The organism is Halogeometricum pallidum JCM 14848 (assembly GCF_000337095.1).
Lineage (GTDB): Archaea > Halobacteriota > Halobacteria > Halobacteriales > Haloferacaceae > Halogeometricum > Halogeometricum pallidum.
The window spans coordinates 1-57,671 of the sequence record NZ_AOIV01000004.1; the positions used below are offsets into that span (position 1 = coordinate 1).

Genomic DNA, 57,671 nt, shown 5'->3' on the forward strand with positions numbered 1-57,671 from the left:
CCTCGCGCCATCAGAGATGTGTATAAGAGACAGTCTCCACCGTCTACGTCGCCGGCGGCGCGCGCGTCTACGAGCAGTTCCTCCCGCGGGCGAGTCGGCTGATTCTGACCGAGATTCGGGAGTCCTACGAGGGCGATGCGACGTTTCCCGCGCGAGAGGAGTCGGCGTGGCGGGAAGTCGAACGCGACGGGGGCGACGCGTTCGACTTCGTGACGTACGAGCGAGTCGATCCGTAGCGGCCGAAGCGGTCGGACCGCGGCGTCAGGCCGTCTCGTTCTCGACGCGTCGGAAGATGACGTGCGAGCCGTCGTTCTCGACAGTGGCGAGCGTCTCGCCGTCGACGACGACCGAGAACCGCTCGTAGTCGCTCGGAACGGACGCGACGCCGTCCATCTGCGTGAACGGCGTGCAGTCCCCGGGGGCGGGTTTCTCGGAGTCGGTATCCGGCGCCGTCGTGACTCGGTAGACGTAGACGCCGGGTTCGGGCGTTTCGACGGTGCCGCGAATCTGTAGCGACGTCGCCTCGTGCGCGAACGTGCGGTTGAACAGGAACGTCGTCCGGTCGTCGTCGGGGACGCGGACGAGGTACGACGACGGTCCGGCGGGCGGGTCCGCGACGCACCCCGTGGCGGCGCCCGTCGAGGACGTCGGACTCGTCGTCACCGACCCGGGCAGGACGAACGCGACCGCGCCGCCGCCGACGAGGAGGCCGACGACGAACACCGCGACGACGGTTCGGGAGGTGTAAGGCACGTCGGTGCGAACGGCGTCCGAGGAGAAAAAGTTCGTCTGTGTGATACGACAGCATCGCCCGTATCACCCGGGCACTTCCGTCTCCCGAGCGAACCGGCCGCTTGAGTTTCCACGGTCGGTCCGCGACCACGCTTTTGTCGCCGCCGCCCCAATCGAAGAGCGTGTCCGCCACGTTCGAACTCTACGAAGACAGGGAGGGGAAGTACCGCTGGCGACTCCTCCACCGCAACGGCAACATCCTCGCCGACAGCGGCGAGGGGTACGCCACGAGACAAAAGGCCAAACAGGGAATTCGGAGCGTGAAGGAGAACGCCCCCGACGCGCCGGTCGAGACGGTCTGAGCCGGCCGGTCGTTCGATTCTCCGACCGCCGCTCGCGCGGTGCACGTAAATACGTTACCGGGATGCGGTACTATCAGCCCTCGGTGGTGCTTTTATACCTCCGGGGGTCGGATATGGGGGCATGAATCGGAACGATCAGCAGGCGTACGACCGAGGCACGTCGCTGTTCTCCCCCGACGGACGTATCTATCAGGTCGAATACGCCCGCGAGGCGGTCAAGCGAGGCGCGCCGAGCCTCGGTATCCGAACCGCCGACGGCGTCGTTCTCGCCGCGCAGCGCCGGACGAGTTCGTCGCTCATGGAGGCCGACAGCATCGAGAAGATACACAAACTGGACGACTACCTCGGCGCCGCCACGGCGGGACACGTCGCCGACGCTCGGCAACTCGTCGACGACGCCCGACAGGAGGCGCAGGTGAACCACCTCCGCTACGGCGAGCCCATCGGCGTGGAGACGCTGACCACGTCGCTCTCCGATATGATTCAGGAGACGACCCAGCGCGGGGGTACCCGCCCCTTCGGCGCCTCACTCCTCATCGGCGGCATGGACGGCGAGGGCGAGGACGCCCAACCGAAACTCCTCCAGACGGACCCCTCCGGCGCGCCGCAGGAGTGGAAGGCCGTCGCCATCGGCGCGAAACGCAACGACATCCAGGAGTTCCTCGAAGAGGAGTGGAACGAGGAACTGTCGCTGTCGGACGGCGTCACCCTCGCCGTCCGCGCCCTCCTCGTCACCGACGACGAACTCGAATCGCCTGACGTGAGCGCCGTCACGCTCTCCGCGGAGGGCTACCGCGACGTCGGCGAGGACGAGATAGACGAAGTACTCTCCGAGCACGTCCCCGGAAAGGACGACTCCGACGAAGCCCAGTAAGGCGCGATGGCCGACGAGCGGACGGAGTCGGCGTCCGACGCCGACTCGGACTCGGACTCGGAGTTGAAGCACGCGCCGACGGCCGTCGTCCGGCGACTCACGACGTTTCCGGTGAAATCCCTCGACGGATGCGACCGCGACTCGGTCCGCGTGGTCCGCAACGGCGGCCTCGACGGCGACCGGGAGTTCGCGCTGTTCGATTCTGCGGGTGAGTACGTCAACGGCAAGCGGGAGCGCTCGATTCACCGCGTCCGCGCCGACTTCGACTTCGAGACGCGGACGCTCCGAGTGAGTCTCCCGGACCGCGAGACGGAGGCGTTCGACGTGGACGACGACGCCGACGGGGCGAGATTGACCGAGCGTCTCTCCGAGTACTTCGGGTACGAGGTGTCGCTCCGGCGGAACCGCGAGGGGGGCTTCCCGGACGACACCGAGGCGTCGGGACCGACGGTCATCAGCACCGCGACGCTCCGCGAAGTCGCCTCGTGGTTCGACGGCATCGGCGTCGACGGGATGCGCCGCCGCCTGCGCGCGAACGTCGAACTCGGCGGACTCGACCGCGAACTGCCGGCGTTCTGGGAGGATCGACTGTTCGACCGGCGGGGCCGCGTCGTCGACTTTCGGATCGGTGACGTCCGGTTCGCGGGCGTCAACCCCTGTCAGCGCTGCGTCGTCCCCTCCCGCGACCCCGACACGGGCGAGGAGTACGACGGCCTCCGCGAGACGTTCGTTCGGCGTCGGCGGGAGACGATGCCCGCGTGGTCCGAAGGCGTCCCGGAGCGGCGCTCCGGGGGCCGTCAGACGGAGTCCGGCGGCGACTGGTTCGACCACAACTTCCGCCTCATGGTGAACACGCGCGTCGCGGCGTCCTCGTGGGGCGAGACGCTCGCCGTCGGCGACGAGGTTCGCGTCGGCGACTCGCGCCCGGCGGACGACTGAGTCGCTCTTCTCTCGCTCGATGCCGGTCGGCGCCGCACGATACCGCTACCCGGACGTTTAGGCCGAAGGACGCGAAACCGACGCGGCATGGACGCAGACAGACTCGTGTTCGCGGGCGGCCGCGTGGCCGACGTGGACGGGACGCGGCGGGCGGACGTGGTCGTCGACGGCGACGGACGAATCGTCGCGGTGGGCGCGGACGCCGCCGATTCGGCCGACGCGGTGGGCGAGAGCGGAGACGCTGCCGTCGAAACCGTCGACGCAGACGGGAAGGTGGTCGCCCCCGGACTCGTCGACTCGCACGTCCACCTGATGATGGACGGCCGACCCGACGTGGCGACGGTCGACGCAGAGAGCGCCGAGATGCTGAGTTACCGCGCCGCCGCGAACCTCCGCGAGAACGTGGAGGCGGGCGTGACGACGGTCCGCGACCTCGGGGCGCCGGGAAGCCTCGCCCTCGACGCCGGCCGAGCGGTCGAGGAGGGCGTCCTCCCCGGCCCGCGCGTCGTCGCCTGCGGTCAGAACGTCGTGATGACCGGCGGGCACGGCCACTGGTTCGGACGCGAGGCCGACGGAACCGACGAGGTTCGAAAGGCCGTCAGAGAGCAACTGAAGCGGGGCGCGGGCGTCGTGAAGTGCATGGCCACCGGCGGCGTCCTCACGGAGGGGGCGGTCACGGGCGCGCCGGAACTCACGGAGGCGGAACTGACGGCCCTCGTCGACGCCGCGTCGCCGAAAGGCGTGCCGACCGCCGCGCACGCCCACGGGAAAGACGGCATCGAGAACGCCGTCCGCGCCGGAATCACGAGTGTCGAGCACGGGACGTTCATGGACGCGGAGACGGCCGACATGATGGCCCGCGAGGGGACCTACTGGGTGCCGACGGCCAGCGCGTTGGAGGGAATCGTCGAGAACGGCGTCGAAGCGGGCATCCCCGAGCAGGCCGTCGAGAAAGCCGAGGACGCCCAAGAGCGGTTCGAGCGCGCGTGGGAGCACGCCCTCGAGGCGGGCGTGACGATAGCGATGGGCACCGACGCCGGGACGCCGTTCAACTTCCACGGCGAGAACGCCCTGCGCGAGATGGAACTGCTGGTCGAGTACGGCCTCACCGCCGCGGAAGCGCTCGAAGCGGCCACCGTCACCGCCGCGGAACTCCTCGGCGTCGGGGACGTCGGCCGCGTCGCGGAGGGTCAGCGAGCGGACCTCCTCGTTCTGGACGCCGACCCGAACGAGGACGTGACGGCGTGGCGCGACGCCGACGCAGTCTACCGCGACGGCGACCGAGTCGCGTAGGTCGGGCCCAAATTCCCCGTCGCGGCGGTGCAGTGATGCGCTACTGCGCGCCACACCCGTCCCGAAACGGAACGGTTTTATTCGTCGGTGAGATACGATAGGATGCGCTCTGGTGGTGTAGTCCGGCCAATCATATCACCCTCTCACGGTGATGACCAGGGTTCGAATCCCTGCCGGAGCACTTTTCGAGAAACTGACCTTCGAGCGACGTCTCTCGTCGCGTCGTGACGATAGGCGTTCCTCTTCTGGCGCGTCGTACAGGTACACACAGCAGCGTCCGAGCGGCGGACCCCCGTTCCTCGGCGCACCGGGTTTCCGGTGAATCGTCCGTGATAGTTCCGAGAGCTACGCCGGGGGGGTCCGCTAGGGGTTTTCGACCGCGTCTCACAGTTCGGCGGCGAGGCGTTTCGACAGCGTCCCGTCGGCGATGAGGCCGGCGACGGCCTCCATGTCGCCGTCCAGGCTCCGGTCCTCCACCACCGGCGGCGACGCCTCGCGGACGACCCGGTAGGCGACGCTCGTTCCGCGGCCGTGCGCCAGCGAGTCGTCGACGAACTCCGACGCCTGCGCGCCGGTGAGCAGTTCGACGGCGACGACGGTTCGGGCGTTCTCGAGCGCCGACTTCGCGGCGAACGCGCTCGTGGCGCTCATGCTCACGTGGTCCTCCTGCCCGCCGCTGACGGGCGTGTTGTCCATCGACGGCCGACCCGTGGCGCGCATCTCGTTTATCAGCGAGGCGGCGGTGTACTGGGGGATCATGAACCCCGAGTTGAGTCCGGGTTCGGGGGTCAAGAACGGCGGCAGATGCTCCTCCTGCAGGTTGGGGTTTACCATTCGGTCGACGCGACGTTCGCTGATGGCGGCGAGTTCCGTGAGCGCGCTGACGAAGTAGTCGAGGCGGAGCGCCAGCGGTTCGCCGTGGAAGTTGCCGCCGGAGATGACCACCGACTCGTCCGTCCCGGTCGCTCGGCCGTCGGCCCCGGCGGCGTCCCCGGAACTCTTGGAGTCCGGGCGCGCTCGAGAATCGCTCAGCGATTCCCGGACGTCGAAGACGAGGGGGTTGTCGGTGGCGCTGTTGAGTTCCACTTCGACCGCCTCGCGGAGGTGGTCGACGGCGTCGCGAACCGCGCCGTGGACCTGCGGGAGACAGCGGATGGAGTAGGCGTCCTGCACCCGGTCGCAGTTCGCGTGCGACTCGACTATCTCGGAGTCGGCGGTGAGCGCTCGAATCCGCTCGGCCACCGCGGCCTGCCCCGCGTGCGGGCGGACGCGCTGGACGGCCGGGTTGCAGTTCGCCGTCGTCCCCATCGTCACCTCCGTCGTGAGGGCGCCGGCGGCGTCGGCGGCTTCGCAGACCCGTTCGGCGTCGACGACGAGCAAGGCGGCGATGCCCGTCGTCAACTGCGTCCCGTTGATGAGCGCCAACCCCTCCTTGGAGGCCAGCGTTAGCGGCGTCAGCCCCGCCGTCGCCAGCGCGTCCGCCCCGGCGAGTCGTTCGCCGTCGACGGTCGCCTCCCCCTCCCCGATGAGCACCAAAGAGAGGTGCGCCAGCGGCGCCAAATCGCCCGACGCGCCGAGGCTCCCGCGCGAGCGCACGACCGGATGCACCCGCTCGTTCAGCATCGTCGCGAGGTGGTCGACAACCACCTCTCGGACGCCGGAGTACCCCTTGACGAGGGCGTTCAGCCGCGTCAGCAGCATCGCTCGAACCTCCTCCTCGTCGAGGGGGCGCCCCGCCCCGGAAGCGTGACTCCGCAGGAGGTTCGTCTGGAGCCGCTCTATCTCCGACTCCTCGATTCGCGTGTCCACCAGTTGTCCGAATCCGGTGTTCAGTCCGTAGGCGGTCTGTCCGCTCTCGACTATCTCCTCGACCCGTTCGCGCGAGGCGACGACGGCCGCTCGCGCGTCCTCGGCTATCTCGACCGTCGCGCCGCGGCGGGCCACCGCCGCCACGTCGTCGGGAGTGAGCGACGCGCCGTCGACGACGACCGTCTCGCAGTCGGTCACGCGACCACCTCCCGGTCCACGACCGTTCCGCCGTCGACGACCGTTTCTCCCCCGACGACGACGGTGTCGACGGCGTTCACGCCGAAGTTGTACGACAGGTAGACGTAGCTCGGAGCGTCCAGCACCGCGAAATCGGCGGGCGACCCGGGTTCGAGTCGGCCGGCGTCGGGGCGGTCCACCGCGCGCGCGGCGTTGACCGTCGACGCGCCGAGGGCCTGCGCGGGCGTCAGACCCATCTCGACGCACCCGAGCGTCATGGCGAAGGGCATGCTCTGGGAGTAACAGTTCGGGTTCAAATCCGTGGCGAGTGCGACCGGCGCGCCGCGGTCGAGGAACGTCTCCGCGTCGGCGTACGCCGACCCGAGGCCGAACGCCGTCCCCGGCAGGAGGACGGGCGTCACGCCGGCGTCGACGAGGGCGTCGATATCCTCCGCCGTCGCGTGCAGGAGGTGGTCGGCGCTGGTCGCACCCACCTCGGCGGCCAGTTCCGTCCCGCCGAGGTGGCTCAGTTCCTCGGCGTGAACCTTCGGCTTCAGGCTGCGTTCCGTCCCCGCCGCCAACACGCGCCGGGACTGTTCCACGTCGAAGACGCCCTCCTCGCAGAACACGTCGCAGAACTCCGCGACCCCCTGCTCGGCGACGGCCGGAATCTGCTCGGTCGCGACTTCCTCGACGTAGTCGTCGGCGTCGCGGCCGCGGGGAACCGCGTGCGCGCCCATGAACGTCGGGACGACGCGAATCGGGTGCGTCTCGGCCGCCCGGTCGATGGCCTCCAGCATCCGGAGTTCGGTCTCCCTGTCGAGTCCGTAGCCCGACTTCACCTCGACGGTGGTCGTCCCGTGCGCGAGCATCGCGTCGAACTGCTCGGTGAGGTTCTCGACTAGTTCCTCGGTCGAGGCCTCCCGCACCGCGTCGACGGTCCGGAGGATGCCGCCGCCGTCTGCGAGTATCTCCTGGTAGGTCTTCCCGCGCAGTTTCTCCTCGAACTCGTCGGAGCGGTCGCCGGCGAACAGAGCGTGCGTGTGCGGGTCGACGAACCCCGGCACGACCGCTCGCTCCGAGCAGTCGACCACCTCATCGGCGTCGCTCTCGGGGTGTTCCGCGGTCACCTCGTCGGTCGGGCCGACGGCGACGACGCGGCCCCCCTCGACGGCGACGGCGGCGTCCTCGACCCGCTCTAATCGCTCGTGGTCGGCGTACGTCACGACCTCGGCGGCGTCCGTCAGGAGGAGGTCGGTCACGCCGCCACCCCCGCGAAGAAGTGGGCGACGGCGCGTGCGGCCGTCGCGGCGGTGCGTCCGGTCGGCGTCGGGTCCAAGGAGGGCGCGCACTCGACCACCTCGAACCCCCGCACTCGCTCGTCGGCGGCGACGCCGCGGACGAGGGCGAACAGCTCTCTCGACGTGAGACCGCCGGGCGTCGGCGCGCTGACGCCGGGGGCCGCCGCGGCGTCGAGCACGTCGACGTCGACGCTCAGATACAGCGAGTCCGCGTCCGCCGTCGCGGTCCGAATCCGGTCCAGCGTCGCGTCGATACCCGCCGAGACGGACTCGGCGGTCACGACGGTCCCGCCGCGTTCGTCGAGGTAGTCGGCGTACGCCCCGGTCGTCTCGAAGTGCCGCGCGCCGACGACGCAGAGCGTCTCCAACCCCACCTCGTGCAGTTGCCGGTAGGGCGTGCCGCTGGTCGGTTCCCCGTCGTGTACCTCGCGGCAGTCGAGGTGAGCGTCGAGGCTGACGACGCCGACGCGTTCCCCGTCGGCGCGGGCGGACTCGACGAGGGGGACGACGTTCGGGTAGGTCAGCGAGTTGTCGCCGCCGAGAAACACCGGCAGGGCGCCGGCGTCGTACAGACCGGCGGTTGTCTCGCGCAGGGACGCCTGCACGTCGCGGACGGCCCCGCGGGCGAGTCGAACGTCGCCCGCGTCGCCGACGTTCCCGACCGACCCGGCCTCGAAGTGGCGCGTCTTCACGCCCGCGAGGGCGTCGCGAATCGCCGCGGGGCCGTCGCGCGCGCCGGGGCGGCCGACGACCGCGCCGTCGTACGGTTCGCCGACGAGGACGGCGTCGTACCCGGATACCGAATCGAGCGCCGTTCGCTCGACGACGTGACCGAACTGCTCGTCGTTCGGGTCCGCGGAGGTACCGGCCCACTCGGGCGCGGGGTCCATCGTAGTCATCGGGATTCACCTCCGCTTCCGTCGCTCCCGGCCGCTCCGCCGGTTTCGTCGTCACTCCCCGTCCCGTCTCCCGCCGGCGTTCCGCCTCGGCTGGCGGGTCCGGTGTCCGTCGGCGGCATCGGAACGCGGACGCCCGACCGCTCCGCCTCGTCCAGCGCCTCCTCGTAGCCGGCGTCGGCGTGGCGGACCACGCCCATGCCGGGGTCGGTGGTGAACACCGCGCGCGCCTTCTCGGCGGCGAGGTCCGTGCCGTCGAGGACGACGTGGTCGTTCGCGTGGAGGGCGTTGCCGATGCCGACGCCGCCGCCGTCGTGGACGCTGACGATGTCGGCGCCGGCGGCGCAGTTGAGCAGGGCGTTCAGAATGGGCCAGTCAGCCACCGCGTCCGTGCCGTCGCGCATCTCCTCCGTCTCGCGGTGCGGGCTGGCGACGCTCCCGGCGTCGAGGTGGTCGCGGGTGACGACTATCGGCGCCGAAATCTCGCCGTCGGCCACGAGTTCGTTGATTCGCAGGGCGAACCGGGCCCGTTCGGTCAGACCCTCTCCGTCGGTTCGGGAGCCGAGCCAACAGACGCGGGCGGGGAGGCCCTGGAACTGCACCTCCTCGCGGGCAAGCGAAATCCACCGCGAGAGGCGGTCGTCGTCGGGAAACAGGTCGAGGACTGTCTCTTATACACATCTCTGATGGCGCGAGGGAGGCGNCGCTCAGAGATGTGTATAAGAGACAGGATGTACGCCGGGACGAACCCCGGGAAGTCGAAGGCATCCCCGCGGTTCTTGTACGACTCCACCTGCCCGCGGATGTTGTTGCCGTACTCGAACGCGACGCTCCCGCGCTCCTGCATCTCCAGGATGGCGTCGACGTGACGCTCCATCGTGTCGACGCTCTCCTCGACGTAGCGCTCGGGGTCGTCCGCTCTGAGGGCGTCCGCCTCGGCGACCGAGAATCCGCTCGGGTAGTAGCCCTCCAGTTCGTCGTGCGCGCTGGTCTGGTCCGTGACGACGTCCGGGACGAAGCCGCGTTCGAGCATCTCCTCCAACACGTCGGCGGCGTTGCCGTGGACGCCGACGCTGTACGGTTCGCCGGCGTCCGCGGCCGCCGCGGCGCGTTCGACCGCCTCCGCGACGGAGTCGGTCTTCTCGTCGCAGTAGCCGGTCTCGATGCGCCGGTCGATTCTGCGCTCGTCCACCTCGGCGGCGATACAGACGCCGCGGTTCATCGTCACCGCGAGGGGTTGCGCGCCGCCCATCCCCCCGAGACCGCCGGTGACGACGGTTCTACCTCGAAGCCCCTCCTCGTCGGGGAAGTGCTGGCGGCCGAGTTCGGCCAGCGTCTCGTACGTCCCCTGCAGGATGCCCTGCGTGCCGATGTACGCCCACGACCCGGCGGTCATCTGCCCGTACATCATCTTCCCCTCGGCCTCCAGTTCGTGGAAGTGCTCCCAGTCGTCCCACTTGCCGACGAGATTCGAGTTGGCGATGAGGACGCGGGGAGCGCGTTCGTGCGTGGTGAACCGCCCGACGGGCTTGCCCGACTGCACCAGAAGCGTCTCCTCGTCGCCCAACTCGCGCAACTCCGCGAGGATGGCGTCGTAGGCGTCCCACGACCGGGCCGCGCGCCCGGTGCCGCCGTAGACGACGAGGTCCTCGGGGCGTTCTGCCACCTCGGGGTCGAGGTTGTTGTTCAGCATCCGCAGGGCCGCCTCCTGTCGCCACCCCCGGCACTCGACGTCGGTCCCGGTGGGCGACCCCTGATACCGCTTCCACTCCTCGGAGGGGTCGCCGACGTCGAATCGGCGCCGACCGGTCTCCCCGTCCCCCGCCTCGGTCTCGCTCCGTTTACCCGCGCCGTCTCTTTCGTCCGTCTCGTCCATGCGGCTAGTCGACGCCCGTTACGGATACTCGCTCGGCCTCCGTTCGGAGGGTGTTTTATATACTCCCGCCGCGGACGTGTCGGCGTGTACGAGGCGACGTTCGAGATATCCGGGGACGGCGGTTACACGCTGGCGACGGCGGAGACGGACGCGTCGCTGGAACTGTGGTGCAACGAGCACTGTGACCTGTTACACATCCGCGGGCCGTCCGCCGAGGCGGTGGTCGAACGGGTCGAACGCGCGGTCGGCGTCCGGGAGCGACTCGACCGCGACGGGGAGGTCCTCCTCATCACCGACGACTGCCTGCGGCGGCGGGAACCGAACGCCATCGAGGCGTACCTCGTCCGGAACGACTGCCTCCTGCTCCCGCCCGTTCGGTACGAGGGCGGCGCGAAACTCTGTCGCGTCCTCGCCCTCGACCCGTCGTCGCTGACGGCCGTCTACCGCGAACTCGTCGCCGACGGCATGACCGTCGACGTCCGGTCGAAACGGCACGCGAACGTCGTCGCCGAGGGTGCACCGCCGTCGCCGGCGGGCCTCCTGCCGGACCTCAGCCCGCGACAGTACGACGCCCTGCGCGCGGCCGTCGATGGCGGCTACTACGAAATCCCGCGCCGGACAACGACCGAGGAACTGGCGGCGAATCTGGGCGTCGGCCGACGGACGGCGGAGGAGCACCTCCGCCGCGCGGAAAACAAGATAGTCGGTGCCGTCTTCGAACACCTCCGCGGCCGCCGCGGCGCGGGGTGAGTCTGGTCACGTCGCGTCGAGGCCGGTCGGTCGTATCGAGTCGAACCGAACCGGGCCGTGTCAGGTAAGGTACCGCTCTCGCCCGTTCAGTCGCTGGCTTCCGCGGGCAGGTCGTTCGCGTCGGGTCCGGCGTCGGGCGTCGGGCGCACGATGCCGACGTACGTCTCGACGGCGGCCGACAGCATCGACCCCCAGTCGTCGAACTGCGAGTGAGCCGCCACGTGCGCGTCCCACCGCCTGTCCGGGATGTTTTCGAACGATTCCTGGTCTTCGACCTCGTAGTCGCACGACCGGACGAACTCGGCGATGGACTCGCTGTCCGTATGCATCGCCATCCAGTCGTCCCCGAAGAGGTCGTCGAGCGTAACGTCTCCTCCGAGACCACCGATTTCCCCAGAAACGGTGGCATCGAGAGTAGGGCTTTTCTCCCGCATCGTAGGTTCATATCGGTTCATCGGTGATAGTTCATGCGACTCGCTTTATGTAGTAATCCGGACCAGTATCGAACTTAACCAGTCGTTACGATCTCTACCACGTCGCGGTGCTCCAGTTCGTGGTCCGAACCGACCTGTCGCTTCGACCGGCAGTCGATGCCGTGCAGCAGACCGTCGCCGATGTCCGAGTGCAGGTGGTACGCGAAGTCCTCGGTGGTCGACCCCTCCGGCAGGACGAAGCAGTCGCGGAACACCCCCTCCGCGTCGGACTTCCCGTTCGCGCTTCCCGGGAAGACGGCGATGGCGCCCATCACGTCGAACAGGGCGGCCTCCAGCGACTGCTGGACGCCCGCCCCGCCGTAGGCGTCGATGAACTCTCTGATCTGTTCGAGTCCCTCCTCTTGCTCGTTGCTCACGTCGCCGACGATGTCGAAGTCGGCCGCGCCCGGTTCGTAGTCGACGACGCCGCCCTCGGCCGCCTTCTTCAGCGCCTTTTCCGCGTGCGCGCTGGCGGGGACGAACGTCAGGTGGTCGTAGTCGGAGTCTGCGGTTATCTCCGCGAAGTTCTCCTGTGCGGCGGGCTTGTCCATCTTGTTCGCCGCGATGAGCATCGGCTTCGTCCGCTTTCGAATCTCGCGGGCGATGGCCTCCTTGTCCTCGCGTTCCCACTCGTCGGGGTCCAAGGAGAGACCGAGTCCGAGGACGACCTGCTTTATTTCGTCTTTGTTCGTCTTGAACGCCGACATCTGTTCTGCGAGGTCCTCCTCGACGTGTTTTTCCTCGCCGTTGTAGCCCGACCGGTAGCGTTCCAGGCCCTTCTCCAAGACGTCGAGATACCACATGTCGAGTTCGTCCTCCAGGAAGTCGATATCCTCGCGCGGGTCGTGGCCCTCGGTGGCCTCGCCCTCGATGTCCGTCTCGCCGGAGAAGTCGACGACGTGGACGAGCACGTCCGCCTCGTTCAGGTCGGTGAGAAACTGGTTGCCCAGGCCCTTCCCCTCGTGCGCGCCGGGGATGAGACCCGCCACGTCGACGAGTTTCGCCGGGACGAACCGCGTGCCGTCGTCGCAGTATCCCACCGACGGCGTGCACGTCTCGTCGAACTCGGGCGCCGCGCAGTCGACGCGGACGTACGCCTCGCCGACGGAGGGGTCGATGGTCGTGAACGGGTACGCGCCCTCGGGCACGTCGTTCATCGTCGCCGCGTTGAAGAAAGAGGACTTGCCGACGGAGGGTTTGCCGACGAGTCCGATTTTGTAGCTCATTGACTTCTCGAAATTACTCGGCGGGCAAAAGGCGTCCTATCCGCTCGCTCTCAGTCCCGTGCTGGCAGTTCGCATAGAGTCGTCGTCGCGACGACGCACCACCGACTATTTGCCTCGCCACGCCCGAAGAACGGACATGAGCGACAGCGACAGGCACGCAGACGACGACGCCGACACGGACGCCAGCCCCAACGGCGATTCCGGCGCCGGGGACACGTTCGGCGTCGGAATCCACGTCACCGAGGCCGACCTACAGTTCGTCGTCCACGTCCCCTCGGACATCGACTCCGGGTGGACCGACCCCGAGGAGTTCCAGCGCCTCGTCGAGGAGGCCGTCTGGGAGCGACTCGACCGGGAGCGTACGCTCCGCGCCATCGCGGCCGAGACGCCGGACGGCGAGACGGTGACGCTCGGCCGCGTTACGCTTCGCCCCGACGGCACCGTCGTCGACGCGGATCTCGCAGCGACGGGCGGGGCGTGACCGACCGACCCGACGCGGACGCGTTGTCGGCCGTCGTCGACAGCGCACTGGAACGGGCGCTGCTCGAAGCGACGGACTCGCGGCGCTACTTCGCGCTGGCGGGCGCAGTCGAACGCGCCCGCGAGGACGCCCTCGACCCGCAATCCGACCCGCTGACCGCGGCGCTGGTGTGCACCGTCGCCGTCGCCGCCTTGGAGTCCGAATCGCCCGTCCCGACGTGGTCGCCGCCGGACGCGCGCAACGAACTCGTGGCCGTCGGCGCGGTGCGGGCGTCCGAGCGGTTCGACGTGGACCCCGACCGAATCGCCGCGCGTGCGGGCGTTCCGCTCTCGGATCTCAGGATGCGACTCGCAAAAGAGGATACCGAACCGTGAGCCCCGAACTCCGAAGTCGGCGTTCGAGGTAACTACTTGTTCCGTCCGTTGCCGTTTCCGTTACCGCGGTCCGAGGACGGCCGCTTCTCGTCGTCCTCGGATTCGTCGTCGCCGTCATCGGCGTCTGCGTCCTCGGAGTCCTCTTCGTCGGCGTCGTTCTCCACTCGGTCGTCCTTCGACGCGTCGGAGTCGTCTCCGTCCTGACCGCTCTTCGCGTGTTCCGGCGGTCCGCGCTTATCGTCGGCCGCGTCCTTCTTCGCCTGTCCGCGTGCGTCGGAACGACCCGGTGCGTCCGACTGATCCGACGCGTCAGACCGGCCCGGCGCATCGTCCGCGTTGCCGGGGTTGTTCGCCGTCGCGAAGTCGGAGATGATGCGCCCCGGCGGGCCGTTGAAGCCCGCGGTGCGCAGTGCGTCGAGGAACGCCCGCACCGCCTGCCCGAAGTTCCTCTGTTCTCCGACGAACTCGGTCGTCAACTCGACGGTCTCGGAGACGGTGTCGCCGTCGGCCGTCGCGCTGACCGTGATGGAGACGTTCTCCGTCGGCGCGGCCAGAGAGACGGTCCCGTCGGCTCCGGTCTCGAAGGTCCCCGTTCCGCTGTAATTTCCGTCGCTCGTCACGTTCACCGTGGCGTTCTCGACTGCTTCGCCGCCGCGGGAAACGTCGATTTCGACGCCGGCCGCCTGCTCGACCGTCAGGTCGAGGGGCGCCGACAGCGCGAGGAGCGTCACCGTCTCGGTGGCCGCGTCGTCGGCCTCCGAGGCGGTGACGGTCGCGGTGACGTTCTCGGCGGGGGCGGCGAGTTCGACCGTGCCGTTCCCGTCGGTCGTGTAGTTGCCGGCCGCCGCGTAACTGCCGTTCTCGACGGTCACTTCGACCGTCGCGTTCTCGACCGCCGCGCCGGCGCGAGAGACGTCGACGGTTACGGCGCCGTCGTCGGCCTGCGTCACGTCGACCGAGAACTCCGCGCCGACGAGACGGACGGTGGTCTCACCCGTCGCGTCCCCGTCCGCCGCGACGACGGTAACGTTCTGCGTCTCCGCGGGTTCGGGCAGCGTTACGGTCCCGTTCGCGTCCGTTCGGTACGTCCCCGCACCCGCGTACGCCAGTTCCCCGGTGACGTTCACCGTCGCGTTCTCGACTGCGGTTCCGTTGTCGGTGACGAGGACGACTGCCTCGCCCGTCGCGTCGTCTTGGTCGACGGCGACGCCCACCGTCGTCGCCGCACTCGCCGCCGCCGGGAAGGTGGCGGTCACGAGCAACAGCGCCAGCACAATCGTCAGTGATTTGGTGCGCATTACGATTTCACTGAGAACCTACATACACATAATACTGATAGTCTGTGATACCAACTACATCCGGTTTTAGCCGAATTTAACTCGGTTTAATCGGCAGACGGAGCCGGGTTCAGTGGGAGGTTGACCGAGAATCGGTACGCCCTATCGAGTCGTCCGAATCGGTGCATTCGCCGGTGCATTCGCCGGTGCGAAGACGGGCCCGGATTCGGATCGGACGTACGTGAAGGGGTGACGGGGTCGAGGTCGGTCTCGGAATGGTGCGGCGACGTGCCCGGGGCGCTCGAGAGGTTCGGAGTGCGGTCGCTCCTCGTCGGGTGTGTGCTGCGTTCGAAATGAAACACGCTCGCGCGGGNCGACGTGCCCGGGGCGCTCGAGAGGTTCGGAGTGCGGTCGCTCCTCGTCGGGTGTGTGCTGCGTTCGAAATGAAACACGCTCGCGCGGGTCGGTCCCGCGCGAGCGTGTGGGGGCACCTCGTTTGGAGGTGCGTATAATATCGTATGAGTGGAGGCGGCGAGAACGTGTTTCCAGAGGTTCGCACACTCCAGTACTTGCGTTCACGCTGGCGAGCTTAACTACCGTGTTCGAGATGGGTACGGGGGTTACCTCGCCGCTGTGGCCGCCTTAACGCCAACCGACGGAATCGAACCGTCGTGGTGATACCAATCGTTGGTGGTTCGGTGATACCGTATGTATGCGTGCAATCCAGTTAACGCCTGAACCCGTTCATCCGTGACCAGTAGACTGGTCCGATGAACAGTATGAATGTGGCATGGACTGTTAGTGCTCGTGGGCTGAACGCCTCGTTGCCTCGGCGCGTACACCCCAAGTCTATCGAACTCGTCTTCTACGAGTGTCCGTAATGGTACTTCTTTTCCAGGTGGGTTTCGAGCTTAGATGCGTTCAGCTCTTACCCCGTGTCGCGTAGCTACTCGGCATCTGCCCTCTCGGACAACCGATACACCAGCGGCGACCAATCGTAGTTCCTCTCGTACTATACGATCGTTCCCGTCAAGTACCTCACCCCCCCAATAGATAGCAGCCGACCTGTCTCACGACGGTCTAAACCCAGCTCACGACCTCCTTTAATAGGCGAACAACCTCACCCTTGCCTGCTTCTGCACAGGCAGGATGGAGGGAACCGACATCGAGGTAGCAAGCCACCGGGTCGATATGTGCTCTTGCCGGTGACGACTCTGTTATCCCTAAGGTAGCTTTTCTGNGGCAGGATGGAGGGAACCGACATCGAGGTAGCAAGCCACCGGGTCGATATGTGCTCTTGCCGGTGACGACTCTGTTATCCCTAAGGTAGCTTTTCTGTCATCTACGGGTCCCATGGAGGGACCTCGTAGGTTCGCTAGACCACGCTTTCGCGTCAGCGTCACTCGTTGGGAATGACACTGTCAGACTTCCGTGTGCTCTTGCGCTCTTCCACGAGTTTCCGACTCGCGTGAGGAAATCTTTGGGCGCGCTCGATATCTTTTCGAGCGCGTACCGCCCCAGTCAAACTGCCCGGCTACCGGTGTCCTCCTCCCGGAGTGAGAGTCGCAGTCACTGACGGGTAGTATTTCAATGCTGCCTCGGTGGCCCGCTAGCGCGGGTACCTGTGTAACGGCTCCTACCTATGCTGCACATCAGCGACCACGTCTCAGCGACAGCCTGCAGTAAAGCTCTATAGGGTCTTCGCTTCCCCTTGGGGGTCTCCAGACTCCGCACTGGAACGTACAGTTCACCGGGCCCAACGTTGGGACAGTGGCGCTCTCATTGATCCATTCATGCAAGCCGCTACTGAAGCGGCAAGGTACTACGCTACCTTAAGAGGGTCATAGTTACCCCCGCCGTTGACGGGTCCTTCGTCCTCTTGTACGAGGTGTTCAGATACCCGCACTGGGCAGGATTCAGTGACCGTACGAGTCCTTGCGGATTTGCGGTCACCTATGTTGTTACTAGACAGTTGGAGCGCCCGAGTCACTGCGACCTGCTCGGTCAAGAGCAGGCATCCCTTATCGCGAACTTACGGGACTAACTTGCCGAATTCCCTAACGTCGGTTGATCCCGACAGACCTTGGCTTTCTCCGCCAGAGTACCTGTGTCGGATCTCGGTACGAGCAGACATCTCGCCTTTTCACGGGCTCTGAGTACCACTGACTTGCGCTATCTCGCGCTTCGCTCGCTTCGTGCCGTTACGGCTTCCACGAGTTTCCACGATTCGACCGGGCGAAGGCCCGGTTCAGTGTTTCCCAAAGCGTCGGCTTTGAGTGATGCTGGTACTGGAATATTAACCAGTTTCCCATTTGTCTCATTCGAGTTACGGTGAGACTTAGGATCGACTAACCCTCGGCTGATTGGCAGTGCCGAGGAACCCTTACTCGTAAGGTCGTCGGGGTTCGCACCCGACTCTCGCTGCTACTGTGACCAGGATTTTCGTTTCTGAACGGTCCACACGAACTCTCGCCCGTGCTTCCACCCGCACAGAATGCCAGCCTACTGGGTCGCCCCGAAGGGCGCCGCCAGGTCTCGGTGGTGGATTTGAGCCCCGATCATTTTCGACGCCTCAAACCTCGGCCGGTAAGCTGTTACGCTTTTCTTAGAGGGTAGCTGCTTCTAAGCTCACCTCCCGGCTGTTTAGGGCTTGAGACAATCTTCGATCGCACTTAATCCACACTTGGGGACCTTAACCCGGCTCTGGGTTGTCTCCCTCACGGACCACAAGCTTACCCCGCAGTCCGGATTCCCATCGTCTACAACGTCTGCAAGTTCGGAGTTCGACAGAGTGGCCGACTCCTCTCGGAGGCGGGTCACTCAATCGGTCGCTCTACCTCGCAGACTATCTCGGATGAGGTCATGCTTCGACATGTTTCGGCTGGAACCAGCTGTTGCCAGATTCGATGGGCCTTTCACCCCTACACGCAGGTCACGGGAGGGTATTGTAAGACACCAACCCTAACAGACCTCCACGTGGCTTTCGCCACGCTTCGTCTTGCCTTCGTGTAGATCATCTGGTTTCGGGTAGCACCCACTTGACTCCCCGCGCTTGAACACGGCGGCCCTCGCAATGCTGCGGCCTTGTCGGTTTCCCTACGCCTTCCAGGATGATCCTGTTAGACTCGCCAAGTAAGTGCACTCCCTGGTTCGTTTTTCAAAACGTACGACGGAACACCGGCTTCCTCGGATTCCTACTGGTGGGTCGCCCCACGGTTGTTTTTCCGAGGACCTTGTATGCCCCGTCGCTCTATCACTGACTGATTTCAGGCCCTATTGCACCGCCCTTTTCGGGGTGCTTTTCAGCGTTCGCTCACGCTACTTGTTCGCTATCGGTCTCGAGGAGTGTTTAGTCTTCGCAGTCGATGCCTGCGACATTCACGAGGGATATCCAACCCCCGCTACTCTGGAGCAACCTCGGGTTCTCGCGGACACGATACGGGGTTGTCACCCTGTATCACGCTCCGTTCCAGGAGACTTCTCGTGTCGTTGAGAGCCGTGATCGGATGTCCGTACACCACATTTCTCGTAAGAGATTCGGTTTGGACTGTGTCGCGTTCACTCGCCGTTAGTAACGACATCTCGGATTGATTTCTGTTCCTGTTCCTACTAAGATGTTTCAATTCGGAACGTTCCCTATTGCGCGAAGCAATTGTTGAAGGGATTCCCATTCGGAGATCCTGAGTTCTTCGCTTCCATGCAGCTTCCTCAGGCTTATCGCAGCTTGGCACGTCCTTCGTCGGCTCTCGAGCCGAGCCATTCACCAGCCAGTACAGTAGCCAGTTACAGTTGTTATCGGACGTCCACGTGTCCCGGTTGAACGGGTTCAGTGGGCGTCTGGATTGCACGCGTACATACGGTCGTCATTGAACGTCCGGAGGGTGTGATATGTTCCGGAGCGTCCGTCGAACCCTTCCTATCCGCGCTTTCGCGGGATAGTGCATCGGTTTCGTCTTCGGGAATCATTCTCTGGTCCGGACCCACTTAAGGGACTCGGATTGGAGTGAATGATTCGCGATTAGATGGACCCGCTGGGATTTGAACCCAGGGCTTCCTCCTTGCAAAGGAGGTGCTCTGCCGCTGAGCTACGGGCCCGTGTTAGCCTTGGTAGTTCTAAGGTGCCCGTTCGGCGACGGGCGGGCGTTGAGTAGTGGAACGGAAGCGGCACGCGAATGTGCCAAAGGTGGGCCAGGTCGTCGACCTGGTCCCGATCGTTGGAGGTGATCCAGCCGCAGATTCCCCTACGGCTACCTTGTTACGACTTAAGCCCCCTTGCGAAGCCCAGATTCGACCATCTTGCGATGGCCTCATCCGGACCTCACTCGGGTGCTTTGACGGGCGGTGTGTGCAAGGAGCAGGGACGTATTCACCGCATTCTTCTGAAATGCGATTACTACCGAATCCAGCTTCATGAGGGCGAGTTTCAGCCCTCAATCCGAACTACGACCAGATTTCGGAGATTAGCGTTCCCTTTCGGGGTTGCAACCCATTGTTCTGGCCATTGTAGCCCGCGTGTAGCCCAGCTCATTCGGGGCATACTGACCTACCGTTGCCCGTTCCTTCCTCCAGTTTGGCACTGGCAGTCCTCCTAATGTACCCAGCCAGTCGGAACTGCTGCTGGCAATTAAGAGTGCGGGTCTCGCTCGTTGCCTGACTTAACAGGACGCCTCACGGTACGAGCTGACGGCGGCCATGCACCTCCTCTCTACAGCTCGTGGCGAGGTCATCAACCTGACCGTCATTACTGTAGTCGGAGCTGGTGAGATGTCCGGCGTTGAGTCCAATTAAACCGCAGGCTCCTCCGGTTGTAGTGCTCCCCCGCCAATTCCTTTAAGTTTCATCCTTGCGGACGTACTTCCCAGGCGGTTCACTTCTCGGCTTCCCTACGGCACAGCACAGGCTCGTAGCCTGTGCCACACCTAGTGAACATTGTTTACGGCTAGGACTACCCGGGTATCTAATCCGGTTCGAGACCCTAGCTTTCGTCCCTCACTGTCGGATCCGTCTTCTCGAGGTGCTTTCGCCATCGGTGGTCCGTCCAGGATTACAGGATTTCACTCCTACCCCAGACGTACCCCTCGAGCCTTCCGGTCCCAAGCCGTGAAGTTTTCGCCGGACGCCCATCCGTTGAGCGGATGGATTTCCCGACGAACTTTCACGGCCAGCTACGGACGCTTTAGGCCCAATAAGATTGGCCATCACTTGAGCTGCCGGTATTACCGCGGCGGCTGGCACCGGTCTTGCCCAGCTCTTATTCGAGAACCGCCTTACGGTTCTCAAAAGCGAGGACTATATGCCCTCGCACTCGGAGTCCCCTTATCGCACTTGCGTGCAGTGTAAAGGTTTCGCGCCTGCTGCGCCCCGTAGGGCCCGGAATCTTGTCTCAGATTCCGTCTCCGGGCTCTTGCTCTCACAACCCGTACCGATTATCGGCACGGTGGGCCGTTACCCCACCGTCTACCTAATCGGCCGCAGCCGCATCCTGCAGCGCCGGAGCGTTTAGTGATCCCGGCTGTTCCAGCCTGGGATCGGTATCGCGGATTAGCCTCAGTTTCCCGAGGTTGTCCGTGTCTGCAGGGTAGCTTGGCCACGTGTTACTGAGCTATCTGCTGCGAGTCTGAACTCGCGCAACTAGCATGGCTAAGTCGGACTCCGATAGCAATGGCCTCCGGCAGGATCAACCGGAATGGTTCCCCTCTATGAGAGGGGGGTTTGGCGGGATGGTCCCCGACGATGTGTCGGGGGCATCACCATTGCGTGGTCCGTTCGTGGTATTCGCTGCCCACCGTGTTACCGAACGGGTGGCACCGAACTACCAAGGCTAACATCAGATTCCATCTTGTACGGCGGACCGCAGGGGTGGAATCCTCATGGCTTCGGACTTGGACGTTGCACGGTCGTTGGCTTAAGGCCGTCGGTTCGTGCGTGGTCTTCGTGTGGTCCCCGAGGGGACCGTGTCCGAGTGTGCGCCGGGGTTGAACCGTCGCACGGTCGCGGTGTGTCGTTCGCATTCTTCCGAAGTGGACTCGAACACTTAAGGGCGTCGTCTCGGTTCGAGCGTGCGAGTGCGAGGCACTCGCGTGCCCGGAGATCCGAGTGGGACGCGATTCGAGCGTGCTTTGGAAGTGTGGCACCCCGGTCGCCCGGGGCGCCCCGCGTATTTCTACGAATGGCCGGGTNATCCGAGTGGGACGCGATTCGAGCGTGCTTTGGAAGTGTGGCACCCCGGTCGCCCGGGGCGCCCCGCGTATTTCTACGAATGGCCGGGTTATACTTAACCTCGTTGATTCGGGACGATTTCCAAAAAATAGTGAGATATTGATGGTATTGTGTAACGATAACTCGATATGGCCCAATTCGAACGACATTCGAACAGATTATATATTAGCACGATACCGACGTACGCGGGCAGGCGCGGGATACAAATAGGGTACGAACGACGAGGGCCGCTTGGGGACGTATAACAACGGGTCGCTTTATAAGCTAGGGGAGAGACGTTTCCAGCGAACAATGAGTGCGCCGGCAGACTCCATCGAGATTCAGAACGTAGTCGCATCGACCGGAATCGGACAGGAACTCGACCTCGAAGCACTCGCGGACGACCTCCCCGGTGCCGATTTCAACCCCGACAACTTCCCCGGACTGGTCTACCGGACGCAGGATCCGAAAGCGGCCGCGCTCATCTTCCGCTCCGGAAAGATCGTCTGCACGGGCGCGAAGAGCATCGACGACGTCCACGAGGCGCTCGGTATCATCTTCGACAAACTTCGCGGACTGAGCATCCCCGTCGACGAGGACCCCGAGATAACCGTCCAGAACATCGTCTCCAGCGCGGACCTCGGTCACAACCTGAACCTGAACGCTCTGGCCATCGGCCTCGGCCTCGAAGACGTCGAGTACGAACCCGAGCAGTTCCCCGGTCTCGTCTACCGGATGGACGAACCGGAGGTCGTCATCCTCCTGTTCGGTTCCGGTAAGATCGTCATCACGGGCGGAAAGCAGACCGACGACGCCGAGACGGCCGTCGTCGAGATCGTCAAGCGTATCGACAACCTGGGACTGCTCGACTGACCGTCCCCGATTCGGGAGCGCCGAGCAGTCCAAAGCGTGATAGCATCGGCCAAGAAAGTAGTCGAGTATGAGCGCACGTGATGAGATAGCGTTTCTCGTCGGATCTGAAAGTCGGATCGCGATTCTACGGGCCCTTCGAGACCATCCCCATCGACCGAGCGAGTTGGCGACGGAGTGTTCGTGCGCGCGGGAGACGGCGCAACGAACGGTGAGTGCCTTCGTCGAACGCGGGTGGGCCGAAAAGGAAACCGACGACGGGCGGTACGCGCTGACGGCCGCGGGGGAGATGGTCGCGAACGGGTACGAGGAGTTCGAGGCGACCGTCGCAGTCGCCGACCGCTTCTCGGTACTGCTCGCCAACGTGGGCAGCGTCGTCTCGGACCTCGACCCCGTCGTCCTCCGTCGACTCCACGGAACGGCAGCGACGTCGGACAACCCGCACGCGCCCATCAACCGGTTTCTGACCGTCGCCGGGAGCGACTACGTCGACGAGTTCCGGGGAATCACGCCCATCGTCAGCCGCATCTTCAACGAGGCGGCAGAGCGCATCATCGGCCCCGAGTCGAGCGTCCAACTCGTCATCGACGAACGCGTCTTCGAGACCTCCGCGTCGGAGTACCCCGAGGACCTCACCCGCGCGTACGAACTCGACCAGTTCCAACTGTTCGTCTCGCCGAAACGGCTGGAGTTCGGACTCATGCTGGTAGACGGACACGCGTATCTCGCCGCGTACGACGACCAGGGTAACCTCATCGCCAGTATCGACGGCACCGACGACGACTTCGTCGACTGGGCGGAGCGGACGTACGCTCGTTACCGGACCGACTCGTACACTCCGTCGGTGGGCGACGAGACGAACGGTGAGACGTCGAAGAACCCCTTCGAGCAGAACGGATCGTGACCTCTCCGGTCACTCGTGACTGTTCCAATCACTTCTGAGCGTGAGAAGATATAAGTTTCCCCTCGCGAAGTAGCAAACGCGGTCGCGTCGATGTCGACCCCGACGCTCGGACCCCGTTGCGCTTCGGCCCGCACCGCCCAGCAGCTAGTGAGTACGTCCGACCGAGTACTTGTGCCTCGTACTCTTCGGACGACTCACGTCCCGACGTTTTCTGTCAGTACGTCTCTGACTACTTGCGGATCTTCGAGCAACTGGTGTTTCGTGTAACTTCCCTCGGCGCTCCCACCGCTGTGTTTCGACTGCTCGATGATGTCGAGGAACGCGTGTTCTTTCAGGAGGTCACGGACTCGTCTGAGCGAGAGGCTGTCGGAGCCCTCCCCTGTACAGATGTTCTCGTACACTTCGTAGACCCGACTCGTTCGGAACCCGTCCTTGCGTTCGTTCGAGAGCGACAGCATGGCGAGGGCTTGGAGGACGTAGCGGGAGTGCGGCGTGGACCCGCGGATGAGTTCCCGGAAGCGGTCGGTCTCCGCCCGTTCGCGCGCCTGCGTCACGAACTCCTCGCGGACCGTCGGAGCGGCCGTCGACTGCGCTATCTCGCCGGCGTACCGGAGGATATCGATGGCCTTCCGCGCGTCGCCGTGTTCCCGCGCGGCAAGCGCCGCGGCCCGCGGAATGGTCGAGGCGTCTAACACGCCGTCGCGAAAGGCGTCGCTGCGCGCCTGCATGATGTTCCTGAGTTGGTTCGCGTCGTACGGGGGGAAGACGAACTCGCGTTCGCAGAGGCTCGATTTGACCCGTTCGTCCATCCGGTCTTTGTACTGGATCTTGTTGCTGATTCCGATGACGCCCAGTTTGCACTGGTCTATCTTGCCCGCCTCGCCCGCGCGCGAGAGTTGCATCAGGATGTCGTCGTCGCTCAGTTTGTCTATCTCGTCGAGGATGATGAGAACGACGTCGTACTGCGCGTCGAGGATGCGCCAGAGACGCTTGTAGTACGTCGACGTGCTGAGACCTTTATCGGGGACCTTGATTCCGGTCACCTCCGACCGGTTGACGCTGTCGGCGATGGTCTGGACCGCCTGCGTCTCCGTCGTGTCCTGCGCGCAGTCCACGTAGGCGAAAGTCGCTTTCACGGCCTCCTCGCTCGCGGTTTCGACGAGACGCTGTGAGACGTACTTCGCGCAGAGCGACTTGCCGGTACCTGTCTTTCCGTAGATGAGGACGTTGCTCGGACTCTGTCCGAAGATGGCGGGGTTGACCGCCGTCGCGAGGTTGGATATCTCGTCGTCGCGGCCGACGATGCGGCCCTCGCCCGGCAGGTGGTTTATCTCGAGGAGTTCCTTGTTGGCGAAGATGGGGTCCTCCCGAGTGAAGAGATCGTCGCTGGCGTTCGGCATACCACAAGACACCACGTTTCCGGTGAAATGGCTTGTCATCTTCCGGTCCGACACACACACCACGTTTCCGGTGAACGGCCCCACACCCGGGGGTAGGTCCAGTCGAAACGGGGGAGGAGGTTCACCGGAAACACGGTGTGCCCGGAGAGTTTTCCCTTGGCTCAGCGAGAAAACGACGGCCGGACATCGTCGATGAAGGACGGATAGCACCCCGTAACCCAACGAAAACCGGGAGAGAAGAGTCGGCCATCCGACGACGAGCGGAAACTCGAGCCGACACCTCGGCGTGAGAAGTTGTCCCGAACGCGTACCGAGCAGAGGACTTCCGAACGACTCCGGAACAACCCCAACTTCGCGTCCAGTTGGCTCGAAACTCGAGCCGTTCACTGTCTACGAATGCATCAATGGACTTTTACACTAAACAACTATTTAATAGTTGTTGTATTGTTCTCCCCGGGGTGGTCGTTTTCTCTCCCGCCTTCTCTGCGGGTTAAGGATACCGGCGTGCGCACGTCGGGCGAAGTCCGGACCGATTCCGACAAAGTAGGCCGCGGCTACCGAAGCTGATTCACCGGAAATGTGGTGTGATCATCACTCGCACGAGGGTTGTGATACCGACGTGTTGACGGCTGCTACCCGATTGAGCGACGATATTCATCGGAAACCGGGTGTGGGAAAAATTCACGGAGGCGGGGCTGTGACGCGAGGAGAGAACTACACCTACCGACGGCGTCGCCGCTCACACCGATTCACCGGAAACCCGGTGTGTCCGCGTCCCACGAAACCCGTCACCAGTTCGTGTCATCTCACCGGAAACCCGGTGTGCCCCGCGGCGTTGACCGCCGTCAATCGGTGGGTCCGCCACCGAGAGACGCCTCGTCCCGCCTTATTCCGTTTCACCGGAAACCCGGTGTCCGCCCGCACGCTCGGCTACCGTCCGTCCGACACAACATCCTTCGTTGAGTCGGCGCCGCCGGGTACCGCTTCACCGGAAACCCGGTGTGTCTCCGCGAAAGGGCCGAGAGCGTTCGGACCAGTCTAACGGGGGCTTTGCCGGTGGCGCGCGTCCGTCAGTTCGATAAGGGGTCCCCCCCTACAGTCGGTGATGACGTCCTCGGTGCTTCGCCGAACGGGACGCGGCGCCCAGCGGGTCGGTTCCCGACTTGCCGCGCCGTTTCGGCGAATCGTGCACGCGGTTCGACCGTCCGACGACGCCTCCGACGACGACGGCTGGCGACGCGACGACCCTCGACAGACGGAGACGCGGTGGCGGCGGGACGACGAGACGGTTCGCTGCTTCCGTTTCGACGACGGCTACGTCTCCACCGTCGAGTACGGGTCGCGCGACGTGACCTGGCAGTTGACGCCCGGACAGGTCCCCCTCGCAAGCGCGCTGGCGATGACGGCGCTGTACCTCCAGCACGGGATAACCCCGCAGTCGGACCCGGACGGACGCCCGTTCGTCGCCGTCGGCGAGTCGGGGCCGCGGCAGGTGTTCGAGGAGATAGCCGACGAACCCGTCGACTACGTCTACCTCGACGCCGTCCGAACGCTCGAAGAGTTCCCCGCGTTCATCGAGGCAGGAGCGGACCTCCGGCACGTGTACGACCAGATGTCGCCGGCGCGGTTCAACACCCTCGGCTGACGCCGAACGACCGAGAGAATCCGATCGCTCCCGATTCGTCTTCCTTTCTCAGACCTCCCTTCCCAGCGCAAGCCGTTTCCCCGCCGCGCCCCTGACGTGAGACGATGACGGAAGACGACGCCGGCGACGCTAACGCCGACGCTGACGCCCGGGCACGGGGGGATTCCGCGACCGACACCGACGGCGCCGACGCCCCTTCGACGCTCTCGGAGATGCGGTCGCGGGACGATACCGTCGACACCCGCGACGAATCCGACGAATCCAACGAATCCGGCGAGTCCGACAAACCCGACGAGGGGACCGATGGGGCCGACGATACCCCCGAGGAAGCCAACGACGACCGCGACCCGGTTGCGAGAGAAGCGGACGGTGCCGTCGAGACGGCAGACGACGCGACGCCCGCGACGTCAGCCGAACTGGTCGACGTCTCCGTCGGCGGATTCTACGACGCCTTGGAGGCCGAAGGCCGCCCGGTCGTGACCGCCCAGCAGGCCAGTCGACGACTCGGCCTCACCCAGTCGGAGGCGTCCGAGGCCCTCGACCGACTCGCCGACGAGGGCGCGGTTCAGCGGATGAACGTCGAGGCGGACCCGGTCGTCTACTACCCGACCGAGTGGGGGAAACTGGCCGAACGCGAGCGGGTCATCCTGTTCCCGGAGCGCCGCGAGATAATCGTCGACCGGCCGACGCAGTACACCCGCGCGCGACTCGCGCAGTTCGCTCACCTCGTCGACTCGACGGGCGACCGAAACACGGGCACGCGCGGCTACCTCTACAAGATACGACAGGAGGACGTCTGGCAGGCGCCGTTCGAGTCGTTGGACGACCTGCTGCGGATGATGCGCTCGGTGCTGCCCCGCCGGTCGCCGCATCTGGAGACGTGGGTCGAGAACCAGTGGAAGCGCGCGAACCAGTTCCGCCTGTACACTCACGAGGACGACTACGTGGTGCTCGAAGCCGCCTCGGAGAGCCTGATGGGCAACGTCGGGCGGCAGAAACTCGACGACGAGCACCTCGTCGCGCCCATCTCCGACACCGAGAGCTGGGTCCGCGACGGCAAGGAGTCGCACATCAAGCGCATCCTCTACGAGGCGGGCTACCCGGTAAAGGACGACCGGGACCTCGAGACGGGAGACCCCCTCGACGTGGACCTCCGGGTCGAACTCCGCGACTACCAACGGGACTGGGTCGACCGGTTCACGACGCAGAAGGCGGGCGTCCTCGTCGGCCCGCCCGGCGCGGGCAAGACCGTGACGGGCATCGGCGTGCTCGCGGCCGTCGGCGGCGAGACGCTGATTCTCGTCCCCTCGCGCGAACTCGCCGCGCAGTGGCGTTCGGAACTCCTCCGGCACACCTCTCTGGACGAAGAGCAGATCGGCGAGTACCACGGCGGAGAAAAGCAGGTGCGCCCGGTCACCATCGCCACCTACCAGACCGCCGGGATGGACCGCCACCGCTCGCTGTTCGACGACCGCGAGTGGGGCCTCATCGTCTACGACGAGGTGCACCACGTCCCCTCGCGCATCTACCGCCGGAGCGCCGACCTGCAGGCCAAACACCGACTCGGTCTCTCGGCGACGCCAATCCGCGAGGACGACAAGGAAAAGGAGATATTCACGCTCATCGGCCCGCCCATCGGCACCGACTGGTCGAAGCTGTTCGAGGCGGGTTACGTCCAAGAACCCGAAGTCGAGATACGATACGTCCCGTGGGCCGACGACACCGCGCGCAACGAGTGGTCCAGCGCGGACGGTCGGGAGCGGCACCAACTCGCGGCGATGAACTCACAGAAGATAGCCGAGACGCGCCGCCTGCTCCGACAGCACCCCGAATCGAAGGCCCTCGTCTTCGTCGACTACTTAGACCAGGGCGAAGATATCGCGGAGGCGCTGGACGTCCCCTTCGTCAGCGGCGAGATGCGCCACCACCACCGCGAGCGCCTGTTCCGGCAGTTCCGCGAGGGAAAACTTCGGACGCTCGTCATCTCCCGCGTCGGCGACGAGGGCATCGACCTGCCGAACGCCGAACTGGCCGTCGTCGCCTCCGGTCTCGGCGGGTCGCGGCGACAGGGCGCCCAGCGCGCGGGACGGACGATGCGCCCCGCGGGCAACGCCCTCGTCTACGTGCTCGCTACCCGCGGCACGAGCGAGGAGGACTTCGCGCAGCGACAGATGCGCCACCTCGCGGAGAAGGGCGTTCGCGTGACCGAGAGCGACCTCACCGACTGACCGACCGAAGCGACCTCTGCCCGAATCCCGACCGAACGGATGGCGTTAAGTTCGGACCGCCCGTCGTCGGGTGCAGACGGACGCGTCGTCGCCTCGCCGCGCCTGACGGCGACGCGTCCTCCCCCGAACGATGACCTCCGCTCCACCCGACGACGACGGACTCGACGCCTGTGAGGTCCTCCTCGACCGATACCGCGCCGCCCTCCGCGACCGCTCGGACGACTCGCCGGCGGCGGACGCCCGCGAGTCGTGGCGGGCGTTCGTCGGCGAGCACCACGGTTCCGTGTTCGACCAGTTGGCCGACGAGTCCGAACGCGGGTCGCAGTCCGCGAACGGGTCTCCGACGCTTCCGAACGACGCCGACGGCGTCGCCCGCGAGGTGTTCGTCCGAACGCTCGCGTTCGATTTCCTCCTCTCGACGCTCTCGGCCGCCGCCGAACGCGAGTTCTCGGTCGCGGTGGCTCCGATTGGCCCGTCCGTTCCCGGGGGTCGCTCCGACCTCCTCGCCGCGTTCGACGCCGTTCACGAGTCGGTTCGCTCCGACCTCCCGCCCGCGGTGCGGACCGAGGCGGACGAGGCGGCGGGCGCGTTCGTCCGCGAGTCGGACCCGGCGGCCGTCGCCGAACTCCACCGCCGGACCGTCCCGCGCCCCACGAGACGCGCTTTCGGCCGCTACGACACGCCTCCCGGACTGGCCGAACTCGCGGTCGAGAGCGTTCGAGGCGGCGGACCGAACGAGTTCGATGACGCCCTCGTCCTCGACCCAGGATGCGGCGCGGGCGCGTTCCTCGCCGCCGCGGCGCGGGCGAAGCGAGACGCGTTCGCCGCAGGCGACGCTCCTGACTCCGATACTGACCGCGACGCCGACCCGGCGACGGTCGCCCGGCGAATCGCAGAGTCGGTCCGCGGGTTCGACGTGAACCCCGTCGCCGTCCGCGCCTCCCGCCTCGCACTCGTCCTCGCCCTCCGTCCGCTCCTCCGCCGGGACGGCGTCTCCTCGTTCGCCCCGCGAGTCGTTCTCGCGGACGCGACGGAGGCGACGGCCGACGACGCGCCTCTGGACGGCGCGCGCGCGGACGTCCTCCTCGGCAACCCGCCGTGGCTGACGTGGGACTCGCTGACGCCGCGGGTGAAAGACCGCTGGCGCGAGGGGCCGATGGCCGACCCGGCCCTCGACCTGTTCCCGCACCGCGGGCGCGAGGCCCGACTCGGCCACGCGAACGACGACCTCTCCGTCCCGTACGCGTGGACCTGCGTCCACCGCTTCCTCCGCGACGGCGGCCGCGCGGCGTTCGTTCTCAAACGCGATCTGATGACGGGACCGGCGGGCGAACTCCTCCGCCGGCGCCGCGTCGGCGACCGGCCGCTGTCGATGCGCCGCGTCCACGACTTCGGGTCGCTGTCGCCGTTCGGCCGCGAGGTCGACGCCGGAACCGCGCTGTACCGTCTGGACGTAGATGCACCCGGGGGCGCCGACGCGCCCGACGACTCCGCGACCGAGGACGTCGAGATTCCGGCCACGAGGTGGTCTCGCACCGACAGCGTACAGTCGGCGTTCGGGTCGCTGTCGGACCTCCGCCGGACGCTCGCCGCCGAGGAGACGGCGTTCGTCGCCGCCGACCCGACGACCGAGGCGTCGCCGTGGATTCGCGCGGACGCCGAACGGGCGGCGCTCGGTCCCTCGGAGTACCGCATCCGACACGGCGTGAAGGACGACGCCAAGGCGGTGTACGCCCTCGACCGCGAGACCATCGAGGCCCACGATATCGAACCCGACCACGTCTACCCGTACCTGAAATCCAAGCACGTCGTGAAGTACGGCCTGTTCGGCCATGACAGACACCTCGTCCCCCAGCGACTCGCCGGCGAGGACAACGAGGAGGCCCTGCGTCGCGAGGCGCCGAACACGTACGCCTACCTCGATGCGAACCGCGAGCGACTGGAGTCCCGCGGGTCCTCGTGGTTCGACGGCGGCCCCTTCTACTCGCTGTTCGGCCTCGGACCGTACACGTGGGCCGACTACAAGGTCGTCTGGTGCCGCCTCGGCTATAAACCTCACTTCGCCGTCGTCTCCACCGTCGAGGACCCCCTCCTCGGCGAGAAACCCGTCGTCCCCGGCGACCACTGCATGTTCGTCGGCACCGACGACGAACGCGAGGCCCACTACCTCTGCGGTCTGCTGAACTCCGCGCCGTACCAGCGCTGTCTGCGCGACATCTCCTCCGGCGGGAAGTCGAGTCTCTCGAAGTCGACCGTCTCCCGACTGGCGATGCCCGAGTGGGAGGCCTCGGAGCGACAGGACGCCCTCGCCGAGGCGTCGATGGCGGCCCACCGAATCGTCCCCGACCACGTCGACTGTTCGAAGCGGGCGTACAACGCGAAGGCCGTCCCGGAACTCGACGCCGTACAGGCGCGCGTCGACCGAGTCGCCGAGCGGGTTCTGGCCGCCCGCGACGACCAATGAGTAATTCTTAAGTCCGGCGACGGCGCTACGAGTAGACGGGCCGCCCTTAGCTCAGACTGGTAGAGCAGCCGACTGTAGATCGGCTTGCCCCCCGTTCAAATCGGGGAGGGCGGACTGAACCTCAAAACCGGGAGCGGAGTGACCGGTGTTGGGTGTGAGGGACTTCTCGACCCGATTTTAAGCGGGCGAGCGCAGGAAACAGCCCGGAACACCTTTTGTCGGCTCGAATCCTAAGGATAGGCCTCTGGACCTCTTCTGTCGTCGTCAGTTCGCGAGCGAAGTGAGCGTACGCTGACGAACTATCGCGCCGACGTCTGCCGCGTTGCGCCGGCGAGCGCGGGCCGAAAGAATGGAAACGGTGGGTAGACTACGTCGGGTCCAGCAGTCCCGCGACCGCACACAGGAGGTTCCCGAGGAGGTTCCCCTCGCCTGCGACGGCGACGATGTCTATCTCGATGGTCGACGTCGACACCTGCAGGCCGAGCAGGTCCAGGAATATCTCGCCGACGTCGAGGTTGAGTATTGGGCACTCGCCCGACCCGTCCGGGCTGAGAACGCTGAGCACGTCGCTCAGGGCGCCGAGCACGGTCTGGAACGTCTGGTTTATGGTCTGTGTCGGATTCTGCGTGAGCTTCCCCTTGAGTCGTCCGCTGGCGACCAGTTCGTCGTTCTCGTTGACTTCGAGGTCGGTGAGGATGAGTTGACCGTTGAACGTCGCGTTCTCGCCGACGGTGAACGCGTCGTTGACGATGTCGGTGTTCTCCTCGAGCGTCCCGCTCTTCTCGACGTCGAACGTCAAACGCTGGAAACCGCCGCCCTGACTCTCCTGTGCCGCCGCCGATCCGCTCGCCGCGGCGCCGCCCCCGCCGATGACGCCGGCCGCCGCGAGTAGTTTGAGCACGCTCCGCCTGTCCGTCTTCTCGATGTCATCTTTCATGGTGTTACCCGACTCGTGCCACCGAAGGCAGCGACAAAGGCGTGGTGGCCAAATTGGACATATATACGATTATAACCGGAGACTTTCACTTGATACATACTCTAGAGGCAAAAAGTAGCGGAAGAAATCCAGTTGTAAAATCTATCTCACGGCAACTAACGTCAGTCCGCGGCGTCACTGTTCCGAACATCCCCCTTCGGGGTCGTGGGTCCAGGGGCCGCCGCCGCGACTGGTGCATCTGGTCGGCCGCGTAGACCGAAAGCAGTCGCACTGGGACGAATGATTCCGTGCCGTTCGTTCACAATCGAGCGTTCGCCCACACCGAACGAAACGGTTTCGGCTGCGCACCGTGCCAATCGCTAGCTCTATACCACGATATATTCAACATATTTCACTTTAAGGTCCTCCAGTCACAAGCCGGATGTATGAGCGTCGAAACAACCGCGCCAACGCGTGTCGTCGTCCGTAAGGCCATGAACGATCATCACACAATGACCGTCGAAGTCGAGCGATCGAACGAGACACGTCACCTCGTCGACTATGCAGACTCCGACCTCCGCGACACCCTCGCGGCGCTGCCCTCGGGGACGACCATCCCGGTATCGCTCTCGCGCGTCGGCGCCCGGTCGAACGTCTGGCGCGTCGAGTCGCTCCACCGCCAGGCGCCCGTCGGCGGTCCGAACCGGGCCGCACCCGCGTCGAACTGACGGCGCCGACCGCTCGCCGCCCGGCGAGACCCGCTCGGACGACGCTCTCCACCGTTCCGTAGGCCGCTCTTTCTTTCCCTCTCTTTCCTCTCGACGCGACCGACTCCCGTCTCTTCTACTGCACGTCCGCCGCTCCGTCCCCGTGCGGGAGCGACAGCACCGTCGCCCCGCCGGTCACCACGGCCGCCTCGTCGACGCGCGCCGTCGTCTCCGCGCGCAGTCGGTCGCCACTCAGTTCCTCGACCACCTCGGCCGTCGCCCGCACCTCGTCGCCCGGACGGACCGGCCGCTCGAACGAAAGGTCTTGCGCGCGGTAGACGATGTCGCCGGGCAGTTTCGCCACCGCCGCACTGAGGACGGAGGCGGCTATCATCCCGTGTGCGACCCGGCCGCCGAACGTCGTTTCGGCGGCGTAGGATTCGTCGAGGTGGATGGGGTTCTCGTCGCCTGAGAGGGCGGCGAATTCGTCAATCGTCGATTCGGTGACGCGGAGCGACGCCTCGGCGGCGTCGCCGACTGTCGCAACTGGCATACCGGGGTGTCGGCCGCCACCGACTTCGCTACTCGGGTCGTCGTCCGCCACAACCTCTCTCCGTCCGGTCACCACTCCTCGCGCGGCGGCGGGTCCGTCACCACCTCGCCGCAGTCCGGACAGCGAAGCGCGTCCTCACCGTCGCTCGAGACGGGTCGCGTGTCCCCGCGTCCGCACTCGGGGCACGTCGCGGGGACGCGAACGTCCGAGCCGTCTCGCGGCGCACCGATGGCGAGGAGCACGAGAGCGGAATCGCCCGCGTTGCGTCCGGCTTGGAATTCGCCAGGTGCGAACCGAATCGCCCCGCCCGATTCGACGACGACTTCCGAGGCGGCGTCCGGGCCGCCGCCGTCGCTCGCGCCTCGCTCACCGACGCGCCAGCCGAGTGTCTCGAACGTCGCCTCGCCGGCGAGAACGACGAACACCTCTTCTTGCTCCGGGTGCGCGTGAAGTCCGGAGAGTCGCTCACCGGTCGCCAGCCGATAACGGTTGAGCGCCACGCCGTCCGTTTCGAGGGGGTCAGACAGGCTCCGACGCTCGACGCCCGTCTCGTAGGGGGACGGTTCCACCGGGTCGATGTCGACTCGTTCCACAGGGTTCGGTTCTCGGCACCGGGGCAAATATATGCGTGTGGCGACCTACCGACGCGCTTCCATCCCCGCCGCCCCCGACCGGCGGAATTTAGCGTCCCGCCGGCGACTACCCTGACGTGACAGATTTCATCTACGAGAGTGAACTGAAGGTCCGTTTCCGCGATCTCGACCCGCTCGGACACGTAAATAACGCCGTCTACGCCAGTTACTGCGAACAGGCCCGAATCGAGTTCTTCCGGGAGGCGTTCGACATCGAGGAGGTGAACACCGTGCTCGCGAACATCGAGATAGACTACCGCCGGCCGATCGACGGACTCGGTGAACTCACCGTCGCCCTCGACGTGACCGAAATCGGGAACTCCTCGTTCGAGATGTCCTACGAACTCCGGTTCGACGGCGACGTGGTCGCCACCGCCTCCACCGTATTGGTCGTCATCGACCCGGAGACGACCAAGCCCACCCGGGTCCCCGACGAGTGGCGCGAGGCCGTCGAGGAACTGCGGGGCTGAAACGGCGGACGGCGAGGGGAACGCCGCCGAAGCGGCGGACTTTTCAACTTCTCGAATAATCTTCCAGTATGACCGAGAACATACTGGAGTCGGAACGGAGTCGTAACGACTCCGCCGACCGTCCGTCGCTCGCGACCCGGGCGGGCGAACGCGTCCTCCGAATCGGGGCGGACCGGCCGATTCGCATCAGCGCCGGTCACCGACTCCTCCACCACGACGGGAAGTGCAGTCGCCCGCACGGCCACAACTACGAGATAGCCGTCGAGGTGACGGGCGCGTTGCGCGAGGAGGGGTGGGTCGTCGACAAGGGCGCGGTGACGGACGTGATAGACGAGTGGGACCACCGCTTCCTCGTGGAGTCCGGCGACCCGCTTATCGAGGCGTTCGAGGCCAGCGGCGACGGCGACTCGCTGGTCGTCCTCGACGCCCCGCCGACGGCCGAGGTGATGGCCGTCCTCCTCGAAGAGGAACTGCTGGCCCGCCTCCCGGACACCGTCTCCGACGTGGCCGTCGAGGTGGCCGAAACGGGCGAACTCCGCGCGAGTCACCGATAATGCCCGTCTCCTCCGACGTCGACCGCTCCGAGAGCGCCCCGGACGGTCCCGCCCTTCCGATAAACGAACTGTTCGCGTCGCTGCAGGGCGAGGGTAAACTCGCCGGCGTGCCGAGCACGTTCGTCCGCACCAGCGGGTGCAACCTCCGGTGTTGGTTCTGCGACTCCTATCACACCTCCTGGGACCCGACGCACGCCTGGATGGGCGTCGACGAACTCGTCGACGACGTCGAGGCCCGCGACCCGGACCACGTCGTCCTCACCGGCGGCGAACCCCTCGTCCACGACGAGAGCGCGACGCTCCTCCGCGAACTGGACGAACGGGGCTACCACGTCACCGTCGAGACGAACGGCACCGTCGTCCCCGACGCGCCGATGGACCTCGCCTCCGTCAGCCCGAAACTCTCCACCTCGACGCCGACGCCCGCCAACGCGCCCGAGGGCGTCGACGTGGGCGAGTGGGAGGCGCGCCACGAGGAGCGCCGAATCGACCTCGACCCGCTCTCGACGCTGGTCGAGCGACACGACTTTCAGTTGAAGTTCGTCGTCACCGGTCCCGACGACATGCCCGAAATCGAAAGCCTGCTCGACGATTTGCGCGGCGTCGCGGCCGCCGAGATACGCGACGCCGACGTGCTCCTCATGCCCGAGGGGCAGACCCGCGAGCAGTTGGCGGCGACGCGGAACGTCGTCGCTGACCTCGCAGTCGAACACGGCTACCGCTACACGCCGCGTCTCCACGTCGACCTGTGGAACGACGCGCCCGAGACCTGACTCGCGACGACCGAGACGACTCACCCGACACGCTACGCCGCCGACCACACTTCACACATCACGACGATGACCGACACGACCCAACCCGACACCCCCACCGACGAAACCGGACAGACCGCCGTCGTCCTCCTCTCCGGCGGCATGGACAGCGCCACGACTGCCTACGAGGCGAAGGCCCGCGGCTACGACCTCTACTGTCTGCACACCTCCTACGGACAGAAGACCGAGGCCAAGGAGTACGACTGCGCGCGGCGACTCGCCGACGACCTGGACGCCGCGGATTTCCTGCACATCGAGACGGACCACCTCTCCGAAATCGGCGCGTCGAGCCTCACCGACGACGAGATGGCCGTCGACGACGCCGACATGGAGAGCGAGGAGGTTCCCACCTCCTACGTCCCGTTCAGGAACGCCAACCTCCTCTCGATGGCCGTCTCCTACGCCGAGGCGAACGGCTGTTCGGCCGTCTTCGTCGGCGCGCACTCGGAGGACTACGCGGGCTACCCCGACTGCCGACCCGAGTTCTTCGAGGCGTTCGAGACGATGGTCGAGGTGGGGACGAAGCCCGAGACGGAAATCGAGATAGAGGTTCCGTTCGTCACCGACTCGAAGACCGACATCGCCCGACGCGGCCGCGAACTCGGCGTCCCGTTCGAGCACACGTGGTCGTGTTACCGGGACGAGGCGCCCGCCTGCGGGACCTGCGACTCCTGCGCGTATCGCCTGCAGGCGTTCCGAAACGTCGGAACACGCGACCCCATCGAGTACGCCGAGCGACCGGAGTACGCCGAGTAGTCCGCTCCCTTTTCGCCTCCGTGTCGAACGACGCTTGCGGCGGTCCGCGTCCGTGGGATCGGTTCCGCCGCGAGCGCTCAGCCATCGAGGGGAAACTCTACTTCCCCTCACACCGCTAACCGACGGGCGTGAGCGACGACCGAGACGAGGACAAGCGGGAGACGGCGAGGCGGTTCGGCGCCGCCGCGTCGGCGTACTTCGAGAGCGCCGTCCACCGGGACGGCGAGGACCTGCGAACGCTCGCGTCGTGGTGCGCGGACGCGACCCGAGCGCTCGACGTGGCCACCGGCGGCGGCCACACCGCGGGCGCCCTCGCCGAGGCGGGCGTGCCGCGCGTCGTCGCGGCGGACGCGGCGCCCGAGATGGTCGCCACGGCGGTCCGCGAGTACGGCGTCGCGGGCGTCGCCGCGGACGCCGAGCGACTCCCGTTCGCCGCCGACGCCTTCGACGCGGTGACCTGCCGCATCGCGGCGCACCACTTCCCGGACCCGAAGACGTTCGTCGACGAAGTCGCGCGGGTCCTCGAACCCGGGGGCGTCCTCGCCTTCGAGGACAACGTCGCTCCCGAAGACGAGGAACTCGCGGCGTGGCTGAACGGCGTCGAACGCCTCCGCGACCCCACGCACGTCGCCCTGCGCTCGGTGTCCGAGTGGACGGACCTGTTCGAGGGTGCCGGCATGACGGTCGAGGAGACGGCGGGTGCGAAACTCACGCTGAATTTCGACGCGTGGGTCGAACGGACCGGAGTCGCGGACGAAGACGTCGCCGAACTGCACCGCCGATTCCGGGAGGCGCCCGACGGCACGCACGACCGGTTCGAGGTCGAGTTCGAGGGTGACGGAAAACCAACGGACGGCAGGGATAGCTCCCGAGCGGTCGTCTCGTGGGAGAATCCAAAAGCGGTGATGCGCATCCGAAAGCGCTGATACGGGTTCGGCGACGCGAGACGAATCCGCAGGCGCCGACTCCGACTTCCGCTCGCTCGCGCCAACTTTATCATATGGTGGTATCACTAGGTAATCGATGCCGACACAGCTCCAGCACGCGAGGGACGGCGAGACGACGGCGGCGATGCGGCGGGTCGCGGAACGCGAGAACGTCGACCCGGAGTTCGTTCGAGAAGAGGTCGCCGCGGGTCACGCGGTCATCCCGGCGAACCGTGAACACCCGTCGCTCGACCCCATGGTCATCGGCGAGGCGTTCTCGACGAAGGTGAACGCGAACATCGGCAACAGCGAGGAGACGAGTTCCCGGGAGGAGGAACTGAAGAAACTTCACACCGCGGTCCACCACGGCGCCGACACGGTGATGGACCTCTCGACGGGATCCGACCTCGACGGAGTCCGCGAGGCGAACGTCCGGTACTCGCCGGTCCCCGTCGGGACGGTGCCGATATACGAGGCGGTCAAGCGGGCCGACTCCGTCGGGGATATCACGTTCGAGATGCTCTTCGAGGTGATCGAAAAGCAGGCCGAACAGGGCGTCGACTACATGACCATCCACGCGGGCGTGCTGATGGAACACCTCCCGTTGACGGACGGCCGCAAGACGGGCATCGTCTCGCGCGGCGGGTCGATACTGGCGAAGTGGATGGAGGACAACGCGGCGCAGAACCCCCTGTACGCCCGTTTCGAGGAACTGTGCGAGGTGTTCGCCGAGTACGACGTGACGTTCAGCCTCGGCGACGGCCTCCGGCCGGGATGTCTGGCCGACGCCGGCGACGACGCGCAGTACGCCGAGTTGGAGACGCTCGGCGAACTCGTCGCCGTCGCCCGAGAGCACGGCGTGCAAGCCATGGTCGAGGGCCCGGGACACGTTCCGCTCGACATGGTCGCCGAACAGGTCGACCGGGAACGCGAAGTGTGCGACGGCGCGCCGTTCTACCTCCTCGGTCCCCTCGTCACGGACGTCGCACCGGGGTATGACCACATCACCAGCGCCATCGGCGCGACGGAGGCGGCGCGCGCGGGCGCGGCGATGCTCTGTTACGTGACGCCGAAGGAACACCTCGGCCTCCCGGACGCCGAGGACGTGCGCGACGGTCTCGCCGCCTACCGTATCGCGGCGCACGCGGGGGACGTGGCCGCGGGCTTGCCCGGCGCACGCGACTGGGACGACGCGCTCTCGGAGGCGCGCTACGCCTTCGACTGGCGGCGGCAGTTCGACCTCTCCTTGGACCCCGAACGCGCCCGCGAGTTTCACGACCAGACGCTCCCCGGAGACAACTACAAGGAGGCCCGCTTCTGCTCGATGTGCGGCGCGGAGTTCTGTTCGATGCGCATCGACCAGGACGCCCGGGAGGACGGCGAGATGGACCGCATCGCCGACGAGACGGACCTCGAGGACTCCCCCGCCGCGGAGGTCAATCGACCGCCCGTCGGGACGCACGACACCTCCCGTGTGCCGGAACTCCCCGCGTTCCTCCGGGAGATTCACGAGGACGACCGGTCGGGGGCCGCCGCAGACGACTGGAGTCGCGTCCGCAACTGAGTACTCATCCGACCGTACAACGTCGTGCGGTCGAGCGAGTGAAGACGTCCGGACGCTACTTTAGGGGACTCGTCGATGCGGCCGTCGTACCGGATGGTTCGAACGCCCGATATCTGCCCGACTGGTCGCCTCTCCCATCCGGTATCGTGCCGGATTCGATACTCGGGCTAATCCGACCGAAGCGCTCGCTCCCGTAGTTATCCTTTCTAGTACTACCGTGCCCGGGGCAGTAACCGAAGATCCACCGTCCCCGTCGGACGCGCATCGGCTAAAAAGATAGATAGTCACCGAAACGGCGAGAGAACGCATCGAATACCGATACACTCGATTCTGCAGTCGCGGTTCGGCGCTCGACGGTTTGTTCCGCTCACCAGCTAATCCCTGATATTGAATCTGATATTAGCGTCGCAACGCTGATAAGCCATCAAGTCAGCTAGACGTGGTATGACGCTTCGGGAGGAGATTTCCGTACTCTACGTCGACGACGAGACGGAACTATCCTCGATGGTCGCCACCTACCTCGAAGGAGAGTTCGAGGACGCCCAACTCACCGTCGAGACGGTGACGGACCCGCACGACGCCCTCGACCGTCTCGCGGACGCCGAGATGACGGTCGACTGCGTCGTCAGCGATTACGAGATGCCGGATATGGACGGACTCGAGTTCCTCCGCGCTCTCCGCCGCATCCGGCCGAACCTCCCGTTCATCCTCTACACCGGTCGGGGGTCGGAGGACGTCGTCCGCGACGCGTTCCGGGTCGGAGCGACCGACTACGTGCAGAAGGCGACCGGCACGGACCAGTACGCTGTGCTGACAAAGCGAGTCGCGAACGCCGTCTCGCGCAACCGCGCGGAGGAGACGACCGAACGCTACGACAGCGCGTTCGAGGCCCTGGAGACGGCGGTCTACGTCCTCGACCGGTCGGGGCGGTTCGTCTCCGTCGACGACGTGTTCGTCGAACTGCTCGGCTACGAACGCGACGCCGTCGTCGGGACCCACGTCTCGACGGTGTCGGCGGACGACGAGGACTGCATCCGCGAGAAACTCGACCACCTGTTCGACGGGACGGAGTCGGACACGACCCGGTTCGAGACGGAGGTGTACGCCGCGGACGGCGAACGCATCCACTGCGTCGCCACCGTCTCGCCCCGCGTGTTCGACGGCAGCGTGCACCGCGCGGTCGGCACGCTCCACGACGTGACCGAACAGCGTCGCCGCCGGGAGGTCGAGAAGTCCCGGGAGTGGCTGAAGGACCTCATCCTCGACACCTCGACGACGCTGATGAGCGCCGAAGTCGACGAGATAGGGACGAAGATACACTGGACGCTCCAGAGTCTCGGTGAGTTCGCCGATGTCGACGCGGCGGTCATCTACTCCTACGACGCCGACACCGACGCCCTGCAGAAGAGCCACGAGTGGACGGCAGACGGCGCGTCGCCGCGGCCGACCGCGGTGAGGTCGAACGACTGCGAGTGGCTCCTCGACCGACTGTGCCGGTTCGAGAACGTCCGGGCACCCGATGCGGGCGCCGTTCCCTCCTGTCCCGTCGACTCGCTGTCGCTCCCGGACGACGGGAGCCTCCTCGCGCTTCCGATGGTGTCGAACTGGTCGCTCGTCGGGGCCCTGATGTTCGTCTCCACCGAGTCCAGGCGGTGGCCGGACAAGGACGTCTCGCTGTTCGGCACCGCGGCGGATATGCTGTCGTACACTCTCGAACGCAAGCAGCGCGAACGACAACTCCACCAGCAGAACGAGCGACTGGAGGAGTTCGCGAGCGTCGTGAGTCACGACCTCAGGAACCCGATGAACGTCGTCGACGGCTTCGTCGACCTCGCCCGCGAAACAGGCGACGTCTCGCATCTCGACCGCGCGGTCAACGGCCTCGAACGGATGGACGCTCTCGTCAACGACGTGCTCGAACTCGCCCGACAGGGCCGGACCGTCGGCGAGACGTCCACCGTCGACCTCTCCGGCGTCGTCGAACGCGCGTGGGGCGCCGTCGACACGGGCGGCGCGACGCTCGAACTCGTCGGAGAACTCGGCACCGTCTCCGCCGACCCCGGGCGACTCACGCAGGTCTTCGAGAACCTCGTCCGCAACGCCGTGGAGCACGGCCCCACGGGCAGTCGGAGTTCCTCCGACGACGCCGTCGAACACGGTTCGACGGACGGCGACGACTCCCGCGGTGTCGACGCCGACGCCGTCACCGTCACCGTCGGTCCCCTCCCGAACCGCGGCGGCTTCTACGTCGAGGACGACGGCCCCGGCATCCCGCCCGAGGACCGTGCGGCCGTCTTCGAGCAGGGACACACCACGACCGAGGGCGGGTCGGGGTTCGGCCTCTCTATCGTCGAGGGAATCGTCGAGGCCCACGGCTGGTCCGTCGCCGTCACCGAGGGAAGGGGGGGCGGCGCGCGATTCGAGATCACCACCGCGTCGCACGCGCAGGCGTTCGACCCGCCCCGCGCAGACTGACTTCGCTCCGCCCCGACTGACGGCGCCCCCGCGACGACCGGGAGGCGCCCGAACCCGACTACTCCAGCAACTCCTTCGTCTTTCGGTGGCGGTATCGGAACATCGGCTCGAAGCCGACGACTGCCGCCGGCGACGCCGCCCGGCCGAGGGGGCCGCCCGGCAGTTCGTACTCTAAGCGGTCCTCGACGAGCGTCTCGTCACCGTCGGCGTAGAACTGGTGCGTGTGGACCCACTTCCGGAACGGGCCGCCGATCATCTCGTCGCGGAACACCGCCGCGCCGTCCTCGCACTCGCGTTCGACGATGTGGGAGGTCCACCGCTGGGCCGGGCCGACGCCGAGCGGTCGCATCGACATGCGGACCTTCGACCCGGTTACCAGTTCCTCGGGGTCGGGTTCGCCGTCGGGGCCTCGGACGTCGACGACGTCGAGGTTCATCCACTCGGGCGTCAGCGCCTCCAGTCCCGATATCTTCGAGTGAAACTCCCAGACCTCCGAGAGCGGGGCGGCGACCCGCGTCCGACGGGTGTACGTGGCCATATCGTGAGTAAGGGGCGTCCGAAGGAAAAGCCCGCGGGCGGGGCCGACTCAGAGCGTGAAGCGGGTGACGCTCGTGCCCGCAACGGTCAGGTCGGCGTCCGTCGCGCCGGCGACGGTCACCTGGTTCTCGCCGTGTTCGATGTCGACGGCCACCTCGAACGCGCCGTCCTCGGGTTCGACTATCGCCGTCTCGCTCGGCGTCTTGACCGCGACGACGGCCGCGTCCGTCTTCCCGGAGACGACCAGGTTATCGCCCATGAAGCGCGTGCTCACCTGCAGTTTCGGCCCCTCGGGCCGGTCGGTTTCGAGGTAGCGCTCGCGGACGAACGCGGGCATCTCGACGGGTTCGCCGACGTCGATGCTGTGCGCGAGGCGCACGAACTGCGCCATCGACCACGCCAGCGGCGTCGCCGCGCCCGTCCCCTCGCCGAACTCCCAGTTGTAGGCGGTGCTGTGCTCGCGGTCCCACACCTGCTCGGATATCATCCGTCCGGAGTTGGCGAAACTGGCCATCGTCCGGAGCATGTTCGCGGGGTCGAGCGCCTTCTCCTCGGTGTCGTTCAGCAGTTCGAACTCGCCGCGTTCGCCGGTGAAGATGGGCCAGAGGCGACCCTTCCCCTTCGACTCGATGGACCACGGCGCGCCCTCCTCGTCGCGTTCGCGTTCGCCGTAGCCGTCGCCGTTGTAGCGGTAGAAGGCCGGACCGTCCGGCGTGTCGACGCGGATGGTGCTGTCCATCTCGACGACGGTGTTCTGGATGATATCGTCGTCGGCGGGCTTGATGCCCAGCCTGACGAGTTCGAGGAAGCCGCCGTCGATTATCTCGCGTTCGTCGAGCGTCGGACCGCTGTTGGCCAGCGTCCGCAGGTGGCCGGCGTCCGGGTCACCGTCGCGGGTGACGCGGACGTAGTACGGCGTGTGCTCGTGGCGGTCGGTGCCCGTCTCCGTCGCCGTCCACGACTCGACGCTGTCGGTCCAGTCGTCGGCGAGGGCCAACCAGATGAGCGCGTCGGCGTCGTAACCCTCCCCGATGGCGATGGCGGCGGCCGAGGAGAGGCCGGCTATCTCGGCGGCGATGGACGAGGGCGAGTAGCCCGCCTCCTCCTCCCAGCGCTCCTGGGCCGTCGGCGGCCCGTTGCGCGCCACGTAGTCGGCCGAGCGCTTGACGTTCACGTAGTCGTAGCTCACGTCGTCGAACGTGACGCCGCGCTCTGCGAGCATGTACGCCATGACGGCCGGGAACGAGATGTTGTCCATCTGCTCGCCGCCCCAGCGCGTCCGGCCGTTGAGGTAGGTGTTCTGGGGGATGAAGCCGCGTTCGTCCTGCTGGTACTCGTAGATGTACTGCAGGGCGTTGACGGCCGTCTCGAGGTCCCCGACGGCGTCGAAGACGGTGAACACCTGATAGAGGTCGCGCGACCAGACGAAGTTGTAGCCGTACCCCTTCGGTTCGTCGGAGGTGACCGCCTCGCCCCACGGCACCGACGGCGACGCGATGCCCGCGCCGAGGAACGTCTTGTCCTCGACGGCCCGCAGCGCCATCAGGCAGGCGCGGTACTGGTTCGCCAGCGTCTCGTCGTCGGCGACGGATGCCGGCGGTTCCTTGTCCGCGAGGAACGACTGCCAGGAGTCGACGTACTTCGAGCGCACCGACTCGTACCCGCGCGTGAGTGCGCCGGCGGCCTCGCCGAGGGCTGCCGCGGTGTCCGCGTTCTCGGCGAATCCGAGCGCGAGCGTCTCGTTCACGCGCGTCCCGGTTCCGATGCGACCCACGAGGACGACGTTCTCGTCGTCGACGCGCTCTTGGGCGTTCGGCAGTTCGCCGTTCGAGAACAGTCTCGCGAGGTGTTCGGTGCCGGCCACCCCCACCGTCGCCCAGTCGAACCGCCCGGCGGCGGTCATGGCGACGGCGACGCTGTACTCATCGCCGTTCTCGTCGATGAGGAGCGGTCGGGCGTTGCCCTCCTGGTCGTACGCGCCGGCGTCGCGGGCGACGAGGTGGTAGCTCCCCATCTGCCCGAGGCGCAGGCCGCGGTCCTTCCCGCCGGTGTTCACGAGGGCGGTGTCGGCCACCGCGTACAGTTCGTACTCGTTGTCGTCGTCCGCCTCGAAGGAGACGTCGACGAGGAGCGCGTCGTGTTCGGGGTCGACGGCGTACTCGATGGTCAGTCGCCACTGGTGGCCGCGGCCGTCGCCGGATTCGGTGATGATGTGTCTGAACACGAGGGCGTCGTCCTCGGCCATCTCCGTGCGGCGCTCGATGGTGTCGGTGGCGTCGTCGCGTCGCGTCTCGTTGTGCGTCCGCGCGGTGTACGACGACTCGGCGTCGGCGTCCACGACCAACATGTCCAGCGTCCGCAGATTCATCAGGTCGACGCGCGGGAACCGCACCTCGGTGAGCGACCCCTCGGTGAGCGTGAACCAGATCCGCGAGGGGTCCTCCTCCGTGTGGTCGGCGACGGTGCCGATGCCGTACTTCTCACCGGTGGTCCACCGGGGACGGCTCTCCGGGCCCGAGGGCGCCGGTTTCGGTGCGGGCAGCGCGTCGTACTCCGAGAGCAAGCCGGTGGTGTTCAGGCGCACCGCGTGCGACCACCCGAGTGGCGCGGCGCTGTCGGGCGTGCCGTCGTCGAACACCTGCTCCGTCAGGTAGCCGCCGCCCGTCGTGAACGGCCCGTCGGGGCGAAGCAGGCCGTACAGGTCCGTCGCCTCCTCGAGGAAGGCGTCGGACTCCTCGCCTCGGCCGTATTCGTCCAGGAGGACGGCGAACGTCGCGGCGGCGTTCGCGCCCCACGCCGTCGACAGCGACCACAGCTTCGACTCGTCCTGCTCCGCGGTCCGCCACCAGTCGTCCTCGAAGCGGATGAGGCCGGCCACCTCGCCGGTGTCGCGGTAGAGCTCCGAGAGCGTCGTCTCGAGGTGCGACTCCAGTCGGTCGAGGTCGTCCTCAGAGAGGCCTTCGAGCCCGTCGTACGCCACGAACGCGTCGACGAGAGACAGCGTCGCGGAGTCCAGACGCGAGTCGAGTTCCTCGCCCTGCAGTCGCGTGCCGTACACCTCGCGCTCGTCGTCCCACAGCGCGTCGATTCCCTCGAACACGGCCGTCGCTTGTTCCTCGGCGTGGTCGGCGAGCGTCGAGTCGACGGGCGCGCGCGAGACGGCGACGTACGCCTGCAGGAACGTCGCGGCGGTGTGCGTGAAGCGACCCACCATGTTCTCCCACGCGTTCTGACACGTTTCGGGGAGGCCGTCGTCTTCGAGGCTGTCGTCCAGCGACGCGACGCCCCGTTCGATGGCCTCGCGCATCCGCCTGACGAGGTCTGCGTCCAGTTCGTCCCGGCGCCCCTCGAGGAACGTCGAGAGGAAGGTGACGACGCTCGCCGTCTGATCGGCCTGGTACTCGGGCTTATCGGAGCCCTCGACGCGGGCGTGCGCCCACCCCGGTGCCAGCGACCCGTCGACGGCCCACACGCGGTGGGGCCACGACCCGTCGTCCAACTGCGTCTCGCAGAAGAACTCCGCGTTCGTCGTCAGTCGGTCGGTCAGTTCCAGCGAGAGGCGGTCGTCGGCACCGAGGAGGTACCGCGATACCTCCGCCTCGTCGCGGAACCACGTGTAGCCGTAGCCGCCCGAATGCGTGTAGAACGGGTCGAACTCCGGCCCCGCGATGTGCGCGCCTGTGGGCGCGGTCAGCAGCGACAGCGCCCGAAGGTCGGCGCGGACGAGGTTCTGCCGCGGCACGTGGTCCGGGACGTACACCTCCGCGCGGTCGCGCGCCGAGGCTCGCAGGTCGTCGGCAGACGCGTGCGCCAGCGCGCAGTGGTTCAGATCCGAGAGCGCCTCCTCGCGGCTGAGCGAGCGGTGGTCGGACAACTGGGTGACGAGCGTCGTCCGGACCGCGCGGCCCTCGGGTTCGAGGGGGGCGGAGACGACGATGTCGCCGCTCAGGTGGGTGTCCTCGTACCGCTCCAACACGGCCTCGCGGGGGAACTCGAAGGTGTCGTCGGAGAGAATCTCGTCGAACCGCTCGGGTATCTGCCCGCGGACGTCGTCGAGACCGGTGGACGCCGTCACGTAGTCGTGTTCGTCGCGGTGGAACACTTCGACGGCCTGCGTCCCCTCGGGGCCGCCCGTCTCGTGGATGAGGCGGCCGACGCGCGTCTCGCGCCCTTCGGGTGCGAGCGTCAGGAACGCCGTCAGGTGCGCGTCGGTCGGAATCGCCCCGCGGAGTTCCACGTGCGTGACGTGCGCTCGGCCGAGCGTGAGGTCGTACTGGTGGACGGTGTACTCGCCGGCGTCGTACTCCGTCTCGACGAGGCTCGTCTCGCGGTAGTAGTGCTGCCGAACCGTATCGAGGCTGTCGAACCACCGTATCTCGCCGTTCGCCTCGATGGCGAACCGCGACCTGTCGATGCCGTAGAGTCCCGACAGCGCGGCGGAGTAATCGCGAAGTTCGCCGTCGCCCCCGACGTGTACCAGTCGGTCCCCATGGCCGGAGAAGGCTCCGTCGGCGGTCGGACGCTCCTCCGGAAAACGCCCGCCGTGGTCGCGCTTGTATTCGTTCAGCGCGGTCCGTAGTCTCATATACGCAGGAGGTGTGCGCCCGGAGCATAAGTATTGGCCGTTTTTATTCACATTCGCATACGGTTACCTCAGGACGGTCGAGCGGACAGGAGCGAGCGCGAACGCGGGAATCGCGAACCGACCGACGAAACACGTCATATCCGCCGAAGGATGGGCAAAGGCAAAGTCCCGAGGGGTGTTTGCTCTCTCCATGCACCATCCCGGTCCACCGCGGTTCATGGCTGTCGGCGAAACGGTACAGCTTGCACCGAGAGACCCCGACCCCGACGCGACGTACCGCTGGCACGTGAAGAGCGCGCCCGTCGCGAGCCAACTCGAACTGCCCGACGACGAGAACGTCGTTCCCTTTTCGCCCGATACGGCGGGGACGTACGTGCTCGAACTCGAGGCCCCCGACGAAACGCACACGCTCACCGTCCGCGTCTTCTCCGGCGAACTCGCGCCTGTCGGCGTCGGCGGCGGCGCCAGCGGGATGAGCGGATCGAGCGGGATGAGCGGGTCGGCGCGTCCGACGGGAGGGAGCGGCGGCGTCTCCGGTTCCGGGTCGGGCGCGGGGTCCGGCGGCGGCAAGGGCGGCGGCCGACCGCGCGTCCAACTACAGGGTAGCGTCGAGGACGACGTCTTCGTCGTCCGCGCGGACCCGCAGACCCACCCGGACAGCGACACCGACCGCGATAACATCGTCGTCGAGTTCCTCGTCGACGACCGCGACGGCGTCTCCTCCTCGGCCGTCGAGATCGACGGCTGGGAGCTTCGAATCCCCCTCTCGGCTATCGGGAACCGCGTCCGCGTCCACGGCGTCGCCCTCGCGGACGCCTACAGCGTGCCCGACACCGTGGAGTTCTCGCGCGAGCAGATGACCGACGGCGGTGATCGACCCGAAGATTTTCGAATCTCGTCGGAGCGAAACTCCGACGGCGGTGAGCGGAGCGAAGCCACGCGAACCTCGGCGGAACTGCGTTCCGACGGGGGTGAAGCGGAGACGATACCGACGCGCGGCAACGCCGTCTCCGGCGTCGTCGACCGCCCGAACGACCCGCCGGAGTGGTCGAAGGACGTCACCCTGTACGAGATATACGTCCGCGGGTTCACCGACGACGAGGAACACGACTCGGTCTTCGAGGCGTTCGAGGAGCGACTCGACTACCTGGAGGAACTGGGCGTCGACTGCCTGTGGCTCACGCCGGTCCTGCAGAACGACCACGCGCCGCACGGCTACAACATCGTGGACTTCTACGACATCGCCGAGGACCTCGGCACCCGCGAGGACTACGAGGCGTTCGTCGACGCCGCCCACGACCACGGGATGAAGGTGCTGTTCGACCTCGTGTTGAACCACTCCGCACGCGACCACCCGTTCTTCGAGGACGCCTACAAGAACCCCGACTCGGAGTACTACGACTGGTACGAGTGGCAGGAGAGCGGCGAACCGGGCACGTACTTCGACTGGGAGTTCATCGCCAACTTCGACTACACCAACCTCGAGGTCCGCCGCTACCTCCTCGACGCCGTCGACATCTGGGCGGAGATAGCCGACGGCTTCCGCTGCGATATGGCGTGGGCCGTCCCGAACACGTTCTGGCAGGAACTGCACGACCGGGTGAAAGAGAAAGACCCCGAGTTCCTCCTCCTCGACGAGACCATCCCGTACATCGCGGACTTCCACAACGGGATGTTCGACATGCACTTCGACACCACGCTGTACTTCACGATGCGGCAGGTGGGCGACGGCAACATGCCCGCCGAGGCCGTCCTCGACGCCGTCGACCAACGCGCGGAGGTGGGCTTCCCCCCGCACGCGTCGTTCATGCTGTACATCGAGAACCACGACGAGACGCGCTACATCGTCGAGTGCGGCGACGACGCCGCGATGGCCGCCGCGGGAGCGCTATTTACGCTCCCCGGCGTCCCGATGCTGTACGGCGGACAGGAGATCGGTCAGCGCGGCCGCCGGGACGCCCTCGCGTGGGACCACGCCCGCGAAGAGATTCAGGAGCACTACAAGCGCCTCATCGAGGTCAAAAACGAGACGCCGGCGCTCGGGTACGACGGCGCCTACCGGCGCGTCGACTACGAGTCCGACACCGACCGCGCCGTCGCGTTCCTCCGCGAACACGACGGTGACGCCTACGTCTGCGTCCTCAACTTCGGTTCCGACCCCGCGACGGTAACGCTGGACGACCGCGAGGTGGACTCGACGGACCTCGTCACCGGCGAGGACGTCGCCACCGCCGACGGACTGGAAGTCGAACACGTCGCCGTCCTCCCGGTGAACTGAGGGGATGACGACCGACGCGGGCGTCCAACTCCTCGACGAACTGACCGACGAACTCCTCTTCGCGGCCAACATAGAGGGCGTTCCCGTCGAGGTGTCTCCTGACTCTCTCGCCACGGACGCCGCCGCCGATGCCAACGCACCCGCGATTCCGACCAACGGCTGGGAGCCCGCGCTGACCGCGCCGGACGTCGACGCCGACACGGAGGTCACACTCGCCAACGCCGACGCCGTCGTCTGGCGACGGGAGCCGTAGAACTGCGCCTCCGAGAGGACCCTTTCGCCGCCGGAGGGGTACGCGGGCGGGGCTTTCGAGGTGGTTCCGACGACGTCACCGTCCGCATGCTTCGACCGAGGACTCGGGAGAGACGCGACCCGCAAACCCTGAATACCCGCAGTTCAAACGGGGTGACAGTGACAGAGACGTACGTCTGCCCGCACTGCGGCACGACCCAAGAGCGCTCGTACCGGGTGAGGCTCATCATCGTGACGTGCCCGGAGTGCGGCGAGAACGGTCGGCACGTCCACGCCTCGTACGTGGACCTACTGGACGAGGTGCCCGAGGAGGACAAACCCGACGAGTGGTCGCGGATGCCGCTGGACGAACGACTGCTGGACGCGGTGAAACGCGGTCTCGTCGACCTTAGGTTCTCCTGAGTCTCCTCTTCGACCCGATGCCTCTCAACGGACCGACGTTCGGCCTGCCAGACCCCGTCACCGTCGGCGTCCGAGCGACGCTCCTGTTGGCCATCGCGGGGGCGACGGCGTGGGTCACGGGGATTCCGGCGCTGTTTCCGAGCCTCGGACCCTCGGCGTTCGTCCTCGCCGCCCGGGACCAGGGGCCGACCCCCCGAACGGTCCTCGGCGGCCACGCCGTCGGCGTCGTCTGCGGCCTCCTCGCCTACACCGCCGCCGCGGCGGTGTTCTCGGTGCCGACGACGCCGCTGGATTTCCACCCGCCGTGGCTGGTCGTCAGCGGCGTCGTCGCCGTCGGCCTCACGAGTTCCGGGATGCTCGCCGTCGACGCCGTCCATCCGCCGGCGTGCGCGACGACGCTCATCGTCGCCCTCGGTCTCATGTCGACCCTCTCGGAGGCGGCGCTCGTCCTCCCGGCGGTGGCGTCGCTGCTCGTCGTCGACCGGTTCACGTCCCGGATCCACCTCCCCTTCTGACGGCTCACGTCTCCCGGCCGCTCAGCGCCGCCAGCAGGTGCACCGCCTCGGTCTTCGACAGCGGGTCGTTCGCGTTGCCGCACTGCGGCGACTGCACGCAGGCCGGACAGCCGTCCTCGCAGTCGCAGTCGCGTATCAGTCCGTGCGTCCGTCGGAGCAGCGTCTCCACCTCGTCGTAGCCGCTCTCGGTCAGGCCGACGCCGCCGGGGTGGCCGTCGTAGACGAATATCGTCGATCGGTCGGTGTGCGGGTGGTGCGGCGTCGACAGGCCGCCGATATCCCCGCGGTCGCAGAGAAAGGAGAGGGGGAACAGCGATATCATCCCGTGCTCGGCGGCGTGGATGCCACCGCCGAAGCCGTACTCGCCGCCGGAGAGGTCGTACTGCCCGGCGCCGTCCTCCCGCGTCTCCTCGCCGAGCGCGCGCATCTCGCGTTCCACGTCCGCCGGGACGGTGTAGTAGAGCGCCTTCGTGCGGAGGGTCGTCTCCGGGAGGTCCAGCGACCCGCGGCCGATGGCCTCGCCGCGCTTGGGGTCGCGGCGCTCGAAGCCCGTTATCCGCTTTCGCATCGTCACGTCGGCGAAGCGCACCTCGGTGTCCGGGCGGGCGTCGAGCGGTTTCGCCTTCAAATCTTCCTCGACGGTTATCTCCTTGTCGTGCAGGACGCGCGTGTAGTAGTCCGCCCACGTCGGGTGAAGCGTCGCCACGTCGCGGTCCAAATCGAGTTCCGTCACCTCGTAGGACTGCCCCTGGTGGTGGTAGATGGCCCCCGGATGGGCGTCGCGGAGGGCGTCCCCGAACGACAGCGACGCGACCACGTCGTTCGACCGGCCGTCCAGCAGGTCCACCTCCCGGCTCTCGATGGTCCGCAGGCTCATCTCGTGCTGGGGGCTGCCGTCTCCCGAATAGGTCCAGCGAACGCCCTCCGCGGTGTCGCGGCGTTCCAGCGTTCCCTCCGCCTCCAAGCCGGCAACCACGTCGGGCGTCGTCGGTCCGAAGTGGCGCTCCTCGTCCGGTTTCAGCCAGTTCTCGGCGGCGGCGCTGGCGACGTGCGAGGGGAGCAGTTCCGCGTTCTCGGGGTTGCAGACGGCGCGCTCCGGTTCCCCGTCCCAGAACTCCTCGGGATGGGTCAGGAGGTACTGGTCGAGTTGGTCCTCGCCGCCGACCATGACCACGAGGGCGTCGTCGCTCCCCCGCCCCGCCCGTCCGGCCTGCTGGAACGCCGACATCCGCGTGCCCGGGTAGCCGTCGATGAGGACGGCGTCGAGTCCGCCCACGTCGACGCCGAGTTCGAGCGCGTTCGTCGACCAGACGCCGGTGACGCTCCCGTCGTGCAGGCCGGCCTCTAGCTCCCGGCGTCGCTCGTGTTTCAGCGCGCCCTGATACGCCGCGACGCCGGCGGCCGCCTCGTTCTCGCCGCGTTCGCGGAGTTCGCTCGCGCTCTCGGAAGCGTAGCGCTCGGCGGCCTGTCTGGCCCTGGTGAACGCGAGCGTCTGGTGCCCGCGCGACAGCAGGTCCACGAAGAGGTTCTGCGTCTCGACGTGGCTGGAGCGCCGCCTGCCGCTCCCGCCGCGGTCCCCCTCGTACTCCGGCGGGTTCCAGAGCACCCAGTGCGTCGCTCCGGTGCCGCTGGTGTCCTCGTCGACGAGGCGGAAGGTGTCCTCCCCCTTCCCGGTGATTCGCGCGGCGTGTTCCACCGGGTTGCCGATGGTCGCCGAACAGCAGACGTACTGCGGGTCGCTGCCGAACCGCTCGCAGACGCGGTTGAGGCGGCGGAGCGTCAGGGCGACGTGGCTGCCGAACACGCCGCGGTAGCCGTGCACCTCGTCTATCACGACCGTCTCCAGCGAGGAGAAGAACCACTCCCACAGGCGGTGGGCGTGCGGCAGGAGGGCGTAGTGGAGCATGTCGGGGTTCGACAGGAGGACGGTCGGCCCCCGGTCCCGCACGTCCCGCTTCTCCGTCTTCGAGAGGCGCCCGGTGTACTGCCCGACGGAGACGCGACTGCCGAAGCCGAGGCCGTGCGCGAGGTCCGACAGCGTCTCGTCCTGGTCGGCGACGAGGGCGTTCTGCGGACCCAAGTAGAGCGTCCGTCCTCCGTGGTCCATCGCTCGTTCGAACGCCGGCACCGTGTACGCGAGGCTCTTTCCGCTGGCCGTTTGCGTGGCCAACACGACGTTACCGCCGTCGCGGACGGCCTCGATAGCCTCGACTTGGTGTCGATAGAGGCGGTCGATGCCGCGGTCCGCGAGCGCCGACTCGAGGCGCGGTTCGAGCGTCGCGTCCGCGAACTCGGGGCCGCGCGCCGGGACGCGCCGGTGGTCGCGTATCTGCCCGTCGTAGTACGGCCGGTCCCGAAGCCACGCGACGAGTTCGTTCACGCCGACTCTCGGGACGCGACCGACCTGACGGTTTCGGGCCGGCGGGCGGCGCCTTCGCATCCCGTTTTCCCACCCCGGCACCGTTTTGCGCTCGCGGGCCCAACTCGGCGTATGTCACGGTACGAGGCGGTCCTCGTGTACGACGGCGAGTGTCCGTACTGCTCCATCGCGGCGCGCGCCCTGCGGAAACTAGACGAGGTGGGCGCCATCTCGTGGTACGACGACGCCGCGCAGGCGTTCCTCGGACGGCAGTTCGGCGAGGCGCCGTTCGCCATGTTCCTCGTCGACCGGAGCGAGGGGCGCGTCTACGCCGGACAGTCGGCCGCCGAGGAACTCGCAGAGCGCGCCGGGACGCCCGGCATCGTGAGTTCGCTCGTCCGCGACAACTACGAGCGCATCGCGGGGGTCGTCGGCGCGGCCAGCGGACGCGGTCGCGACCCGGACGACTACCACGGGACGTACGATCTGACCGAGGACGCGGCCGCTCTCTTCGACCGCCTCGTCGACTCGGCGGCCGAGCGACCCGCGGCGCTCTGAGCGTGGTCTCGCTGCTCGACCCCGGCGCGATAGCGGCGGGGACGGACTCGCTCGGCGTCGGCGCGGGCGACGCGCCGCCCGGGACGTACGTGCTGCTGTTCGGACTCTCGGCGGAGAGCGAGATAGCGGTAGGCGCGCTCGGAACGGCGACGTTTCCGGCTGGCGCGTACGCCTACGTCGGGAGCGCGTTCGGGTCGAACGGCCTCGGACGGGTCGCCCGACACCGCCGCGTCGCCGCCGGCGACCACGGCGTTCGACACTGGCACGTCGACTACCTCGGCGGCCACCCGAACACCTCGCTGCTCGCCGTCGCCGCCGCGCCCCGGACGGACGCGGAGTGCGACGTCGCCGCGGCGTTGAACGCTAAAACCTCGCCGCTCGCGGGGTTCGGAGCGTCGGACTGCGACTGCGAGGCGCACCTCGCGTATCGAGAAGGGGACGAGAGCCTCCGCTCGGCGGTTCTTGGATATCTCGAAGGGAAATGACTGGAGAGAATCTCCAGTCGGTCGCGTCGGTCCGGGCGGGCCGACGCGATGTAACTGCCGGTTGTCAGAGGCACCCCGGCATGATTACGTAGTGTTCTCACTCACTTATATTCATCCGTCGGGAATGTTTTCACGGGATGGTAATACTATATATTAGTTTTCTCTTTTTATATACTGGTCGAGCGTGAAGATATAGATTGGACGCCAAACCGTGTGCCGGTGACGGAACGGTCACACGGCGCCGTCGGCCGAAATGGGGACGAAACGGCGGTTCCGAGTTCCGAGGAGAGGGGGGTGGTCCCTCCGGCCTCGAACGGCCGAGCGGCGACCGCCGACGATGCCCGAACGCACACCATTTTGGGGGCGACCGCCTACTGTGAGTCAACGCTCTATGTTTCCACCCCTACCGTACCTCGAGTGGATATCCGGTCGCCCCGAGGAGGCGACGTACGACCTCGGGTCGAGCGACCTGCGAACGTCGGCACACCAGTCGGGGGTGATCCCCGACAGCCTGGTCGACCTCCCCGACCCCGACGAGGAGGTGACGCTCCGCTCGCAACTCGCCGACGAGTACGGCGTCGACGAGGAGAACGTGCTCGTCACCGCCGGCGCGACGCACGCGAACCTCGTCGCCGAGTCGGCCGCCATCTCGGTCGCCGAGAGCGAGGCGGGCGACGCGACGCCGCCGCAGGTGCTCGTCGAGAAACCGGGGTACCAACCGCTCGTCTCCACGCCCGGCGCCCTCGGCGCGCGCGTCGACCGGTTCATCCGACCGGAGGAGGGAGACGAACTCTCCGCGGACCGAATCGCCGCCGCGGCGCGGAGCAGTTTCGCCCTCGCGGTCACCTCGAATCGCCACAACCCGACGGGTCGGCTGACGACTCGCGAACGGCTCTCGAAGGCTGCTGACGCCGTCAACGGGGCCGGCGGATACCTCCTCGTCGACGAGGTGTACGGACCGTTCGTCACCGACGAGACGACCGACGGCGCCTTCGGAGGCGTCACCGCCGCCGGCCTCGACGGCGCCGTCGTCACCGGGTCGCTGACGAAGTTCTACGGTCTCGGCGGCCTCCGAATCGGCTGGCTCATCGGCTCCGAAGAGATACTCGACGCCGCCCGCGACGCGGCGTTCCATCTCCCCACCGTCGCCGAACCGAGTCGCGCCCTGGCCCGCCGCGCCCTCCACAACCGCGAGGAACTGTCGGCGACGGCCCGCGAACACCTCCGCGCGAACCACGAACTCCTCGCGGAGTTCGCCGCGGCACACGAGAAACTCTCCGGGGAGGTGTACGACGGCAGTTCCTACGCGTTCCTCGAGCACGAGGACGCCGACGGCGACGACGTCGCCGAGGCGGCGTGGGAGGAGGGAATCCTCGTCGTCCCGGGGCGCTTCTTCGACGACGCCGACGGCTTCCGGGTCGCCCTCGGCCGCGAACCCGAACACGTCGAGGCGGCGCTGGACGCCCTCTCCGACGTGCTGGCGTCGCTGTCGGCGGACGCCTAATTGCAGCGATTCGGGTTCAGGCGAGCGCCTCGGCCAGCATCTCCACCGGGTGCGGCGGTTCCGCCTCGCCGTCGCGTTCGCCGAGTTGCGACCGGCAGGACGCGCCGGGGGCGACGACCACCTCCCCCGCCGAGTCGTCCACCTGGTCGTAGAGGATGCGCGCGATGGCCTTCGACAGCGAGTAGTGCTCGGTCTCGTAGCCGAACGACCCGGCCATTCCGCAACAGGTCGAGTCGAGGGGGTCCACCTCGTAGCCCGCGCGCCGCAGGACGCCGACGGCGTGGTGGTCCTTCTTCGTCGACTTCTGGTGGCAGTGGCCGTGGTACGTCAGCGACCGCGGCGGGGTGTCCGCCTCCGCGCTCCCGTTCTCCAGGAGGCGGAACGCGTCGAAGTACTCCATCACGCCGTAGGTGTTCGCCGCGACGGCCTCGACGTCCTCGCCGGAGAGCAAATCGAGGTAGTCGTGCTGGAACATCACCGCATCGGAGGGTTCGACGACGACGACGCTCCAGTCGTCGCGGACGAGGGGCGCGAGGGCGTCGACGTTCTGTCCGGCGCGTTCGCGCGCGCGGTCCACGAACCCCTTCGAGTGTGGCGGTCGGCCGGACCCGGTGATGCCGTCGGGGATGCGGACGTGGACGCCCGCCGCTTCGAGGGCGCGGACGGCCGCTTTCCCGGCGTCGGGATGGTTGTAGTTCGTGTACGTGTCGGGGAACAGGAGCACCTTCGAGACGGCCTCTCCCGCCGGTATCCGGGCTCCGCCTCGCTTTTCGAACCAGTCGACGAACGACTCGCGGTGGAACTCGGGTAACTCCCGTTCGCTCGCGATACCCACCGTCTTCTCCATCAGGAGGCGCGCGCCGGGCACCTTCGAGGCGAGATTCGAGAGGGGTGCGAGGGCGCTCCCGAGGGCCGACAGCGACCCGATGTCGGCGAACATCCTGTCGCGGAGGCTCGCGCCGTGCCGTTGGTGGTACTCGTGGGTCATCTCCGCTTTCAGTTTCGCCATGTCGACGCCGCTGGGGCAGTCCTTTAGACAGCCCTTACAGCCGACGCAGACGTCCAGGACCTCCTCGACGAACTCGTCGGTGAACTGCTCTCCGTCCGAGAGGTCGCCGCTCATCGCCTGCCGCAGCATGTTCGCCCGTCCGCGCGTGGACTGTATCTCCTCCTCGGTGGCCCGGTAGGTCGGACACATCCCCCCGCCCGTCGTCTCCTGCGGGCCGCGACAGCCCGCACAGCCGTGACAGAGTTCGACCATCCCCTCGAACCCGTTCTCGTTGGGCCACTCCAGCGAGGGGTCGAGGCCGGCCTCGAACTCGTAATCGGGGTCGAACCGGAGGTGTTCGGTCATGTCGTGGGCGTTCCTCCCGACCGTCCCCTCTGGACGCTCCTCGTCGTCCTGATAGCCGCAGACGTTCCCCGGGTTGAGGAGCCAGTCGGGGTCGAACGCCGTCTTCAACTCGCGGAACGCCTCCCACAGGCGGTCGCCGTACAGCTTTCGGTTCCACTGGGTCCGCGCCCGTCCGTCGCCGTGTTCGCCCGATACCGACCCGCCGTACTTCATCACGAGGTCAGTCGCCTCGTCGGCGATGGCCTCGAACGTCTCGACGCCCTCCACCGTCTTGGTGCTCACCAGCGGTCGGATGTGGAGGACGCCCGGGCCGGCGTGGGCGTAGTAGGAGGCGAACGTGTCGTGGTCCTCCAGAATCTCCTGGAACTCCGCGACGTACGCCGGGAGGTTCTCCGCGGGGATGGCGGTGTCCTCGATGTAGGCGATGTGCTTCTCGTCGGTGGTCCGAGAGAGGAGAATGGGGAGGCCGGACTTGCGCATCTTCCAGAACTTCGCGCGCGTCTCGGCGTCGTGCGCCTCCATCGCCGCGACGGCGGTGTGCGCCTTCGCCGTCGTCTCCGCCGCGCCCGCCGAGGGGTCCGCCTCGCTCTCCCCGCCGGGAACCCGGTCGGCGACGAGGTCAGCCACCTGCTGGCGGCCGTGTTCGTCGTCCTCTGCGTAGAACTCCACGAGGAGAACGGAGTCGGTTCCCTCGGGTAACATCCCGACCACCTCCTCGAACTCGGGCGTCTCGCCGGCCAGTCCGAGCAGCACGTCGTCCATCACCTCGACGGCGGCCGGACCGTGTTCGAGGATGGGGGCCACGTCCTCCATCGCGTCGACAACGTCGTCGTACGTCAGGAGCGCCACGGCGGCGGTGTTCGGGACGGGTTCGAGCGAGACGGTCGCCTCGGTGACGATACCGAGCGTTCCCTCCGACCCGGCGAGGAGTCGCGCGAGGTTCACCGTTCCCGGAACGCTTTCGGGGTCGACGCCCGAGTCGTCCGGGAGGCGACGCTCGCCGCGCATCTCGTCGACCAGCATGTCGAGGTTGTACCCCGAGACGTTCCGCTTCAGGTCGGGATAGGTCTCCGAAATCTCGTCGGCCTCCTCGTCCAGCACCCGCGCGACTTCGGCGTAGATGCGCTCTTTCGTATCGCCGTCGGGGTCGCCCTCCTCGCGGAGCGTCTCGACTTCCACCTCGCCGAACGTCGTCACCGTGCCGTCCGCGAGCACCACCTCGGCCGATTCGAGGTAGTAGTCGGTCTTGCCGTACTTCAGCGAGTGCGCGCCCGTGGAGTTGTTGCCGACGGCGCCGCCGAGCGCCGACTTGTCGCCCCACGCCGGGTCGGGGGCGAACTTCAGCCCGTGCGGCTTCAGTTCGGCGTTCAGGTCGCCCAGTCGGACGCCCGCCTGCGCCGTCGCCGTCGCGGCGTCGGGGTCGATATCGTAGACGGCGTCCATGTTCGTCATCAGGTCGAGGACGACGGCGCGGTTGACCGTCTGTCCGGCGAGGCTCGTCCCCCCGCCCCGCGGGAGGACCGGAATCTCCCGCGTCGCGCAGTACTCCATCACCGCGACTACGTCGTCCGTTGAGGCGGGCATCACCACCCCGATGGGCGTCTGTTCGTACGCCGAGGCGTCCGTCGCGTACAGTTCACGCGAGTAGGTGTCGAAGCGCACGTCCCCCTCGACGAGCGATTCGAGGTCGTCGACCATCCCCGGCCGCTCGACGTCGTCGTTCACGTAGTCGTAGTTCGCGTCGTCGTCCGCCGCGGGGTCGGCGAACCGTTCCCGTGAGTTCGATGCCATCAGTTGTCACGTCGTTCGACCGTTCCGCGTATAAACCCCGGGACGGCGGCATCGCGGACGGACCGCCCGCCGGTCCGAACGGCTCCCGGTCAGTTCCCCGTCAGACGGCCGTCTGCCGCCGTCGCCGTCGCCGTCGG

General features: G+C 66.9%; 42 protein-coding genes, 3 tRNA genes, 3 rRNA genes and 2 pseudogenes. 30 read left to right on the forward strand and 20 right to left on the reverse strand.

Annotated features, from left to right (window positions below):
- Positions 1-47 precede the first annotated feature (47 nt).
- Positions 48-236: pseudogene (locus C474_RS21170) on the forward strand (dihydrofolate reductase); the annotation flags it as partial.
- A gap of 25 nt (positions 237-261) precedes the next feature.
- Here the strand turns inward: C474_RS21170 and C474_RS01725 are convergent.
- Complete coding sequence (locus tag C474_RS01725) at positions 262-753, reverse strand: hypothetical protein (protein WP_152421579.1); 492 nt, start codon at positions 751-753, stop codon at positions 262-264.
- A gap of 161 nt (positions 754-914) precedes the next feature.
- Between C474_RS01725 and C474_RS01730 the strand changes: the two genes are divergently transcribed.
- From C474_RS01730 to C474_RS01750, 5 genes are all read left to right on the forward strand, one after another.
- Positions 915-1,094 carry an HVO_2922 family protein gene (locus tag C474_RS01730; protein WP_008383356.1) on the forward strand — a complete coding sequence of 60 codons (180 nt, stop codon included), beginning with the start codon at positions 915-917 and terminating at the stop codon, positions 1,092-1,094.
- Positions 1,095-1,215: 121 nt separating this feature from the next.
- Positions 1,216-1,968 carry an archaeal proteasome endopeptidase complex subunit alpha gene (gene psmA / locus C474_RS01735; protein ID WP_008383358.1) on the forward strand — a complete coding sequence of 251 codons (753 nt, stop codon included), beginning with the start codon at positions 1,216-1,218 and terminating at the stop codon, positions 1,966-1,968.
- A gap of 6 nt (positions 1,969-1,974) precedes the next feature.
- Entirely contained in the window at positions 1,975-2,907 is a 933-nt protein-coding gene (locus tag C474_RS01740) for an MOSC domain-containing protein (protein WP_008383359.1), read from the forward strand.
- Between the two features lie 87 nt (positions 2,908-2,994).
- Positions 2,995-4,200: a metal-dependent hydrolase family protein gene (locus tag C474_RS01745; RefSeq protein ID WP_008383362.1), complete on the forward strand. Its 1,206-nt coding sequence runs from the start codon at positions 2,995-2,997 to the stop codon at positions 4,198-4,200.
- Positions 4,201-4,306: 106 nt separating this feature from the next.
- Positions 4,307-4,381 (forward strand) — tRNA-Glu (locus C474_RS01750).
- A gap of 203 nt (positions 4,382-4,584) precedes the next feature.
- On the opposite strand, the gene hutH is transcribed toward C474_RS01750, so the two are convergent.
- The 4 genes and pseudogenes from hutH to hutU all read right to left on the reverse strand — a co-directional run.
- Positions 4,585-6,207 carry a histidine ammonia-lyase gene (gene hutH, locus C474_RS01755; protein ID WP_008383364.1) on the reverse strand — a complete coding sequence of 541 codons (1,623 nt, stop codon included), beginning with the start codon at positions 6,205-6,207 and terminating at the stop codon, positions 4,585-4,587.
- Positions 6,204-7,448, reverse strand: a complete 1,245-nt coding sequence (gene hutI, locus C474_RS01760; RefSeq protein ID WP_049916641.1) for an imidazolonepropionase — start codon at positions 7,446-7,448, stop codon at positions 6,204-6,206. The genes hutH and hutI overlap by 4 nt, the downstream gene beginning before the upstream one ends.
- Positions 7,445-8,386: a formimidoylglutamase gene (gene hutG, locus C474_RS01765; protein WP_049916642.1), complete on the reverse strand. Its 942-nt coding sequence runs from the start codon at positions 8,384-8,386 to the stop codon at positions 7,445-7,447. Before hutG ends, hutI begins: the two co-directional genes overlap by 4 nt.
- A 116-nt stretch (positions 8,387-8,502) precedes the next feature.
- A pseudogene (gene hutU / locus C474_RS01770) lies at positions 8,503-10,175 on the reverse strand (urocanate hydratase); the annotation flags it as partial.
- A 168-nt stretch (positions 10,176-10,343) separates the two neighbouring features.
- On the opposite strand from hutU, the gene C474_RS01775 reads away from it, so the two are divergent.
- Entirely contained in the window at positions 10,344-11,009 is a 666-nt protein-coding gene (locus C474_RS01775) for a helix-turn-helix domain-containing protein (RefSeq protein ID WP_008383370.1), read from the forward strand.
- Between the two features lie 86 nt (positions 11,010-11,095).
- Here the strand turns inward: C474_RS01775 and C474_RS01780 are convergent, their stop codons facing one another.
- Together C474_RS01780 and C474_RS01785 are read right to left on the reverse strand one after the other, a co-directional pair.
- Positions 11,096-11,344: a hypothetical protein gene (locus C474_RS01780; RefSeq protein ID WP_008383372.1), complete on the reverse strand. Its 249-nt coding sequence runs from the start codon at positions 11,342-11,344 to the stop codon at positions 11,096-11,098.
- A 173-nt stretch (positions 11,345-11,517) separates the two neighbouring features.
- Positions 11,518-12,708, reverse strand: coding sequence for a redox-regulated ATPase YchF (locus C474_RS01785; protein ID WP_008383374.1), 1,191 nt, complete (start codon positions 12,706-12,708; stop codon positions 11,518-11,520).
- A 136-nt stretch (positions 12,709-12,844) separates the two neighbouring features.
- Between C474_RS01785 and C474_RS01790 the strand changes: the two genes are divergently transcribed.
- Together C474_RS01790 and C474_RS01795 are read left to right on the forward strand one after the other, a co-directional pair.
- Positions 12,845-13,189, forward strand: coding sequence for a hypothetical protein (locus C474_RS01790; RefSeq protein WP_008383376.1), 345 nt, complete (start codon positions 12,845-12,847; stop codon positions 13,187-13,189).
- Positions 13,186-13,563, forward strand: a complete 378-nt coding sequence (locus C474_RS01795; RefSeq protein ID WP_008383377.1) for a hypothetical protein — start codon at positions 13,186-13,188, stop codon at positions 13,561-13,563. The genes C474_RS01790 and C474_RS01795 overlap by 4 nt, the downstream gene beginning before the upstream one ends.
- 32 nt (positions 13,564-13,595) lie before the next feature.
- On the opposite strand, the gene C474_RS01800 is transcribed toward C474_RS01795, so the two are convergent.
- The 5 genes from C474_RS01800 to C474_RS01820 all read right to left on the reverse strand — a co-directional run bounded on the left by C474_RS01800 (position 13,596) and on the right by C474_RS01820 (position 20,528).
- Positions 13,596-14,861 carry a hypothetical protein gene (locus tag C474_RS01800; protein ID WP_152421580.1) on the reverse strand — a complete coding sequence of 422 codons (1,266 nt, stop codon included), beginning with the start codon at positions 14,859-14,861 and terminating at the stop codon, positions 13,596-13,598.
- 502 nt (positions 14,862-15,363) lie between these two features.
- Positions 15,364-15,485, reverse strand: a 5S ribosomal RNA gene (gene rrf / locus C474_RS01805).
- Between the two features lie 135 nt (positions 15,486-15,620).
- Positions 15,621-18,628 (reverse strand): 23S ribosomal RNA (locus C474_RS01810).
- A 235-nt stretch (positions 18,629-18,863) separates the two neighbouring features.
- Positions 18,864-18,935: transfer RNA gene (locus C474_RS01815), tRNA-Ala, on the reverse strand.
- Positions 18,936-19,055: 120 nt separating this feature from the next.
- A 16S ribosomal RNA gene (locus C474_RS01820) occupies positions 19,056-20,528 on the reverse strand.
- Together the 16S, 23S and 5S rRNA genes with 1 tRNA gene alongside form the textbook arrangement of a ribosomal RNA operon.
- Before the next feature lie 822 nt (positions 20,529-21,350).
- Between C474_RS01820 and C474_RS01825 the strand changes: the two genes are divergently transcribed.
- A complete protein-coding gene (locus C474_RS01825) occupies positions 21,351-21,911 on the forward strand; it encodes a TATA-box-binding protein (RefSeq protein WP_008383381.1) in 561 nt (186 codons plus the stop codon).
- Positions 21,912-21,978: 67 nt separating this feature from the next.
- The gene (locus tag C474_RS01830) at positions 21,979-22,812 is read left to right on the forward strand and encodes a helix-turn-helix transcriptional regulator (RefSeq protein WP_049916644.1); all 834 of its coding nucleotides are present in this window, start codon (positions 21,979-21,981) and stop codon (positions 22,810-22,812) included.
- A 194-nt stretch (positions 22,813-23,006) separates the two neighbouring features.
- On the opposite strand, the gene C474_RS01835 is transcribed toward C474_RS01830, so the two are convergent.
- Entirely contained in the window at positions 23,007-24,212 is a 1,206-nt protein-coding gene (locus C474_RS01835) for a Cdc6/Cdc18 family protein (RefSeq protein ID WP_008383385.1), read from the reverse strand.
- A 1,105-nt stretch (positions 24,213-25,317) separates the two neighbouring features.
- Between C474_RS01835 and C474_RS01840 the strand changes: the two genes are divergently transcribed.
- The 4 genes from C474_RS01840 (at position 25,318) to C474_RS01855 (ending at position 30,663) form a co-directional block, all read left to right on the forward strand.
- Positions 25,318-25,857: a hypothetical protein gene (locus C474_RS01840; RefSeq protein WP_008383387.1), complete on the forward strand. Its 540-nt coding sequence runs from the start codon at positions 25,318-25,320 to the stop codon at positions 25,855-25,857.
- A gap of 104 nt (positions 25,858-25,961) precedes the next feature.
- Positions 25,962-28,085: a DEAD/DEAH box helicase gene (locus tag C474_RS01845; RefSeq protein WP_008383389.1), complete on the forward strand. Its 2,124-nt coding sequence runs from the start codon at positions 25,962-25,964 to the stop codon at positions 28,083-28,085.
- A gap of 130 nt (positions 28,086-28,215) precedes the next feature.
- Complete coding sequence (locus tag C474_RS01850; RefSeq protein WP_008383390.1) at positions 28,216-30,549, forward strand: type I restriction-modification system methyltransferase subunit; 2,334 nt, start codon at positions 28,216-28,218, stop codon at positions 30,547-30,549.
- Positions 30,550-30,589: 40 nt separating this feature from the next.
- A tRNA-Tyr gene (locus C474_RS01855) sits at positions 30,590-30,663 on the forward strand.
- A 253-nt stretch (positions 30,664-30,916) separates the two neighbouring features.
- Here the strand turns inward: C474_RS01855 and C474_RS01860 are convergent.
- Entirely contained in the window at positions 30,917-31,486 is a 570-nt protein-coding gene (locus C474_RS01860; RefSeq protein WP_008383393.1) for a hypothetical protein, read from the reverse strand.
- 491 nt (positions 31,487-31,977) lie between these two features.
- Between C474_RS01860 and C474_RS01865 the strand changes: the two genes are divergently transcribed.
- Complete coding sequence (locus C474_RS01865) at positions 31,978-32,193, forward strand: hypothetical protein (protein ID WP_008383395.1); 216 nt, start codon at positions 31,978-31,980, stop codon at positions 32,191-32,193.
- A 115-nt stretch (positions 32,194-32,308) separates the two neighbouring features.
- On the opposite strand, the gene C474_RS01870 is transcribed toward C474_RS01865, so the two are convergent.
- Entirely contained in the window at positions 32,309-32,725 is a 417-nt protein-coding gene (locus C474_RS01870; protein WP_049916646.1) for a MaoC/PaaZ C-terminal domain-containing protein, read from the reverse strand.
- Positions 32,726-32,793: 68 nt separating this feature from the next.
- Positions 32,794-33,318, reverse strand: a complete 525-nt coding sequence (locus C474_RS01875; RefSeq protein ID WP_008383398.1) for a cupin domain-containing protein — start codon at positions 33,316-33,318, stop codon at positions 32,794-32,796.
- Positions 33,319-33,434: 116 nt separating this feature from the next.
- Between C474_RS01875 and C474_RS01880 the strand changes: the two genes are divergently transcribed.
- From C474_RS01880 to C474_RS01910, 7 genes are all read left to right on the forward strand, one after another.
- Complete coding sequence (locus C474_RS01880; protein ID WP_008383400.1) at positions 33,435-33,827, forward strand: acyl-CoA thioesterase; 393 nt, start codon at positions 33,435-33,437, stop codon at positions 33,825-33,827.
- A gap of 68 nt (positions 33,828-33,895) precedes the next feature.
- The gene (locus tag C474_RS01885) at positions 33,896-34,381 is read left to right on the forward strand and encodes a 6-pyruvoyl trahydropterin synthase family protein (protein ID WP_008383402.1); all 486 of its coding nucleotides are present in this window, start codon (positions 33,896-33,898) and stop codon (positions 34,379-34,381) included.
- Positions 34,381-35,154, forward strand: coding sequence for a 7-carboxy-7-deazaguanine synthase QueE (locus C474_RS01890; protein ID WP_008383404.1), 774 nt, complete (start codon positions 34,381-34,383; stop codon positions 35,152-35,154). The genes C474_RS01885 and C474_RS01890 overlap by 1 nt, the downstream gene beginning before the upstream one ends.
- Positions 35,155-35,220: 66 nt before the next feature.
- Positions 35,221-35,949: a 7-cyano-7-deazaguanine synthase QueC gene (gene queC / locus C474_RS01895; RefSeq protein WP_008383406.1), complete on the forward strand. Its 729-nt coding sequence runs from the start codon at positions 35,221-35,223 to the stop codon at positions 35,947-35,949.
- A 128-nt stretch (positions 35,950-36,077) separates the two neighbouring features.
- Positions 36,078-36,875 carry a class I SAM-dependent methyltransferase gene (locus C474_RS01900; protein ID WP_008383409.1) on the forward strand — a complete coding sequence of 266 codons (798 nt, stop codon included), beginning with the start codon at positions 36,078-36,080 and terminating at the stop codon, positions 36,873-36,875.
- A 97-nt stretch (positions 36,876-36,972) separates the two neighbouring features.
- On the forward strand, positions 36,973-38,439 hold the full coding sequence (thiC, locus tag C474_RS01905; RefSeq protein WP_008383411.1) for a phosphomethylpyrimidine synthase ThiC: 1,467 nt from the start codon (positions 36,973-36,975) through the stop codon (positions 38,437-38,439).
- Positions 38,440-38,883: 444 nt separating this feature from the next.
- Positions 38,884-40,914, forward strand: coding sequence for a hybrid sensor histidine kinase/response regulator (locus C474_RS01910; protein WP_008383413.1), 2,031 nt, complete (start codon positions 38,884-38,886; stop codon positions 40,912-40,914).
- Positions 40,915-40,972: 58 nt separating this feature from the next.
- Here C474_RS01910 and C474_RS01915 read toward each other — a convergent pair whose 3' ends face one another.
- Together C474_RS01915 and C474_RS01920 are read right to left on the reverse strand one after the other, a co-directional pair.
- Positions 40,973-41,452 carry an SRPBCC family protein gene (locus tag C474_RS01915; RefSeq protein ID WP_008383415.1) on the reverse strand — a complete coding sequence of 160 codons (480 nt, stop codon included), beginning with the start codon at positions 41,450-41,452 and terminating at the stop codon, positions 40,973-40,975.
- Positions 41,453-41,500: 48 nt separating this feature from the next.
- On the reverse strand, positions 41,501-46,036 hold the full coding sequence (locus C474_RS01920; protein WP_008383417.1) for a glycoside hydrolase family 15 protein: 4,536 nt from the start codon (positions 46,034-46,036) through the stop codon (positions 41,501-41,503).
- A gap of 217 nt (positions 46,037-46,253) precedes the next feature.
- On the opposite strand from C474_RS01920, the gene malA reads away from it, so the two are divergent.
- The 4 genes from malA to C474_RS01940 all read left to right on the forward strand — a co-directional run bounded on the left by malA (position 46,254) and on the right by C474_RS01940 (position 49,483).
- Positions 46,254-48,314, forward strand: coding sequence for an alpha-amylase MalA (gene malA / locus C474_RS01925; protein WP_049916647.1), 2,061 nt, complete (start codon positions 46,254-46,256; stop codon positions 48,312-48,314).
- Between the two features lie 4 nt (positions 48,315-48,318).
- On the forward strand, positions 48,319-48,567 hold the full coding sequence (locus tag C474_RS01930; RefSeq protein WP_008383421.1) for a hypothetical protein: 249 nt from the start codon (positions 48,319-48,321) through the stop codon (positions 48,565-48,567).
- A 158-nt stretch (positions 48,568-48,725) separates the two neighbouring features.
- Positions 48,726-48,968: a hypothetical protein gene (locus C474_RS01935; protein ID WP_049916648.1), complete on the forward strand. Its 243-nt coding sequence runs from the start codon at positions 48,726-48,728 to the stop codon at positions 48,966-48,968.
- Positions 48,969-48,985: 17 nt separating this feature from the next.
- Positions 48,986-49,483 (forward strand): HPP family protein, encoded by a 498-nt coding sequence (locus tag C474_RS01940; RefSeq protein WP_008383425.1) that lies wholly within the window; start codon positions 48,986-48,988, stop codon positions 49,481-49,483.
- A 4-nt stretch (positions 49,484-49,487) separates the two neighbouring features.
- Here C474_RS01940 and C474_RS01945 read toward each other — a convergent pair whose 3' ends face one another.
- On the reverse strand, positions 49,488-51,863 hold the full coding sequence (locus tag C474_RS01945) for a DEAD/DEAH box helicase (protein ID WP_008383426.1): 2,376 nt from the start codon (positions 51,861-51,863) through the stop codon (positions 49,488-49,490).
- 111 nt (positions 51,864-51,974) lie between these two features.
- Here C474_RS01945 and C474_RS01950 point away from each other — a divergent pair, with 111 nt between their 5' ends.
- The 3 genes from C474_RS01950 (at position 51,975) to C474_RS01960 (ending at position 54,389) form a co-directional block, all read left to right on the forward strand.
- The gene (locus C474_RS01950) at positions 51,975-52,400 is read left to right on the forward strand and encodes a DCC1-like thiol-disulfide oxidoreductase family protein (protein WP_008383428.1); all 426 of its coding nucleotides are present in this window, start codon (positions 51,975-51,977) and stop codon (positions 52,398-52,400) included.
- A gap of 2 nt (positions 52,401-52,402) precedes the next feature.
- On the forward strand, positions 52,403-52,885 hold the full coding sequence (locus C474_RS01955) for a GIY-YIG nuclease family protein (protein WP_008383430.1): 483 nt from the start codon (positions 52,403-52,405) through the stop codon (positions 52,883-52,885).
- Positions 52,886-53,276: 391 nt separating this feature from the next.
- Positions 53,277-54,389 (forward strand): pyridoxal phosphate-dependent aminotransferase, encoded by a 1,113-nt coding sequence (locus tag C474_RS01960; protein WP_008383432.1) that lies wholly within the window; start codon positions 53,277-53,279, stop codon positions 54,387-54,389.
- Between the two features lie 16 nt (positions 54,390-54,405).
- Here C474_RS01960 and C474_RS01965 read toward each other — a convergent pair whose 3' ends face one another.
- A complete protein-coding gene (locus C474_RS01965) occupies positions 54,406-57,534 on the reverse strand; it encodes an FAD-binding and (Fe-S)-binding domain-containing protein (protein WP_008383433.1) in 3,129 nt (1,042 codons plus the stop codon).
- Between the last annotated feature and the right edge of the window lie 137 nt (positions 57,535-57,671).

Bases quoted from the DNA above. Each gene is read 5' to 3' on its own strand.
- psmA (WP_008383358.1), top strand. From the start codon at position 1,216: ATGAATCGGAACGATCAGCAGGCGTACGACCGAGGCACGTCGCTGTTC.
- C474_RS01740 (WP_008383359.1), top strand. From the start codon at position 1,975: ATGGCCGACGAGCGGACGGAGTCGGCGTCCGACGCCGACTCGGACTCG.
- C474_RS01745 (WP_008383362.1), top strand. From the start codon at position 2,995: ATGGACGCAGACAGACTCGTGTTCGCGGGCGGCCGCGTGGCCGACGTG.
- hutG (WP_049916642.1), bottom strand. From the start codon at position 8,386: ATGACTACGATGGACCCCGCGCCCGAGTGGGCCGGTACCTCCGCGGAC.
- C474_RS01780 (WP_008383372.1), bottom strand. From the start codon at position 11,344: ATGGCGATGCATACGGACAGCGAGTCCATCGCCGAGTTCGTCCGGTCG.
- C474_RS01785 (WP_008383374.1), bottom strand. From the start codon at position 12,708: ATGAGCTACAAAATCGGACTCGTCGGCAAACCCTCCGTCGGCAAGTCC.
- C474_RS01790 (WP_008383376.1), top strand. From the start codon at position 12,845: ATGAGCGACAGCGACAGGCACGCAGACGACGACGCCGACACGGACGCC.
- C474_RS01800 (WP_152421580.1), bottom strand. From the start codon at position 14,861: ATGCGCACCAAATCACTGACGATTGTGCTGGCGCTGTTGCTCGTGACC.
- C474_RS01825 (WP_008383381.1), top strand. From the start codon at position 21,351: ATGAGTGCGCCGGCAGACTCCATCGAGATTCAGAACGTAGTCGCATCG.
- C474_RS01830 (WP_049916644.1), top strand. From the start codon at position 21,979: ATGAGCGCACGTGATGAGATAGCGTTTCTCGTCGGATCTGAAAGTCGG.
- C474_RS01835 (WP_008383385.1), bottom strand. From the start codon at position 24,212: ATGCCGAACGCCAGCGACGATCTCTTCACTCGGGAGGACCCCATCTTC.
- C474_RS01840 (WP_008383387.1), top strand. From the start codon at position 25,318: ATGACGTCCTCGGTGCTTCGCCGAACGGGACGCGGCGCCCAGCGGGTC.
- C474_RS01845 (WP_008383389.1), top strand. From the start codon at position 25,962: ATGACGGAAGACGACGCCGGCGACGCTAACGCCGACGCTGACGCCCGG.
- C474_RS01850 (WP_008383390.1), top strand. From the start codon at position 28,216: ATGACCTCCGCTCCACCCGACGACGACGGACTCGACGCCTGTGAGGTC.
- C474_RS01860 (WP_008383393.1), bottom strand. From the start codon at position 31,486: ATGAAAGATGACATCGAGAAGACGGACAGGCGGAGCGTGCTCAAACTA.
- C474_RS01865 (WP_008383395.1), top strand. From the start codon at position 31,978: ATGACCGTCGAAGTCGAGCGATCGAACGAGACACGTCACCTCGTCGAC.
- C474_RS01870 (WP_049916646.1), bottom strand. From the start codon at position 32,725: ATGCCAGTTGCGACAGTCGGCGACGCCGCCGAGGCGTCGCTCCGCGTC.
- C474_RS01885 (WP_008383402.1), top strand. From the start codon at position 33,896: ATGACCGAGAACATACTGGAGTCGGAACGGAGTCGTAACGACTCCGCC.
- C474_RS01890 (WP_008383404.1), top strand. From the start codon at position 34,381: ATGCCCGTCTCCTCCGACGTCGACCGCTCCGAGAGCGCCCCGGACGGT.
- queC (WP_008383406.1), top strand. From the start codon at position 35,221: ATGACCGACACGACCCAACCCGACACCCCCACCGACGAAACCGGACAG.
- thiC (WP_008383411.1), top strand. From the start codon at position 36,973: ATGCCGACACAGCTCCAGCACGCGAGGGACGGCGAGACGACGGCGGCG.
- C474_RS01910 (WP_008383413.1), top strand. From the start codon at position 38,884: ATGACGCTTCGGGAGGAGATTTCCGTACTCTACGTCGACGACGAGACG.
- C474_RS01915 (WP_008383415.1), bottom strand. From the start codon at position 41,452: ATGGCCACGTACACCCGTCGGACGCGGGTCGCCGCCCCGCTCTCGGAG.
- C474_RS01920 (WP_008383417.1), bottom strand. From the start codon at position 46,036: ATGAGACTACGGACCGCGCTGAACGAATACAAGCGCGACCACGGCGGG.
- malA (WP_049916647.1), top strand. From the start codon at position 46,254: ATGGCTGTCGGCGAAACGGTACAGCTTGCACCGAGAGACCCCGACCCC.
- C474_RS01930 (WP_008383421.1), top strand. From the start codon at position 48,319: ATGACGACCGACGCGGGCGTCCAACTCCTCGACGAACTGACCGACGAA.
- C474_RS01940 (WP_008383425.1), top strand. From the start codon at position 48,986: ATGCCTCTCAACGGACCGACGTTCGGCCTGCCAGACCCCGTCACCGTC.
- C474_RS01950 (WP_008383428.1), top strand. From the start codon at position 51,975: ATGTCACGGTACGAGGCGGTCCTCGTGTACGACGGCGAGTGTCCGTAC.
- C474_RS01960 (WP_008383432.1), top strand. From the start codon at position 53,277: ATGTTTCCACCCCTACCGTACCTCGAGTGGATATCCGGTCGCCCCGAG.
- C474_RS01965 (WP_008383433.1), bottom strand. From the start codon at position 57,534: ATGGCATCGAACTCACGGGAACGGTTCGCCGACCCCGCGGCGGACGAC.